This is a genomic window from Chryseobacterium sp. HR92 (assembly GCF_045689405.1).
GTDB lineage: Bacteria > Bacteroidota > Bacteroidia > Flavobacteriales > Weeksellaceae > Chryseobacterium > Chryseobacterium viscerum_A.
Genome location: NZ_CP139139.1, coordinates 373,186 through 430,856, shown reverse-complemented (window position 1 = coordinate 430,856; position 57,671 = coordinate 373,186). Strand labels below are relative to the sequence as shown.

At 37.2% G+C, this 57,671-nt stretch carries 35 protein-coding genes, 2 tRNA genes and 3 rRNA genes (1 of these 40 running past the window's edge); 15 read left to right on the top strand and 25 right to left on the bottom strand.

Annotated features, from left to right (window positions below):
- The 10 genes from SFA27_RS01915 to SFA27_RS01870 form a co-directional block, all read left to right on the top strand.
- On the top strand, nt 1–277 hold the 3' end of the coding sequence (locus tag SFA27_RS01915) for an SDR family oxidoreductase (protein ID WP_047373628.1). It extends 518 nt beyond the left edge of the window; 277 of the gene's 795 nt are visible here — the last part of the coding sequence; its start codon lies off the left edge, out of view; it ends in the stop codon at nt 275–277.
- 99 nt (nt 278–376) lie between these two features.
- Nucleotides 377–1,981 (top strand): autotransporter assembly complex protein TamA, encoded by a 1,605-nt coding sequence (locus tag SFA27_RS01910; protein ID WP_407295804.1) that lies wholly within the window; start codon nt 377–379, stop codon nt 1,979–1,981.
- Between the two features lie 321 nt (nt 1,982–2,302).
- Nucleotides 2,303–5,461, top strand: coding sequence for a SusC/RagA family TonB-linked outer membrane protein (locus SFA27_RS01905; RefSeq protein WP_407295801.1), 3,159 nt, complete (start codon nt 2,303–2,305; stop codon nt 5,459–5,461).
- Nucleotides 5,462–5,479: 18 nt separating this feature from the next.
- Nucleotides 5,480–7,000 (top strand): SusD/RagB family nutrient-binding outer membrane lipoprotein, encoded by a 1,521-nt coding sequence (locus SFA27_RS01900; RefSeq protein ID WP_407295798.1) that lies wholly within the window; start codon nt 5,480–5,482, stop codon nt 6,998–7,000.
- Between the two features lie 82 nt (nt 7,001–7,082).
- Nucleotides 7,083–9,428, top strand: a complete 2,346-nt coding sequence (locus tag SFA27_RS01895) for a phosphocholine-specific phospholipase C (RefSeq protein WP_407295795.1) — start codon at nt 7,083–7,085, stop codon at nt 9,426–9,428.
- Between the two features lie 175 nt (nt 9,429–9,603).
- Nucleotides 9,604–10,182, top strand: coding sequence for a hypothetical protein (locus SFA27_RS01890; protein WP_047373612.1), 579 nt, complete (start codon nt 9,604–9,606; stop codon nt 10,180–10,182).
- A 105-nt stretch (nt 10,183–10,287) separates the two neighbouring features.
- Complete coding sequence (locus tag SFA27_RS01885) at nt 10,288–11,088, top strand: WxL protein host-binding domain-containing protein (protein ID WP_407295792.1); 801 nt, start codon at nt 10,288–10,290, stop codon at nt 11,086–11,088.
- Nucleotides 11,081–13,828 (top strand): hypothetical protein, encoded by a 2,748-nt coding sequence (locus tag SFA27_RS01880; RefSeq protein ID WP_407295790.1) that lies wholly within the window; start codon nt 11,081–11,083, stop codon nt 13,826–13,828. Before SFA27_RS01885 ends, SFA27_RS01880 begins: the two co-directional genes overlap by 8 nt.
- A complete protein-coding gene (locus tag SFA27_RS01875) occupies nt 13,825–14,349 on the top strand; it encodes a hypothetical protein (protein ID WP_264519437.1) in 525 nt (174 codons plus the stop codon). Before SFA27_RS01880 ends, SFA27_RS01875 begins: the two co-directional genes overlap by 4 nt.
- A gap of 9 nt (nt 14,350–14,358) precedes the next feature.
- Nucleotides 14,359–14,928, top strand: coding sequence for a hypothetical protein (locus SFA27_RS01870; RefSeq protein WP_047373616.1), 570 nt, complete (start codon nt 14,359–14,361; stop codon nt 14,926–14,928).
- A gap of 141 nt (nt 14,929–15,069) precedes the next feature.
- Here SFA27_RS01870 and SFA27_RS01865 read toward each other — a convergent pair whose 3' ends face one another.
- From SFA27_RS01865 to SFA27_RS01745, 25 genes are all read right to left on the bottom strand, one after another.
- On the bottom strand, nt 15,070–16,965 hold the full coding sequence (locus SFA27_RS01865; RefSeq protein WP_047373617.1) for a SusD/RagB family nutrient-binding outer membrane lipoprotein: 1,896 nt from the start codon (nt 16,963–16,965) through the stop codon (nt 15,070–15,072).
- Nucleotides 16,966–16,980: 15 nt separating this feature from the next.
- Entirely contained in the window at nt 16,981–19,878 is a 2,898-nt protein-coding gene (locus SFA27_RS01860) for a SusC/RagA family TonB-linked outer membrane protein (RefSeq protein WP_407295788.1), read from the bottom strand.
- Nucleotides 19,879–20,733: 855 nt separating this feature from the next.
- Nucleotides 20,734–20,841 (bottom strand): 5S ribosomal RNA (rrf, locus tag SFA27_RS01855).
- A 156-nt stretch (nt 20,842–20,997) separates the two neighbouring features.
- Nucleotides 20,998–23,756: ribosomal RNA gene (locus tag SFA27_RS01850) — 23S ribosomal RNA — on the bottom strand.
- Nucleotides 23,757–23,909: 153 nt separating this feature from the next.
- A tRNA-Ala gene (locus SFA27_RS01845) sits at nt 23,910–23,983 on the bottom strand.
- A 92-nt stretch (nt 23,984–24,075) separates the two neighbouring features.
- A tRNA-Ile gene (locus SFA27_RS01840) sits at nt 24,076–24,149 on the bottom strand.
- A 197-nt stretch (nt 24,150–24,346) separates the two neighbouring features.
- Nucleotides 24,347–25,863, bottom strand: a 16S ribosomal RNA gene (locus tag SFA27_RS01835).
- The 16S, 23S and 5S rRNA genes sit together here with 2 tRNA genes alongside, the layout of an rRNA operon.
- Nucleotides 25,864–26,450: 587 nt before the next feature.
- A complete protein-coding gene (locus tag SFA27_RS01830) occupies nt 26,451–27,131 on the bottom strand; it encodes a hypothetical protein (RefSeq protein WP_264519206.1) in 681 nt (226 codons plus the stop codon).
- A gap of 5 nt (nt 27,132–27,136) precedes the next feature.
- Complete coding sequence (gene rfbD, locus SFA27_RS01825; RefSeq protein ID WP_047377421.1) at nt 27,137–28,000, bottom strand: dTDP-4-dehydrorhamnose reductase; 864 nt, start codon at nt 27,998–28,000, stop codon at nt 27,137–27,139.
- Between the two features lie 48 nt (nt 28,001–28,048).
- Nucleotides 28,049–28,534, bottom strand: a complete 486-nt coding sequence (locus SFA27_RS01820) for a thioesterase family protein (RefSeq protein WP_047377420.1) — start codon at nt 28,532–28,534, stop codon at nt 28,049–28,051.
- A 70-nt stretch (nt 28,535–28,604) separates the two neighbouring features.
- On the bottom strand, nt 28,605–29,108 hold the full coding sequence (locus SFA27_RS01815) for an OmpH family outer membrane protein (protein ID WP_047377419.1): 504 nt from the start codon (nt 29,106–29,108) through the stop codon (nt 28,605–28,607).
- Between the two features lie 67 nt (nt 29,109–29,175).
- Nucleotides 29,176–29,730, bottom strand: coding sequence for an OmpH family outer membrane protein (locus SFA27_RS01810; protein WP_047377451.1), 555 nt, complete (start codon nt 29,728–29,730; stop codon nt 29,176–29,178).
- A gap of 8 nt (nt 29,731–29,738) precedes the next feature.
- On the bottom strand, nt 29,739–32,273 hold the full coding sequence (locus tag SFA27_RS01805; protein WP_047377418.1) for an outer membrane protein assembly factor: 2,535 nt from the start codon (nt 32,271–32,273) through the stop codon (nt 29,739–29,741).
- A gap of 28 nt (nt 32,274–32,301) precedes the next feature.
- Entirely contained in the window at nt 32,302–33,051 is a 750-nt protein-coding gene (locus tag SFA27_RS01800) for an isoprenyl transferase (protein WP_047377417.1), read from the bottom strand.
- A gap of 1 nt (nt 33,052) precedes the next feature.
- Complete coding sequence (locus SFA27_RS01795; protein WP_407295783.1) at nt 33,053–33,943, bottom strand: DUF6089 family protein; 891 nt, start codon at nt 33,941–33,943, stop codon at nt 33,053–33,055.
- A 213-nt stretch (nt 33,944–34,156) separates the two neighbouring features.
- A complete protein-coding gene (locus tag SFA27_RS01790; protein WP_407295780.1) occupies nt 34,157–36,655 on the bottom strand; it encodes a polysaccharide biosynthesis tyrosine autokinase in 2,499 nt (832 codons plus the stop codon).
- Nucleotides 36,656–36,657: 2 nt separating this feature from the next.
- Nucleotides 36,658–37,539 (bottom strand): polysaccharide biosynthesis/export family protein, encoded by an 882-nt coding sequence (locus SFA27_RS01785; RefSeq protein ID WP_047377414.1) that lies wholly within the window; start codon nt 37,537–37,539, stop codon nt 36,658–36,660.
- 38 nt (nt 37,540–37,577) lie between these two features.
- On the bottom strand, nt 37,578–38,696 hold the full coding sequence (locus SFA27_RS01780; protein WP_047377413.1) for a glycosyltransferase family 4 protein: 1,119 nt from the start codon (nt 38,694–38,696) through the stop codon (nt 37,578–37,580).
- Between the two features lie 114 nt (nt 38,697–38,810).
- Entirely contained in the window at nt 38,811–39,812 is a 1,002-nt protein-coding gene (locus SFA27_RS01775) for a glycosyltransferase family 2 protein (RefSeq protein WP_407295777.1), read from the bottom strand.
- Nucleotides 39,813–39,815: 3 nt separating this feature from the next.
- Nucleotides 39,816–40,886 (bottom strand): formimidoylglutamase, encoded by a 1,071-nt coding sequence (locus SFA27_RS01770; RefSeq protein ID WP_407295774.1) that lies wholly within the window; start codon nt 40,884–40,886, stop codon nt 39,816–39,818.
- A gap of 271 nt (nt 40,887–41,157) precedes the next feature.
- Nucleotides 41,158–41,532 carry a hypothetical protein gene (locus SFA27_RS01765; RefSeq protein ID WP_047377411.1) on the bottom strand — a complete coding sequence of 125 codons (375 nt, stop codon included), beginning with the start codon at nt 41,530–41,532 and terminating at the stop codon, nt 41,158–41,160.
- A gap of 383 nt (nt 41,533–41,915) precedes the next feature.
- Nucleotides 41,916–44,492, bottom strand: coding sequence for a type I DNA topoisomerase (topA, locus tag SFA27_RS01760; protein ID WP_407295771.1), 2,577 nt, complete (start codon nt 44,490–44,492; stop codon nt 41,916–41,918).
- Between the two features lie 277 nt (nt 44,493–44,769).
- Nucleotides 44,770–48,183, bottom strand: a complete 3,414-nt coding sequence (locus tag SFA27_RS01755; protein ID WP_407295769.1) for a T9SS type A sorting domain-containing protein — start codon at nt 48,181–48,183, stop codon at nt 44,770–44,772.
- A 209-nt stretch (nt 48,184–48,392) separates the two neighbouring features.
- On the bottom strand, nt 48,393–49,532 hold the full coding sequence (locus tag SFA27_RS01750) for an EpsG family protein (RefSeq protein WP_264519213.1): 1,140 nt from the start codon (nt 49,530–49,532) through the stop codon (nt 48,393–48,395).
- A 1-nt stretch (nt 49,533) separates the two neighbouring features.
- Nucleotides 49,534–50,541, bottom strand: a complete 1,008-nt coding sequence (locus SFA27_RS01745) for a hypothetical protein (RefSeq protein WP_407295766.1) — start codon at nt 50,539–50,541, stop codon at nt 49,534–49,536.
- A 192-nt stretch (nt 50,542–50,733) separates the two neighbouring features.
- Between SFA27_RS01745 and SFA27_RS01740 the strand changes: the two genes are divergently transcribed.
- Genes SFA27_RS01740 through SFA27_RS01720 form a run of 5 tightly spaced genes read left to right on the top strand, consistent with a single transcriptional unit; the run spans nt 50,734 to nt 57,367 of the window.
- Entirely contained in the window at nt 50,734–54,387 is a 3,654-nt protein-coding gene (locus tag SFA27_RS01740; RefSeq protein ID WP_407295764.1) for an MMPL family transporter, read from the top strand.
- Nucleotides 54,388–54,429: 42 nt separating this feature from the next.
- Complete coding sequence (locus SFA27_RS01735) at nt 54,430–55,344, top strand: hypothetical protein (protein ID WP_047377406.1); 915 nt, start codon at nt 54,430–54,432, stop codon at nt 55,342–55,344.
- 1 nt (nt 55,345) lies between these two features.
- On the top strand, nt 55,346–56,485 hold the full coding sequence (locus SFA27_RS01730) for a beta-ketoacyl-ACP synthase III (RefSeq protein WP_047377405.1): 1,140 nt from the start codon (nt 55,346–55,348) through the stop codon (nt 56,483–56,485).
- Nucleotides 56,485–56,916, top strand: a complete 432-nt coding sequence (locus SFA27_RS01725) for a hypothetical protein (protein ID WP_264519216.1) — start codon at nt 56,485–56,487, stop codon at nt 56,914–56,916. Before SFA27_RS01730 ends, SFA27_RS01725 begins: the two co-directional genes overlap by 1 nt.
- 7 nt (nt 56,917–56,923) lie before the next feature.
- Nucleotides 56,924–57,367: an ABC transporter permease gene (locus tag SFA27_RS01720; RefSeq protein WP_264519217.1), complete on the top strand. Its 444-nt coding sequence runs from the start codon at nt 56,924–56,926 to the stop codon at nt 57,365–57,367.
- The last annotated feature ends 304 nt before the right edge of the window (nt 57,368–57,671 follow it).

The window sequence follows — 57,671 nt, the reverse complement described above, 5'->3', positions numbered from 1 at the left end:
CAATATTGCTGACAACAGAGTTATTGCACAGGTTTCCCAGCCTTACAAAAACGTTTTCGACAAAGTATATGCTCTGATGAATTCCCATGTGAATGACGGAACAGAGCCGTTGGAAGTAGCAGAATACATTGAAAAACTTTTAGCAAAAAATAAATGGAAAGCTCATTATTATTTTGGTAAATTCGGGCAGAAAATAGGAGTTCCTTTGAAATGGATTCTTCCGCAGGGAACTTATGAGAATTTGATGAAGAAGTATAATAAACTGGATAAAAATTAGTTGATTGATAAGGCGCATTGTCATTCTGAAGGGAATGAAATGTAGTGAAGGATCTTTTATATTTTTATAGAGATTCCTCTTCATATTCAGAAGAATAAATTGAAATTACTTTTAAAAATATTTTTTGTACTGTTCTGCGTTTTTACACAAGCGCAGAAAAAACAGTATTGGCTTATTGATACTGAAACCAAAGTCAGGAAAAAAGTAAAAGATTCCACTTCTGCGGTAAAATTTCTGGATTCACTAGCTCAGAATAATTATTTCTTTACCAAACTGAAAGATGTAAAAGTAAAGGGTGACAGTACCGAAATTTTCTATGACAAAGGCAAAAATTTCAATGAAACGTATGTAAACCTTACCGATTCACTGGTCCAGAAGCTAAAGATTCAGAAAGATTTTTTCACTAAAAATTTAGATTCCACCAAGAAAAGCATCAACAAAACTTATATTGATGATGGGTATTCCTTCAGCAGAATCAAATCCAAATACAAAGGCCAGAAAAACGGTTATCCAATTGTAGAGCTTGACATTAACAAAAACGATAAAAGAACGATCAATAATTTTGTCGTTAAAGGATATGAAAAAGTTCCTAAAAGATTCATCAAAAATCTTGAAAAGGAATTTAAAGGCAAAAACTATGATGACAAAAACCTTTTAGCCATCAATAAAACATTTCAGAGCCATCCTTTCCTGACTCTCGAACGGCAGCCACAAACTTTATTTACAAAAGACTCTACAAGCATTTACCTGTTTCTGGAAAAGAAAAAGACGAATACTTTTGACGGGGTAATCGGTTTCGGAAATGACAAAACCTCCAAGTTTACATTGAATGGAACGATGAATGTCAATTTCAGAAATATGTTCAACGGCTTTGAAACTGTCAATTTATACTGGCAGAGAAACCCGGATAAAGGACAGACTTTTGATCTTAGGGTGGATATTCCATATCTGTTCAAATCGAATGTCGGGATGGACACAAAAGTAAATATATACCGTCAGGATTCTACGTTTGCCAACGTAAAATTCCTGCCTGCCTTTTATTATCATATCAACAACCGAAATAAAATAGGTTTGAGAGCAACCCTGGAAACCTCTACTATTATTGATACATTATACGTTCAGGGGAAAGATTACAACAAAAAAGGGATCGGGATATGGTATGAAATGACAGAGCCCACTGATATTGACCTTTTCCTTTATAAAACAAGGATCAGAGCAGAATATGATGTTTTAACAACTACCTATTCTAAAGATAATATCAAAGCCAATCAAAACAAGTTTTATCTCTTTGGGGAACATAATTACCATATTTCAGGCAACCACTTTCTGAACATTAAAGGGGAAGGTGCCATGATGGATTCTAAAATAGAGTTTTCTGCCAACGAACTATACCGTTTTGGAGGTTGGAACTCCATGCGGGGATTCAATGAAAACTCCCTTGCCGCCGACTTTTACTATTATGGAAGTCTGGAATACCGCTATCTGATCGGTAATCAGGCATTTTTCGACGTCTTTGGGCAATATGGCCAACTCAATAATAAATCTTTAAATGTAAAGCCCAAGCTTTATAGTGTAGGACTTGGTTTTAACTTCTTTATTCCAATCGGTCTGATGAGTTTTCAGTTATCTAATGGTAACGAATTTGGAAATCCTTTTAAGTTTAATGATACAAAAATCCACTGGGGAATTCTGAGCAGGTTCTAAGGATAAAAGAAAGGAAGAGGGAAGCTGGAAGGTCGAAATTATTGATACCTTAGTTTTACTATCCTATTATTTTTATAGAAATAATTTATATTAAATACCTAAAATCTTATAACACAAAGGTAACTTCCAGCCTCCTTCTTCCAGCTTCCTACCTTATAATAATATCTATACAATAAAGCAAAAGTTCCTATACAAAGTACATTTCCCACTTTACCTTTCTATTAATTCTTCTTGTTAAAAAATATTAAAATCGTATTTTTATTTTAATACTTCATTAAAATACTGGTAACAGTGCTCTGCTAAATTTGCCTTCAAAAAAAAATGAAGAAGACTCTAGCTACTTTTGCCGTTTTTTTACTTCCTCTATATTTTTCCGCACAGGAAATCAATATTTCCGGAAATGTAAAATCAGAAAACGGTTCTGGTGTTTCCGGTGTAAACATCACTGACAAAAATACAGGAAAGACTGCTACTACAGATGAAAATGGTAATTTTACCATTTCTGCAAACCCGAAAGACATTCTTGAGTTTTTTGCTCCTGATTTTTCTGTTTATACCGTTGAGGTTTCTTCAAAAAAACAGTATTCCGTTGTCTTAAAAAAACCAAACGAAAAGCAGATTGAAGGCGTTGTCATTACCGCATTAGGTATTGCCAAGAAGAAAGAAAAAATCGGCTATTCTACTCAGGAAGTGGGAACGAAACAGTTTGAAACCATCACTACACCGAGTATTGGTAATTTATTCTCAGGACAGGTTGCCGGTCTGAATGTTTCCAACCCAACAGGAATGCAGCAGGCACCGCAGTTTACTCTTAGAGGAAATTCCAATGTTGTTTTTGTAATTGACGGAGTGATTGTAGAAAAAGAAGTTTTCCAGAATTTAGATCCAAACAATATTGAGAACATCAACGTACTGAAAGGTGCCACCGCTTCTGCACTGTATGGCTCCAGAGGCCGTTACGGAGCTGTTCTGATTACGACAAAATCAGCTAAGAAGAAAGGGTTCTCCGTAGAGTTTTCTCAGAACACCATGATTACGGCAGGATTTACCAATCTTCCGAAAACACAGACTGAATACGGAAACGGATCTCACGGAAAATATGAATTCTGGGATGGAGCCGATGGCGGTGTGAATGACGGGGATATGATCTGGGGACCAAAATTTGTTTCGGGTTTACAGATTGCCCAATGGAACAGCCCTATCAGAGATAAAGTAACAGGGCAGGTAGTTCCATGGTATGGAGCAGTGACCGGGACTCAATATGATAATAAATCAAGGTATGAAAGAGTTCCGATTGACTGGAAATACCACGATAACTTAAGCACGTTCTTAAAGCCTGCAGTGATCAATAATAATAATTTTGCGATCAGCTACAGAGATAATAAAGATATATACAGATTCTCCGGAAATTTCATGAATTATGATGACAGAGTTCCGAATTCTTATCTTCAAAAATATGGGCTCAATTTTTCTTCTGAAAACCATCTGGGAGATAAATTAATCTTTAATACAAAATTTAATTTCAATCAGGCTTTTACACCTAATATTCCTAACTACGATTACAACCCAAGCGGACACATGTATACCATCCTGATCTGGATGGGAGGCGATGTAGACGGAAAGGCCCTGAAAAATCATATGTGGATTCCCGGACAGGAAGGAAGAGCGCAGGCCAACTGGAACTATGCCTGGTACAATAATCCATGGTTCGGAGCTGAGTATTATAAAAATCAGAACAGAACAAATATTATCAATGCTCAGACAGGATTAGAATATAAGGCTACTCAGGATCTTTCGGTAAAAGGGAAAATATCCCTTGTGGAAAACCACAGCAAAACGGAAATATTAAGTCCTTATTCTTATTTCAATTACAGTGCACCAAGAAGTGGGGGGTATATTCTGAAAGATAATAAAACATGGAATCTTAACTATGATGTTCTGGCTACTTACAAGAAAAAGATATCTGAAAACTTTGATTTCACAATCAATGCCGGAGGTTCAGCTTTTTATTTCAAAAACAATAACAACGAAAGATCTACAGACGGACTGAGAGTCCCTGAAGTGTACACATTTGAAAACTCTATCGGAGCACTTAAAAATTACACCTATCTGAAGGAAAAGTTGATCTATAGTGCTTATTCCACGATTGACATTGGATTGTACAATGCTTTCTTCATCAATATTTCAGGGCGTAATGACTGGTCTTCTACGCTTCCTAAAGCGAACAGGTCTTACTTCTACCCTTCTGCCTCCATCAGTGCTGTTATTTCCAACCTGGTAAAATTACCTGAGTCTATCAATATGTTGAAGCTTTCTGCTTCATGGGCTAAAGTGGCATATGATTTCCAGCCTTATTCTATCAGAAATTATTATCTGAATAACCAGGGAATTACTTTCAACGGAAATCCTACGTATTATTATCCAACCACTCTGAATGTAGAAAACTCGCTGAAACCTGAGCAGACAAAATCTTACGAGCTGGGATTAAGTGCCGGTTTCCTTAACAACAGGATTACTTTAGATGCTACTTATTTCAGAACACTTGATTATAATAATATTCTTCAGTTTCCAGCGGCAGAATCATCAGGTTTCACTTCACAATATGTCAACGGAAATGAATATACCACCAAAGGATTTGAAGTTTCTCTTGGTTTGGTTCCGGTAAAAACGGCCGATTTCAGTTGGAAAACTTTGATCAACTGGAGTACTTATGAACAAAAACTGACTTCCATTTATGATAATATGCCCAACTATCAAAACATTAAGTTGGGTGAAAGAATGGACAGCTATTATGACTATACCTGGCAAAAGTCTCCGGACGGAAAAGTAATTCTTGATGCCAATTCAGGGATGCCGACAAGAGCCAACACTCCAAGTAATTTAGGACATTTCAATCCGGACTGGACTTTCGGTTTCAACAATACTTTTAAATACAAAAAATTCTCTTTAAACATTGGAATCGATGGAAGCATCGGAGGTGTGATGAGATCTCAGGTTGTTGAAAAAATGTGGTGGGGAGGAAAACATCCTAACTCTGTAGCGTACAGAGATCTTGAATATGCTAATCCGGGAACCTATTATTTCGTGCCGGACGGCGTTAACTACAATCCTTCTACTGGTCTTTATACTCCACACACCAAAGCAATCAGCTTCCAGGACTGGGCACAGAATTATCCATACCAGGCAAGGGTAACGCAGGATGAAAGTGAAGAGTTTGCCAATGTTTTCGACAGAACTTTCATCAAGCTGAGATCTGTAGTATTGGAATATGATTTCTCATATCTGCTTAATCCAAAAGGTATGGTGAAAGGTTTCACCGCCAATATTTCTGCCTACAACTTAGCTATGTGGAAAAAATCAAAGAACCTTTACTCCGATCCTGATTTCCAGATCAGATCAGGAAGAAGTGGAGATATCGCTAATGATATCCAGGATCCGTCAAGCAGATGGTTCGGAATCGGATTTAATCTTAAGTTTTAACTAAAAAGTACGTCAACAATGAAAAATAATATCAATAACGCGAAGGGACAAAAAGGTAAGGCAGCAAGATGGCTGATGAAGTCTATATTTGCGGCAGGACTTCTGACATTGGCTTCATGCGAAACCAGCCTTGATACGATCAATGAGAACCCTAATGACCAGGCTAGCATTGATCCTAAAAACCTTCTGACTTACGTTGAAAAATATACATTCCAGGTAAATGGTGATAATATGTATGCTTCAAGAATGATGATTGGTACCGATGGTGAGAATTCGTACCAGTATATGAAATGGAACGATGCTTCTTTTGAAGTGTATACAAAAGGACTCCTGAACACAGGAAAAATGATGCAGGAAGCAGAGAAAAGAGGAAATAAAAATTATCTGGCCATCGGAAAGTTTTTAAGAGCTTATCATTTCTTCAATATCAGTTTAAAAGTAGGAAGCGCACCATATTCTGAGGCTGCAAAGGGTGAATCCGGGATTACCCAGCCTAAATATGATAGTCAGGATGCAATTATGTCCGGAATTTTATCAGAATTAAAGGACGCAAATGATCTCATCAATACCAATGACAAAATTGAAGGTGATATTGTTTATAACGGAGATGCTTTAAAGTGGAAAAAGCTGATCAATTCTTTCCGACTGAAGATTCTGATCACTTTATCTAAGAAAACCACAGTCGGAAGTTATAATATAGCTGCAGAGTTTGCTTCTATCGCAGGAAGCCAGTCTTTAATGACTTCTATTGCTGACAATGGTGAGCTTAAGTTTGCCGATGCTGCAGACAGCAGATACACAATGTTTAACAACAGTGGATATGGTTCAAGTCTGTACATGGCAGATTATTTCATTAACATGTTCAAAGACAGACATGATCCACGTTTGTTCACTTTTGCAGCACAGACTACAGGAGCAAAAGAAGCCGGAAAAGCCATCACAGATTTTACAGCTTATAACGGAGGAAACCCGACCTCACCTTATTCTGACAATGCAGCATTGATCACAGCAAAAAACATCTCTAAAGTAAACGACCGTTTTTATAAAGATCCTACCAATGAGCCTGCTTCTGTGTTGAGCTACTCAGAACTTGAGTTTATCCTTGCCGAAGCTGCTGCAAGAGGCTGGATTTCCGGATCTGCAAAAACCCATTATGATAATGCGATCAAGGCAAGTTTCAGTTTTTATCAGACCTATGTAAAAAATCAGGGACAATATTTCTCAGGGTTTGATGTGAATCAGTATCTGGCAACGCCTTTGGTTGTCTACAATAATGCTGATCCTTTACAGACTCAACTGGAAAAAATCATGACTCAAAAGTACATGACCATGTTCCACCAGGCACAATGGACTTCTTACTATGACTATTTAAGAACAGGATACCCCAACTATCCTCTAAAAGCCGGAGTAGCAGCTCCTTTCAGATTCAGGTATCCGCAATCGGAATACAGCTATAACAGTAATAATTTAAAAGCAGCTTTGGCTGCTCAGTATGGAGGAAATGACAATATTAACTCCAAACCTTGGTGGTTACAATAGAAATCTGATTATTTTTATATAAAACAAAGAAACCGCAGGAAAATCCTATTAACTTGCGGTTTCTTTCTTATTACGATTGAACATGAACAGAAGAGAATTTTTAGAGAAATCAAGTCTTTTATTAGCGGGATTAGGGACATCAGGTGTTCTGCATCCTTCCATTTTAAAAGCTCTGGCCATTGATCCGGCTGCCCAGTCTACATTTTATGATGCAGAGCATGTGGTAATCCTGATGCAGGAGAACCGTTCATTTGATCATGCATTCGGTGCACTCAAAGGAGTGAGAGGCTTTTTAGATAAAAGAGCTTTTGTAAAACAGGATGGACATTCTGTTTTCTTTCAAAAGAATGATGAAGGAAAATATGCATCTCCTGCCCGACTGGATTTAAGAAATACAAAATCAACCTGGATGAGCTCACTGCCTCATTCATGGGCAGATCAGCAAAAAGCTCTGAACAAGGGAAAATATGACCAATGGCTTCAGGCTAAAGCTTCAGGAAATAAAGATTATAAAAATATTCCGCTGACATTAGGATATTATAACCGTGAAGACCTTCCGTTTTATTATCAGCTGGCAGATGCGTTCACCATATTCGATCAGTATTTCTGCTCTTCACTTACCGGGACTACTCCCAACAGATTATTCCTTTGGTCCGGAACTTTGAGGGAACAGCAAAACGGAAAAGTAAAGGCCAATGTTGTGAATGAGAACATTGATTATGATAAAGCGAGACAGGCAAAATGGAAAAGTTTTCCGGAAATTTTAGAACAGCAGAATGTTTCATGGAGGATTTATCAGAATGAAATCAGTCTTCCAAAAGGGATGTCCGGAGAACAGGAAGCGTGGTTAAGTAATTTTACTGATAATCCTATTGAGTGGTTTTCAAAATTCAATGTTAAATTTTCAAAAGGCTATTATCAGAATATTCCTAATATCATAGCATATCTGAAACAGGAAATTGAAAAAAATCCTAAGCAGAAAGAAAGGCTGGAAATTATGCTCGCAGAAGTTCAGGAAGATCAGGTGAAATATCATCCTGATAATTATTCAAAACTTTCAAAAGAGGAAAAAAACCTTCACGAAAAAGCCTTCACTACTAATGTAAATGATCCGGATTACTGGAAACTGGAAATCGGAAAGGATGACAACGGAGAAAGACTGGTTGTTCCGGAAGGTGATGTCCTGTTCCAGTTCCGAAAAGATGTTGAAGAGAAAAAACTTCCGCTGGTTTCGTGGCTTGTAGCTCCTGAGCATTTCTCAGACCATCCGGGATCACCATGGTACGGAGCCTGGTATATTTCTGAGGTATTGAATATTCTGACCAAAGATCCTGAAACCTGGAAAAAAACAATATTTATCATCAATTATGATGAAAATGACGGATATTTTGATCATGTTCTGCCTTTTGCCCCGCCGGTGAATCCTAGTCAGCCCGTTGATATGAACGGAAAAGAAGGTGCGGAATATGTAGATCAATCCCAGGAATACATGTCTGATCCTTCTTTAAAAAATTATGAAAAAATTGAAGGAACCGTTGGGCTGGGCTACCGAGTTCCGATGATCATTGCTTCTCCTTGGACCAAAGGAGGTTTTGTAAATTCTGAGGTATCGGATCATACTTCCGTCCTGCAGTTTCTTGAGAAATTCATCATGAAAAAATTCAGCAAGAATGTTCATGTCGATAACATCAGTGACTGGAGAAGAGCTGTGTGTGGTGATCTTACATCCGCTTTCAATTCTTCCAGTGTAAAGGCTCCAGAGATGGATTATCTGAATCAAAAAGATTATGCAAAGACCATTAATGCTGCTAAAAACAAACCTGTTCCGGACCTGAAATGGTATTCTGAAAATGAACTTAAAGGTAATTTACTGGAGATTCAGGAAAGAGGTTTGAAACCCTCGAATCCGCTTCCGTATCATTTCCATGTTAATTTAGAAGGGGAGCAGATTAAAATGGCTAACTTAAAAGAAAATGGAGTTCCCTTGTTAATCTATGACAGAACTCAATTCAACAATAAGGATTATCATTTTTCATATGCCCTATATTCAAAGCAAATGCTATCCCATACTGTGCATTCCGGAGCTTATGATTACGAAATTTTCGGTCCCAATGGCTTTTTCAGGAAATTTAAGGGGAATAAAACTGCGGAAATAGAGGTGATTTTAACCAATATGACCTCAAAAACCCAGATTGAATTGGTAGTCAGAAATCATAAAAAGAAAAATTTCTCCATCAGCCTGGAAGATCTTTACAGAAAAAATCAAAAAACAATTTCTGTACAAAAACCGGAAGAAAAAATCATTATTGATCTTGATAAATATAAAGGCTGGTATGATTTGAAATTAACGTTAAATGATCATCTGTGGCACTTTGCCGGAAGAATAGAGACCGGAAAAGTTTCTGTTTCTGATCCGCATTGGGCTTAAAAAAAGACTTATAACACTGATAAAAACCTGTACAAAATTGTGCAGGTTTTTTTTGAGTTATTTGTTAATTATAATGCATTACATAATGCAAATAAGCATCAATATAAAAATTATTATATATTTTTTTCACGATATACTGATTTTTGTTATATTCACTTAACTAATTATTCGCATCATGAAAAAACTAAATTTAACTATTGCAATGTCTTTATTTGCGTTTTCTCTGTCTGCCAATCTGAGCGCGCAGGATACCAATACAGACAATCATACAGTCACAATTTCTATTCCCGAAGTTGCTTTGGTAGATATTGAGCCAGCTGCCACAAAAAACCTTACCCTTGGCTTTACAGCTCCTACAGAAGCAGGAAATCCTATCATCCCGGCAGCATCTAACACTACTTTGTGGCTTAATTATTCATCTATCAAATCTGTTGCAGACCCTACCCGTAATGTAAGTGTAAAAATGAATGCTATCATTCCCGGAGTTGATCTTCATGTAACTGCTGCTGCTGCAACCGGATCCGGAGCAGGTACATTAGGAACATCTGCAGGTCTGTTGACATTAAGTGCAGCTGATCAGACTATTATTTCGGGAATCGGAAGTGCTTATACAGGTAATGGCGCCAATAATGGCCACAACCTTACATATGCACTTGCTGCAGGAAGCGGCCCTGGCGGGGTAGCAGCTTATGCTGATTTACAGGCAACAGCAACTACTGTAGCAACCGTTACCTATACGATATCAGACAATTAGAATTTAATTAAAATTTTATTTTGTTTCCCAAAAACAAGAAGAAGTTGTTATTCAGTTTCTTCCTGTTTTTGTATTACCTAATGATTTAACTCCAAACTTTACATCATGATAAAGCGTATCCTTTTCCTGATTACCCTGATTTTGCAGTTCAGCTTTTTACATGCGGGTATTGTGATTCTCAACGGACTTACGCATTCTTACAAAATTGAAAACGGAAAGGTTTACAAAGGAAAGGTAGCCATTGAAAACACGAGCAATAATCCTCAAAGTGTAAAATTGTTTTTACAGGACTTTGCTTATCATTCTGACGGAACGATCAATTATTCGGCTTTGCATACAAATAAACGGACCAATGGAGAATGGATAAAACTCAATACCAATCTGGTCACTCTCAAAGGCAAGGAGAAGACAGAGGTCTTTTATGAGATTACAGTTCCCAATGAAACTAGAGATCCAGGAAGCTATTGGAGTGTCATTATCGTAGAGCCGGTAGAAGATATCAAGCCCAGCGACAATAAACCGGGAGTAAACATCACTTCTGTTATACGATACGCGATTCAGGTCATTACAGATTTTGAAACAGAAAAGGCCAAACCGGACCTTAAGTTTGAAAGTGTAAAAGTAGAAAAACAGGAAGGAAAGCAAACTGTGAAAATTGCTGTAGCTAATAATGGTAATCTTTACTGCAAGCCTACAGCAGCCATTGAAATTTATAACCGTAAAACAGGTGAAAAAATAGGAACGTATTCCAGTTTAACAATGGGGCTGCTGCCTGATACCTCCAAAACATTTTACATCGACATCAGTAAAATACCGCCAGACAAATACAAAGCCGCCATAATAGCTACGGATGAAGAGGAGAATGCATTTGCACTCAATGTGGAATTAGAAGTAAAAAATGATTAGAACTTGGACTTTATTTATTATCATCTTATTATTCCCGATATTTATTTTTTCTCAACAGCAATCCAACAGATTGTCCAGTAAAAAAGATAGTATATTACCGGGAATGTCAACTTCTATTCCTTTCACATTAGAAAATAATTCAGGTGAAAACAGGACTTATGATATTTCAGTTTCTACTTCAAGTTCATCTATTACACCCATTTTAGCAAAAGGAGAATTTCAGATTGCTCCCCATGAAATATCGGCTTATCTGGTACCTTTGCGTATTGCAACAGAAACAAGCCAGGGCAATTATTCTGTAACCTTGAATATTACTGACCGCAGCAACGGAATATCCTTTACAAAAACATCGAAAGTAACAGTTTCAGGAAACCGGAATATTTCCCTTACCACTCTGAATTCACCTGAGTTTGTAAGAGCAGGAGAAACAATCCGGGCTTCTTTTCTTTTAAAAAATAATGGTAATGTAACAGAGGATATTCATCTTGAAAGTAAAAATGCTATTCTTGACAATGAGCCCTCATTAGTACTAGAGCCCAATGAGTCAAAAGTCATTACGATACACAAAGTAACCAACCCTGAACTCAGTCAAAATGAATTTCAGAACCTTAATCTTTCGGTGTACTCAGGAGATAATCCTAAGGAAGTTCAAAGTCTTTATGTAAGTACTCAGATTATATCTGTAAAACCGTCTGAAAACGATATCTACCACAGGCTTCCTGTTGCCCTTTCATTATCTTTCATCGGAATGCAGAATATGGGAGTTTACAATGATGGCTTTCAGGGAGAAATTTATGGTAAAGGAACTCTGGACAAAGACAACAAAAATCAGATTGAATTTCGAGCGGTTACCCACAATCCTGTAGAACTCAATACTTTCACCCAATATGAAGAATATTTTGTGAATTATAAACGGGATAACTTCTTTATTCATCTGGGTGATAAAACGTATTCTTCATCTTATTTAACGGAATTTGCAAGATATGGACGAGGGGCAGAAATCCGGTATGATTTTAATAAAGTGAGTCTGGGCGGTTTCTATAATCATCCCAGGTTTTTCCGGGATATTAAGGATGAATTTAATATTTATTCCAGCTTCAAAATCCGGAAAGAATCAGAACTTTCAGTCGGGTACCTTTACAAGACTCCAAGAAAGGATGAAATCCGATATGGGGATGTAAGACTGGATTCTGATGCACATCTTCCTTATGCTAAAGGAAAATTCAAAATCTCAAGAAACATTAATATTTCCGGAGAACTGGCCTACAGCAACACAAAAAAAACGGATGGAACAGCTTATATGCTGCAGGCTGATGCTATTTTTGAAAAGCTTAACGGAAGTTTGATGTATGTAAAAGCAAGTCCGGAATTTGCAGGATATTTTACAAATACAAATACCTTTAATGGGAACGTTAATTACAAAATTTCCAGAAAAATCAGTGCTTTTGTCAATTATACACAGGATGTTAAAAATTTCCAGAGAGATACTCTGTTTTTAGCGGCTCCCTACAGACAGTATCTGCAATATGGGTTACAATATAAATACCGTTCAAATGGATCTGTTATCCTTAACAGCGGTTATCAAAAGTATCAGGACCGTCTGGAACCCAGACAGTTTGATTATTATGAACGCTTTTTCAAGGTAAGCATTGATCAGCAGCTCGGAATGTTTCAGGTGAATATTGCAGGGCAGTTTGGCAAAACAGACAATTATCTGACGGGATTTAGCGGTAATTCAAGTTTTTATTCTGCCAACCTTTCATTTCAAAAATTCAGAACCTATTTTAATGTATTCGGAAGCTACGCCATCAGCTCAAGATACCAGCTGCAGAATCAGAAACAACTCTATTATGGAGCAAGAATTTACAGCCGTTTTTCTGATAAGACTAGTTTAAGCATTTTTTATCAGAACAATTATATACCGGAAGAATATTTTAAAGACCGAAATTTGTTTGAACTTCTCTTCCACCAGCAGCTATTTCCAGGAAATGAAATTGATCTTTCCGGCAGATATTCATTACAGAGAGGAGAAATCGGGGATAAAGATTTTATATTCTCCATGCGCTATACATGGCGTCCCAATGTTCCGGTACAGAAAACATCTGAATATATTTCGTTATCCGGAAATATCAGTAATCTTGGGATAAAAAAGACGGAAGGCGTAAGGTTAATGCTGGGAAGCTATCTGTCAGTTACCGATCAGAATGGAAATTATGTATTCAAAAATGTGATTCCTGGAAATTATTTTCTGGAAATCGACCGATCAACAACAGAGATCAATGATATTCCCACATTGGCTTTTCCGGCAGCACTTTCTCTGAGTAATAAGGAAAATATCTTTAATTTCGGATTAACGACTGCAGCTAATGTTCAGGGTCATATTCAGTTTGCAGAAACAGAAGATAAAGATCAGACGGGATTTACTGAACTGCTTGCTAAAAAAAAGAAAAAAGAAAGTATTATTATAGAAGCTACAGGCAAGGACCAAACCTATCGTAAAATCTGTTTTATAGGTGAAGATTTTGATTTTACTTATCTCAGACCTGGAGACTGGACCGTTAAAGTCTATCGCAATGGTCTTGATAAGCGTTATAAAGTCTCGAATGATAAATTCCAGTTTACTCTTAATCCTTCAGAAACAAAAAAATTAAACATTCATATTGTCAAGCAGCAAATAGAAATAAAATATCAGCAGGAATCCCTAAAGGTAGGCTATAACGAAATAAAAAAGAAAAAATGATTTTGATCCGTTCTCTATTATTATTGGTGTCTTTTATCTTGTCGGGGGTATTCTATTCCCAGACTACTGTTACCATGACCTTACCTATTGTTACTTTAATGGATATAGAGCCTACAGGAAGTTTTGCACTCAACTTTACGGCTCCTACTGAAGCAGGAAATGCCATTGGAAGCCCTACCCCAAATACATCAAAACGAATTAACTATACTTCCGCTATTGCTCCCAGTGGAGTTACCAGAAGAATTACAGCATCTGTGAATAAAGTCATCGATGGAGTCAATATAAGATTACAGGCAGCGGCAGCTACCGGAGCAGGAGGAGGAACATTGGGAACTTCTGTTGGGATCGTTACATTGTCCACAACTGCCACTACGATCATCAGTGGAATTGGAGGTGCATATACGGGAAATGGTTCCAGTAACGGCCATGTACTCACGATGTCATTAACAACCAATACGTATGCTAATTTAATTGCACAGGCTAATACTGCTATTGTAGTTACCTACACCATCACAGAATAAAATTGAAAAATGAAAATCAATAGTTGTTTTTTCAGAGAAATCCGTTTAAAAAAATATGTAAGCAGTTTCCTTCTAATATTGGGCTGCTGTCTTGGGGCACAAACTATAAATGTTGGTGGCAGTAATTGGACAGTAAGTGTACCTGCTGTTACAGAAGCCGGAACAGACTATGCCGGAACTTATGAAAGTGCTACCAATTTGATAACGCTTTCCGGAAATTTACCCGGATCATTTTTAAACCTTCTTACCAGTGGGGCTGCCAGAGTGAGTGTACATCATACTCCTACCACCTGGAATAGCAATCTGCATCTTTATGCCAAAAGAAGTGGTGGAAGTACTAGTATCAGTGGACTCTGTGTTCTTTGTACAGCAACAATAAACGGAGGGACAACTTATACAGAAATACCACAAGCTGTGGCTACAGCATTCTTTACAATCAATTTTACCGGAGTTTTAGGATTGGGTAACAGTGTAACGTACACAGGTATCAATGCACAATTGCAGATAAGCGGAGTTTCTGTAGCCATTCCTGCAACTACATATGCTACACAGGTAGTTTTCACAATTGGAGCAAATTAAAAGTACACCAAAGCCAATCCAGTTACCTACCTCATAATTAATTCAACAATTCACCTAAAGAGATATTCAGTGAATTTGTATCAAAAAAAACAATCCTTTTCAAATTCAGAAAAGGATTATTTTTTTATTATTTAAAATTAATTAATGTTTGGCCCACCAAAGAGGAGTCAGTACAGCATCTGCACCCCCAAGTAATTGTACAGCTTTATCATATCCAGGCTGATCAGTATTTCTGAAAGTACTTGGATATCTTAACCTCTGAGGGAAATTCTGAATAGAATTCGTCATATAATTCCCTGAGCTCAGATTAGGAAGGTTTGGCAATGGAGCTTCGATGGCAGGGTTTTCAAAAAACGGCAGCCCAAGTCTTCTCTGATCACTCCAGGATTCCAATGGTAACCAAGGCATATTGGCAATGTATTTCTGGGTAATAATTTTTGTTAATTTATCATTTTTTACCGATCCGTTCTTATAAATGGTATTTACAGGATATTTAATCTCTACAGAAACTAAGTTCCCGCTTACAGGATCTTTATATTTCATTGTGTGACTTACTCCCGGTTCTGTAATATGACTGTAAGAAACAGAAGTACCATCACGGTTATAATCTGTTGAAGCAATATATTGACCATAGAATTGTGAAACTCCATTATAAGCAAAGCTATCCTGAATTCCCTTATTATAAGCAGCTTCATCACTCATTGGAACCGTCCAGCCTTTCAATGCAGCTTCCGCTATAAGGAAATAGGTTTCCCAGCTTGCAAAAAATATTCTTGAATTCTTACTTTCTCTATACTGCTTACCCAAAGCCGGTACACATCCTACTACATTTCTCAAGCCGTTTCTCTGTCCTTTTTCCCCCCAATTTCCAATGGTATAGGCATTCCAGGTATTGACTGTATTTATTGTTATTTTAGAATTATCTTCAAATGTAAGATCTCCATGATTGGTAGTTGCCTGATTGGTATAAGTGGGATACAATGAATAAACCGGGCTTGTAAGATCCCCCGGAATATAGAACGTTTTATACGCTCTCGGATCAATTTTATTGGGTAAGCCATCCAACCAATATCCTGCAGTTGGATCGTTGGTCATTGTAGTGAACTGTTGGTCATATTTTATACCAATATAGTCGGATGCCTTTACCATTGTATGTTGAGCTGCCGGTAATTGATCGGTGGAGTTTACTCCTCCTAGACCAATGTATAAATTATTAAGTGTTGCCGATAAGATCTGGGAGTTCCATTCTCTGGACATCACACCTGTTAGCGCATCCCATCCCGGTTTTTCAGCCACTGTAAAATTATCTGCACTTGTAGCGATAAACATATTTGAATTAGCTGCTGCTTCAAATTCCGTTTTTGCCTTTGAAGGATCTACTTCGGCAATTCTCATGGCAATTCTCATCCTCATAGAGTTGGCATACTTTACCCATTGAGTCCAATTAAACCCATACACCATATCATAAGCATTAGCATTTGATGGTGCTCCCTGGGTTGTGTTCATTTTTGCGGCTGCATCTTTTAATTCTTCTAAAATAAAATAATACACTTCTTTTTCAGAATTGAAAGTAGGATTTGTTCCCTGAAAAGCCTGAATAGGTTGTGGCCCAAAATTATCTGAAAATTCACTCATCAAATAAGCTCTCCAAATTCTGGAAACCTGAATAATGTTGTCATAATAAGGTTTTCCTTGCCCGGCCGCCTTTTTTTCATTGGCCAATTGAATGGCTGCATTCGCATTATTCAGCCAATCTGAAACGTATTTCCAATATTCGGAAGTCCAGGAATCATCATAAGTTCCACCCGCAATTCCTGTTGATAAATGCTGTCTTGCCGCCGTTTTCCAATATAAAACAAAAACACGTTCTGCGATATTAGGATCCTGCTGGGCACCGAGAATTGAATTATTTAAGAAATATTCAGGTTCTGCCTTACTAGCGTCTACGGCAAACGGGTTATTATTGATGTCTTCAAAATCATTACATGAAGTACATAGTAAACCAATCGTAAAAAATGATAAGATATATTTTTTCATTGTTTCAGTTGTTAATTAAAAGCCTAAAGTGATTGTAAATAAATAAGATCTTGAAGTAGGAAAAGCAAGGTTTTCAAATCCTGTAGCATTAGAATTAATTGCGAATACAGATTCCGGATCAATTCCTTTGGCTTTACTGTAGATCATCCATACATTATTTGCGGTAAAAGCAACTTTAGCACTCTGCAAAGCTAATTTTTGGAAAATACTTTTAGGAAAATTATACGTCAGCTGAATATTTCTTAACCGAATATTGGTAGCATCATAAATATTCTGCTCTGTAATTCCTAAATTTCCAGATGTTACAGCTCCCCAATAATCCTGTTGAGTAATTTCTTTGGTATTTGGTGTATAACCGCTATTTCCCTGCACTACCGCATCCAATACCATATTATCTCGTTTTCCTCCAGGTGCAGTGTCTGCAGCAAGCCCATCAGCTTGTAACGCGGCTTGTGTAGCAGAGAAAAATTTTCCCCCGACTCTTCCGTCAATTAAAAATGAAAGTCCAATATTTTTATATACAAAGCTGTTTGTAAAACCAAACAAAGCTCTCGGAGTTTGATCTCCAAGGTAATATTGATCAGGAGTAGCCTGTGGTAATCCGTTTTGATCCACAATCAGTTTTCCGTAATAAGGGCTGCCGGTATCTTCTACTCTTAAGAATTTTGTTCCATAAATTGCTCCGTAAGGTTTTCCTACTTCTGCAAAGAAGGCAACGTTGTCAAAACCTGATAAAGGGTATTTTGAAACAATCCCATCAATTTTATCGATGTTACTTTTTAACGTTGAAAAATTGGCATTAACATTCCATGCGAAACTTTCCTTCTTAAAGATATCCGTATTCAATACGAATTCAAACCCTTTGTTATGCAGCCCTCCTGAGTTAATCATCATTCTTTCATATCCGGAAAGTGGATTTATCGGAATAGCTATAAGCTGATCGGTGGCATTATTATTAAAATAACTTACATCCAGAGATACTCTGTCAAAAAACTTCATATCTGCACCGACTTCAAAAGTTTTAAGCTTCTCCGCATGCAAATTTGAATTAAAAAGTATTTTATTTCTTGTAAGTACAATATGTCCGTTTGGATCAGTGGAAGCGCTATATGTATTGTACAGGCTTTGAGGAGGTAAAGAGTTTCCTACAACTGCATAAGCCGCGCGAAGCTTAGCAAATGTTAAGACATTTGAACTTGTGCCATTTAATTTCTTCAGCATGTCTGTCAAAACCAAAGAAGTACTCACAGAAGAATAGAAGTAAGATCTGTTATCAATATTCAAAGTAGAAGACCAGTCATTTCTTGCCGTAGCATTCAGAAACCAATATCCGTCATAATTAATTTCAGCAGCAGCAAATACTGAATTAATTTTTTTCCACATATCAACTTCTGTCGTTGTAATAGACGCGAGATCACTTGTATTAGACGTACTGAAAACGTTGGCAAGAATAAGATTTTGTGTAGAAAAATATAGTGCTTTATCCCTGCTTTCCATCATCTGTCCATAAACAGAAAGTGATCCTCCCCATTTACCCACAATATTATCTTTTTTAGCATTAAGACTTACGATGTAATTATTTTCATAAAACTTCTCCTGACCAGTTGAGTAGGAATTATTTCGGGTAGAGCCCGTCCAAACCCTGGCATCAGTATTTAAAGAATAGAAATCTGTACCTAACCTTACATCTGCGCTCAGCCAATTATTAAATTGATATTTGAGATAGCCGTTTAATAAGAACCTATCTTTTTTATCGGCATTCAATGCATTATAGGCTGTCCAATAAGGATTAATTCCATTTGAGGTTATCCAGCGCGATGTCACTCCATTTTGCATCTGCCCGTCACGATAATCTCTTACATCAATATTTTGAGGCATTAGAAGGATTTTTGGATAGTAATTTCCATCGCCTTGTCCTGCAGAAGGTCTGTTTGTTCCTTTAACGCTCATATATTGGGCTTTCACCTCAGACGTCCATCTTTTATTAGCTCCAAAATTAGAATTCATTTTTGCCATAAAATTGAACCTCTCATATTTTGAATTCGGAATCTGGCTATTACTGTTTAAATAATTAGCAGAAGTGTACAGGCTTGATCCTTCGCCTAAGTTCTCCTGAAAGCTCAATGTATGCTGAGCATTAGTTCCTGTCTTAAAAAAGTTTTTTAGGTTATCATGAACCGTCATATTTGATCCTTCAAAAGCGGGCCCCCATGAAGTTGTATTATCAACTCCCTGTGGGTTGGGTAAACCATTACTGCCTTGTGCGAAACTGTGCTGCAAATCAGGTTTCATAAAAATATTTTCAAACCCTAAGCTTGTAGAATATGTAATTCCTAATCCTCCTTTTCTTTTACCAGTTTTTGTAGTAATCAAAATAACTCCGTTTCCACCTCTGGAACCATAAAGAGCAGAAGCAGCACCACCTTTTAAAACAGAAAGACTTTCGATGTCATCAGGATTAATATCACTTAAACCATTACCCATATCAAGATCCGGGTTCCAGAAATCATTATTAAAGTCTTTTCCATTCTGCTTAACCTTTGATCCTAAGCTATTACTTAACGGAACTCCATCCACCACAATAAGAGGCTGATTATCTCCTGTAAAAGAATTAAACCCTCGCAGATTAATTTTGGAAGAAGAACCAGGTCCAAAACCTCCTTTAATGACTTGTAATCCGGCAACCTTTCCTACTAATGCATTGGTCATGTTGTTTTCCTTAGCATCAACAAGGGCCTGGCCTTTTACATCCTGGAAAGAATATCCAAGAGCTTTTTTTTCTTTTTTTACACCATAAGCTGTAACAACTACTTCATCAATCTTTGACGTTTTAGTTGAATCGCTTTGTGCATACAATCCACCGAAAAAGAATAAGGATTGGAGCAGTCCAACCTTAAAAATGGTTTTTTTCATAAAAATTAGATTTGGTATATACTTAATAATATCACAAGATATTTCAACAAATAAACGTAATTCTTATTAAATTAATATACAATCATTAATTATTTATGCTAAATACATTAATAAAAGCAACAGAATCTTTCTAATATTTTTTTTATCATAACATATCAAATCATTAATATTAGTTTAAAGCTTTTGATACTTAAATGATTAAGTGAAATTTAAAGTTAGATGAGCTATAGTATAAATCTAGTACTTTGTGGGAATTGAGTTGAATAAAATGGATTTGTTTAGTCTCCTATGGAGTGATAGTGGGATATGTTATAAATGATCATTAATAAGTGATCACGTTAAATTGTGAATTGTCAGATCCAGATTAGGAAGAGTCAATTTTACATAGTAAGATCTAATATCCCAACTATGTCATTCCGTAGGAATCCAGCCACATTTATTAGGGTCTAAAGGATTCAAAGGAATATCGCTACAGTTTTTTTTAATACTTAAGTGATTTGGTAATCTTAGATATGGTTGATGATAGAACTTTAAAATTGGTTGTTTAGACTCCTGCGGAGTGACAAACCGGGGGTGATAAACGGTAATGGAGACAACAAATAAGAAGTCAGCAGGAAGATCAGGAAGAGAAAAGCAATAATGGGTAATGAATAATCAGTAATGAGTAATGGATGATGAATGGATAAATAATAACATCTGCCATGACATAGTGATGAGTGATGACTATTGTTTATTACTTATTGCTCATTACTTATGTTTGGAGTTGTAGTTGCTTATTTGGCTGGATTAGGTATTAGGTATACAACAAAAAAATCCTTTATCATCAGATAAAGGATTTTTTAAAAATAAAATAAAAACTGGCGGCGGCCTACTCTCCCGCTTTCGCAGTACCATCGGCGCTGGTGGGCTTAACTTCTGTGTTCGGAATGGGAACAGGTGAGCCCCACCGCTAAAACCACCCTAAAGAAGGTATATAAGGTTGCAGGATGTTGGTTATAGGTGACAGGCATTCCTGCTCCCTGATAGCTACCATCTGCTACCTGTTTTAAGCGATAAAAACTTTCACAAAGACAAAACCTTCAATGCACATAAAGCACTTGGTTTATATTAGTAACCATAGACTATAAATCTACGGGTAATTAGTACTACTCGGCTATGACATTACTGTCTTTACACCTGTAGCCTATCAACGTCGTCATCTCCAACGACCCTTAAAAGATGTCTCATCTTGAGGCGAGTTTCGCACTTATATGCTTTCAGTGCTTATCTCTTCCAAACGTAGCTACTCAGCGGTGCACCTGGCGGTACAACTGATACACCAGAGGTTTGTTCAATTCGGTCCTCTCGTACTAGAATCAAGCCCTCTCAAACATCTAACGCCCGCAATAGATAGAGACCGAACTGTCTCACGACGTTCTGAACCCAGCTCGCGTGCCACTTTAATGGGCGAACAGCCCAACCCTTGGGACCTTCTCCAGCCCCAGGATGTGACGAGCCGACATCGAGGTGCCGAACCTCCCCGTCGATGTGAGCTCTTGGGGGAGACTAGCCTGTTATCCCCGGAGTACCTTTTATCCTATGAGCGATGGCCCTTCCATACGGAACCACCGGATCACTATGTCCTGCTTTCGCACCTGATCGACTTGTAGGTCTCACAGTCAAGCACCCTTATGCCATTACACTCTACGCACGGTTACCAAGCGTGCTGAGGGTACCTTTGAAAGCCTCCGTTACTCTTTTGGAGGCGACCACCCCAGTCAAACTACCCACCACGCAATGTCCTTCTAAAAGAAGTTAGGCTCCAAGTAAGTAAAGGGTGGTATTTCAACGTTGGCTCCACCTACACTAGCGTGCAAGCTTCAAAGCCTCCCACCTATCCTACACATTACTTACTCAAAGTCAATACGAAGTTATAGTAAAGGTTCACAGGGTCTTTTCGTCCCATTGCGGGTAATCGGCATCTTCACCGATACTACAATTTCACCGAGCTCGTGGCTGAGACAGTGCCCAGATCGTTACACCATTCGTGCAGGTCGGAACTTACCCGACAAGGAATTTCGCTACCTTAGGACCGTTATAGTTACGGCCGCCGTTTACTGGGGCTTCAGTTAATGCCTTCGGTTTAACCCTAAGCACCTTCCTTAACCTTCCAGCACCGGGCAGGTGTCAGACCCTATACAGCATCTTTCGATTTAGCAGAGTCCTGTGTTTTTGATAAACAGTCGCCTGGGCCTCTTCACTGCGGCCACCATTGCTGATGGCGTCTCTTCTTCCGAAGTTACGAGACTATTTTGCCTAGTTCCTTAGCCACGACTCACTCGAGCACCTTAGGATTCTCTCCTCGACCACCTGTGTCGGTTTTGGTACGGGTTGCTTCACTTCGGCTTTTCTTGGATCAGATTACACTACAGCAGCTTCGCCCGAAGGCTAGGCCTTGACTATTCCGTCAGTCTTTAGCAGCTACATCCAACCGTCCCCTTTTTAGTGTGAGCAAGTATGGGAATATTAACCCATTGTCCATCCACTACCCCTTTCGGGTTCGCGTTAGGTCCCGACTAACCCTCAGCTGATTAGCATGGCTGAGGAAGCCTTGGTCTTTCGGTGAGCAGGTTTCTCGCCTGCTTTATCGTTTACTTATGCCTACATTTTCTTTTCTATCCGCTCCACAATACCTCACGATACTGCTTCGGCGCAAATAGAATGCTCTCCTACCAGATATATCTAAAATATAAATCCATAGCTTCGGTAATATGTTTATGCCCGATTATTATCCATGCCGGACCGCTCGACTAGTGAGCTGTTACGCACTCTTTAAATGAATGGCTGCTTCCAAGCCAACATCCTAGCTGTCAATGCAGTCCAACCGCGTTGTTTCAACTTAACATATATTTTGGGACCTTAGCTGTTGGTCTGGGTTCTTTCCCTCTCGGACATGGACCTTAGCACCCATGCCCTCACTGCCGTAGAACATTTATTAGCATTCGGAGTTTGTCAGGAATTGGTAGGCGATGAAACCCCCGCATCCAATCAGTAGCTCTACCTCTAATAAACTTATATACGACGCTGCACCTAAATGCATTTCGGAGAGTACGAGCTATCTCCCAGTTTGATTGGCCTTTCACCCCTACCCACAGGTCATCCGAAGACTTTTCAACGTCAACCGGTTCGGTCCTCCACTCTGTGTTACCAGAGCTTCAACCTGCCCATGGGTAGATCACAAGGTTTCGCGTCTAATCCTACTAACTATCCGCCCTATTCAGACTCGCTTTCGCTCCGGCTCCGGTACTTAATACCTTAACCTCGCTAGTAAAATTAACTCGTAGGCTCATTATGCAAAAGGCACGCCGTCACAGCTTAATGCTGCTCCGACCGCTTGTAGGCGTACGGTTTCAGGTTCTATTTCACCCTTCTATTCGAAGTGCTTTTCACCTTTCCTTCACAGTACTTGTTCACTATCGGTCTTTCAGGAGTATTTAGCCTTGGAGGATGGTCCCCCCATATTCAGACAGGATTTCACGTGTCCCGCCCTACTCATTTATCATCAATATATGCCTTTCATATACGGGGCTATCACCCTCTACGGCTGTTCTTTCCAGAACATTCTATTAAACATATAACGACTTTTGGGCTAATCCGCTTTCGCTCGCCACTACTTACGGAATCTCTTCGATTTCTTTTCCTCCGGGTACTTAGATGTTTCAGTTCTCCGGGTTTGCTTCCCCTAAGGGATGACTGGTCTTCAACCAGACGGGTTGCCCCATTCGGACATCTGCGGATCAATTCGTGTGTGCCAATCCCCGCAGCTTTTCGCAGCTTACCACGTCCTTCTTCGCCTCTGAAAGCCTAGGCATCCGCCATACGCCCTTAACGATTTCTTTCCTATTGGTTACTCAAGCGCTTTATGCGCTCGGTTTTCTCTTTGTGATGTCTTTACCGTTAATGTCAATGATCTTAATATCTTCTTGTCCAATTGATGAACAGATGTTGTTTTTGGCTCCATCCGTAACTTTTAAATCAATCTTCCAAAACTGTGGAGAATAAGGGAGTCGAACCCTTGACCTCCTGCGTGCAAGGCAGGCGCTCTAGCCAGCTGAGCTAATTCCCCCTCTAGTAGTTGATAGTTGTCTGTTGCTAGTTCATACCATTTATATGCTATTCCCTAATATCTGCAACCTACATCCTAACTCCTTTAATTAGTAGTCTCGGGCAGGCTCGAACTGCCGACCTCTACATTATCAGTGTAGCGCTCTAACCAGCTGAGCTACGAGACTTTGTATGAGTAATGGGTGATGAGTAATAAGTTATTCCTTTTCCTCTTCTTCATTTCTCAATCTCTTTCCCTATACTAATTTCTAGTGGGTTTTGTATTTTTTTTATATAACCAACCAAACAAAAAACTAAAGCTTGAACTTTAAGCAAGTGCTTTGTACTTGCGTACTAATTTTGTTTATCGTCTAATGACGCTCTAAAATGAGATGTTCCAGCCGCACCTTCCGGTACGGCTACCTTGTTACGACTTAGCCCTAGTTACCTGTTTTACCCTAGGCAGCTCCTGTTACGGTCACCGACTTCAGGTACCCCAGACTTCCATGGCTTGACGGGCGGTGTGTACAAGGCCCGGGAACGTATTCACCGCGCCATGGCTGATGCGCGATTACTAGCGATTCCAGCTTCATAGAGTCGAGTTGCAGACTCCAATCCGAACTGAGACCGGCTTTCGAGATTTGCATCACTTCGCAGTGTAGCTGCCCTCTGTACCGGCCATTGTATTACGTGTGTGGCCCAAGGCGTAAGGGCCGTGATGATTTGACGTCATCCCCACCTTCCTCTCTACTTGCGTAGGCAGTCTCACTAGAGTCCCCAACTTAATGATGGCAACTAGTGACAGGGGTTGCGCTCGTTGCAGGACTTAACCTAACACCTCACGGCACGAGCTGACGACAACCATGCAGCACCTTGAAAAATGTCCGAAGAAAAGTCTATTTCTAAACCTGTCATTTCCCATTTAAGCCTTGGTAAGGTTCCTCGCGTATCATCGAATTAAACCACATAATCCACCGCTTGTGCGGGCCCCCGTCAATTCCTTTGAGTTTCATTCTTGCGAACGTACTCCCCAGGTGGCTAACTTATCACTTTCGCTTAGTCTCTGAATCCGAAAATCCAAAAACGAGTTAGCATCGTTTACGGCGTGGACTACCAGGGTATCTAATCCTGTTCGCTCCCCACGCTTTCGTCCATCAGCGTCAGTTGTTGCTTAGTAACCTGCCTTCGCAATTGGTGTTCTAAGTAATATCTATGCATTTCACCGCTACACTACTTATTCCAGCTACTTCAACAACACTCAAGACCTGCAGTATCAATGGCAGTTTCACAGTTAAGCTGTGAGATTTCACCACTGACTTACAGATCCGCCTACGGACCCTTTAAACCCAATAAATCCGGATAACGCTTGCACCCTCCGTATTACCGCGGCTGCTGGCACGGAGTTAGCCGGTGCTTATTCGTATAGTACCTTCAGCTACTCTCACGAGAGTAGGTTTATCCCTATACAAAAGAAGTTTACAACCCATAGGGCCGTCGTCCTTCACGCGGGATGGCTGGATCAGGCTCTCACCCATTGTCCAATATTCCTCACTGCTGCCTCCCGTAGGAGTCTGGTCCGTGTCTCAGTACCAGTGTGGGGGATCACCCTCTCAGGCCCCCTAAAGATCGTAGACTTGGTGAGCCGTTACCTCACCAACTATCTAATCTTGCGCGTGCCCATCTCTATCCACCGGAGTTTTCAATATCAAGTGATGCCACTTAATATATTATGGGGTATTAATCTCCCTTTCGAAAGGCTATCCCCCAGATAAAGGCAGGTTGCACACGTGTTCCGCACCCGTACGCCGCTCTCTCATTTCCGAAGAAACAATACCGCTCGGCTTGCATGTGTTAGGCCTCCCGCTAGCGTTCATCCTGAGCCAGGATCAAACTCTCCATTGTATGTTTGTCTGACTCACTCAAAGTTTCTTAACGCTTTAGTTTTTCCTTACTTGGTTGTTATATTGTATGTCAATGATCTTTATATCTTCCGCTTTTTAACGAAGCAATCTCTCTGTCAGTGTCGCTCCGTATTTGCGAGTGCAAAAGTAAAACTTTATTTTTAATTGACCAAATGTTTCTGAAGAAAATTTTAAAGTTTTTTAAGTAACCTTAATCTCTTCATTAACCTCAATCCATCAACTCCTGCGCTCCCTTTATTTGGGACTGCAAAGATACAAACTCTTTTTAATCTCACAACTTTTTTTGTCAAAAGTTTTTAAGTTTTTTTTGCTTGTTTCTTTTTGAAGTTTCTAATGTTCCTGCCTATCTAAAGGCTCTTCTGCGCTACTGTTATACTCTCGTTTTTCAGTGGGGCAAAGATAACAACTTATTGCAACGCAAAACAACTTTATTTAACTTAAATTTTACATTTTATTCATATTTAATCCTAATCACCTGGAATGCAGTGAGAAAAATTTTAAACATTTGTTTGGATTATTAATTCATCTTAGCCCAAACCCAGTAATAATCCTGTTATAATCTATTTCTTAAGGATTGCTTTCTTTATAGATAACGCTCAAAAATTCGGCATAGGACTTTTCCAGACCAATAATATCACCGGATTTAAGATTCAACCCTCCAACTCCTGAGTTGTCTGGCTTTACTTTTAAAGATGAAACCTGAAAGTATAAGTTATCATCATTCGCTTTTGGCTGAACTTTGACAGTAGATCCCAAAAGTTTCTTGGTTGAAATTGTATAAATTTCTCCTGGAACAACTTTTAATTTTAAAAATGATCTGGGAGAGATCATATAGTCTTTACGATTGATGCTTATTTTCTGATCTTTCTCAGAGGATGCAAATATATACATCTCGCCATGCTGGGCTGGCAGCTTTTCTTTTGGTGTATAATATAACGCAATCTTATAATTGGCTGCATTGAACGACTGAGCAGTTCCATCCACGTTTTCAAAAGGCCTTAATTCAAAAGTATTGGCACCTATCTCTTTTGCTTTTTTATAGACCAAGGAAAATATAAGTGCATCATCTTTTGAAAAGCCCTGAACTTCTACTTCTCCTAAATAAACGGCATCAGCAGCGGCAACTTCTTTTTTATAAAAGAATTTATCCGGGTTATCATTTGTTTTTTCAACTTTAGTGAGATAAACATTCTGTGCATTCCACAGCTGGATACACAATACGGAAAAGATGATTGCAATATTCTTCATATATATTATTGTTGTGAAAGTGTATCAACACATTCTTCAAGACTATTTTCCCAATGTTTGGGTTCTATTTTGTAAGTCTCTTCTATTTTATCCAGAGACATTGTACTTCTTACGGGTCTTTTGGCAGGCGTTGGGTACTGTTCAGTTGTTAATGGATTCAATTTAACTGAAGATTTTGAAAATTCAGCAATTTTTTTTGCAAATTCAAACCATGTTGTCTCCGGGTAGTTTGAAAAGTGGAAGACTCCATAGGTTTTATGGTGAGCTTCGATGATCTCCATTATAGCTTCTGCCAGATCATTTGCATTGGTTGGCTGCCCAAACTGATCCGCAACAATTCCCAATTCTTTTTTCTGAGAGAAAAGGTTCAGCATCGTTTTCACAAAGTTCTTATTGAACTCTGAATACAGCCACGAGGTTCTCAGTATAATTGTTTTAGGATTAATTTCCAGTGCAAGTTCTTCTCCTTTCCTTTTTGATTCTCCATATACTCCTATCGGATTTGTAAAATCGTCTTCAGAATATGGAAGATTTGTGGTTCCATCAAAAACATAGTCTGTAGAAACATGAATCAGGGTAGTTTTATAATCTACACACGCCTGGGCAAGATGAGCTACTCCATCTGCATTTACTGCAAAAGCTTTTTCTTTTTCGGTTTCAGCCAAATCTACCGCTGTGTATGCTGAAGCATTAATGCAGTAATCAGGTTTGTTATCATAAAAGAAGTCATTCACCTGGTCTTCATTAGTAACATCAAGGGTGGATGAGTCTGTAAATAAGAATTCATATTGATGTTCAAAATCTGGCGCTATTTTTCTAATGCAGTTACCCAATTGTCCGTTGCTTCCTATTACTGCTATTTTTTTCATTTATATATTATTAATTTTTAAATTGGAATCTTCAATAAGAGTTACTGATTAAGAATTTTTTGCATTTTGGCTTCTTAAAAACTTCACTCTGGACTGGAAGTCTTTCTGAATCAAATCTACATAAAACTTGTCGAAAATTTCTTTGACGTCTTCGGGATGAACTTCAGATTTTCTTGTTTTAACATTGAAATAAATAACAGTTACCCACAGTACAGCATGAATTGTCTTTTCATCTAAGCTTTTCATCAGGATTTCTACTTTTGCAGTTCTATCCTGCACATCGATGGTTTTGCTGCTGATTACAACCTGAGTGTTATATCTTACTTCTTTTAAATAGGCTATTTCATTTTGAATGGCAATCCAGGTACAGCCGGTTTTCTTGGTATATTCTTCATAAGTAAATCCGTAGAATGTTTCTACATGATCTTCTCTGGCATTGAACATATAATCAAGATATTTTACATTATTCAAATGTCCGATCGGATCGCAGTCACTAAACCTAACTTTTACCGTAGTTGATACTTCTTTTTCCATTCCGCAAAAATAAAAAAACCACCTCTAATAGAGATGGTTAGTTTTATAAATCTTTGTTAATTTGCTGAAATTATTGAACTCCAAGTTCTTTCTTTACAGCTGGAGTAGCATCTGGTCCTGCTTTATAAAGGAATGCAGTTGAGTTAGCATCCATAATATAATCATATCCGTTAGCTTTAGCTACTTTTTCTACTGCATCGTTCAGTTTTTTCTCAACTGGTCCGAAAGCCAAATCCTGCTTAGCTTGTAGATCTTTTTGAGCTTTGTCCTGCATTTGCTGGATTTCTTCAGCTAATTTTTTCATTTCAGCTTCTCTTGCTGCGTTTTCGTCAGCTGTTTTTTTCGGAGCTTCTGTTTGATATTGCTGATATTTAGTTTGAGCTGCGTCAGCTTTTTTCTTAATCTCAGCTTGTTTAGTATCTAAGAATGTTTTAAGATCAGCATCTGCTTTCTTTTTCTCCGGCATAGCGTTAAGAACTCCCATTACATCTAAAGTAGCAATTTTTTGAGCTTTTGCCATACCTACAGATACAACCATCATTACTGCTGCAAATAATACACTTAATTTTTTCATAACTGGTAAATAAATAATTTAATTTGTTTTTAGATTTTAAAATATAGCAAAAGTTAATTTTTAAAACTTATTTTTTGCCTTTGCTATTTGTTTTTTCCTTCTTGTCTGTTCCTTTCAGCAAAACAGACAATACTTTCTCGGTGTAATCATATTTTGACTGAAGGAAAATAACACTAATGTTATTGCTTTTATCAAGAACTATGCCCAATCCATTTTTTTCGGACATTGTTTTGATGGCTCCCCATATCTGATCCTGAAAAGGCAAAACAAGGTTTGTTCTCAGTTTTGTGATCTCACCGTTAGCTCCAAAACGTAAGCTAGTAGTAGTTTTAATATTTTTATCAAGGTCTACAACTTCTTTTTCTCTCAATTTAAGCTGATCTCCTATCAATAATACTTTTTCACTTTCAAAAGCAGCTTTTTTTCTTTCATATTCAGATTGAAGACTTTGAAGTTCTGACTCCCAGGTATCGATCTGAGAATTCAGTCTTGCTTCAGCTTCTTTATACTGAGGTAATTTATTTAAAATTTCATTAGTATCCACTACTCCTATTTTCTGAGCATTGCTGAATCCAAAAAGCAATAGTAATGCGAACGTGAAAGTTATTTTAAAGTGCTTCATATCTGTAATTATAATGTTTGGTTCATCAAGAAGTGGTTTCTCCATCCTGACTTATCACCTGATAATGTCTTATCAAGACCAAGTGCAAAGTCAAATCCGATCAATCCAAATGCTCCCATATAAACTCTTACTCCTATACCTACTGATCTTTTCAACTGGAATGGGCTGTAAGAACTCCATGAGTTCCATACGTTACCTCCTTCAGCAAATGTCAATGCATAGATTTTTGCAGTCTGGCTCATTGAGATCGGGTATCTTAATTCTAAAGTAAATCTGTTATAGATTGTACCACCACCTGTCTGAGTAATATCATCTGCCTGACCTCCTTCTGTGCTGGCATTTTCATACCCTCTTAAAGGAATCAATTCTCTACCGTCATATCTACCTCCGAAAAGACCTGTACCTCCCATATAGAATCTTTCAAATGGCGGAGCTCCCAGTTTGCTGTTATATCCGTCCATGAATCCCATTTCTGCAGAAGATCTTAAGACAAGTTTTCCAATGATCTCATTGTATACATCTGCCTTGAATTTAATCTTATAGAATTCCATCCACTTATATTTGTCGATAGCTGACATTGTGGAGTAATCTTTCTTTTTGAACAATGAGTATGGAGGTGTCAGTTTTGCTGAAAGCTCAATATTGGATCCCATTGTAGGGAAGATTGGGTCGATACCTGCAGAGTTTCTGCTCAACCCTAAGTTCACACTGAAGTTATTAGCAGAACCATAACTCTCTGTAGTATTTCCAAACTGGAATGGATAGTTATTGAAGTCATACTTCTGGAACTGTAATCCTGTATAAAGCGAGAAATAATCATCCGGCCAGTTTAATAGTCTGTTTAAACCAGCTGAAGCGGAGAAAATGTTAAGCTTTTGAGCAGCTCCGTATTGATCCGTATATCTTACTCTGGAATTGTTCAAACTGACAGAAAGGGCTGTTGCTCTTGTACCAAATAACCAAGGTTCTGTAAATGATACACCGTAGTTTTGGAAGTACTGTCCTGCCTGCACCTGAATAGAGAACGTTTGTCCGTCTCCTTGAGGTACTGGTTTGAAGTCCTTAAACTTAAGGAAGTTCTTTAATGAGAAGTTATTAAAAGTTAATCCTAAAGTACCAATGAAGCTGTTACCACCGTAACCCGCCTGCAGTTGCACCTGAGAAGATCCTTTTTCTACAAGCTTCCAGTTAATATCAACGGTATTATCTACCTGATTTGGCTGGATATCCTGACCGATCTGCTGAGGGTCAAAGAATGACATCCCTGCTAAATCGAAATATGTTCTTTTAATTTCCGTTTTCTTGAATAGCTCTCCCGGTTTTGTTCTCAGTGCTCTAAGGATAACGTGGTCATGGGTTGTAGTGTTCCCCTGCCATGTCACTTTATTCCATGTAGCCTGTTCTCCTTCATTAATTCTAACTTCAAGGTTTACAGCGTCTCCTGATACTGATTTTTCAACAGGTGTAACATTAGAGAAAAGGTAACCGTTGTTCATGTAAACAGATTTGATATCTGAATCATCTTCTTTACCTCCGTCTTCTCCAACTTTTTTGTTGAATCCTACTGCATCGTAAATATCTCCTTTTTTATATCCTAATAATCTCTGTAAATATTCTGTAGCGTATACTGTATTCCCCGTGAACGTAACGTCCCCGATGTAATATTTTTTACCCTCATTAAGTTTTACATTGATTTCGTAGTTATTTCTTTTGTTTCTCCAAACTGAATCTGAAACGATTTTCGCATCTCTATATCCCAGGGAGTTATAATAACTGATAAGACCTTGCTTATCTTCCTGATATTTATCTTCAATGAATTTTGAGGATTTCAAAATACCACCAATACCGAAACGTTTTTGTTTTGTTTCTTTGAAAGCTTTGTTTCTAAGCTTTCTATCGGTTACATTTTCATTTCCTTCAAATTCAATATGATCAATCTTAATTCTTTTTCCCTTCTCTACATTAATAGTCCAGTCTACTAAAGCAGGGTCTCCTGCATTTACTTTATCCTGAATACTGATTTTGGCATCTGCAAAACCTTTTTTAATGTAATCTTTAGGAACATTTGTTTTAAGACTAGAAACTAAGTTTTGAGTAATCTTAGTTCCTGGTTTAAGGTTGTTATCCTTTGCCAGCTTTTCGCTCTTAGATTTACCAATTCCCTTTCCTGCGAATTTCACTTCTCCAAGTTCTTTCAGATCCTGCAGGTGAAATTTCAGAACGATTGTCTGTCCTTCAATGCTTTGAACATAAACTTCCACTTCAGAAAAAGATTGGGTATCCCAAAGTTTTTTAACAGCATTGCTGATTTTCTGCCCTGGAATGTCTACGCTTTCTCCTTTAGTAAGACCTGTAAATCTTAAGATCTGAGCTGGTGTATATTTTTTTACCCCATCTACAACGATGTCTTTCAGTGTATAAGTGCCTGCCTCATTTTCTGCGTGAACAGCATTATTTACTTTTGTGCTGTCTTGTGGAGTTACTTGTCCATAAAAATGCGCTGAAGCAGCAAACATAATGATGGGTAATAGTCTAAACTTCATTTTATCGAGTCTTTCTTTTCTTAAAATTTTATTGGCCTTTTACTTGTTCACCGGTTAAACCGTATCTTCTTTCTTTGTTTTGATAATCTACAATACATTGGAAGAAAATATCTTTGGTAAAATCCGGCCACAGAACATTTAAAAACTGTAGTTCTGCATAAGCGATCTGCCAAAGCAGGAAATTACTTATTCTTATTTCACCGCTGGTTCTGATCAGTAAATCTACAGGAGGAAAATCTTTTGTGTAAAGGTAGCTTTCAAATAAACTTTCGTTAATATTTTCTATCTCTACTTTTCCTTCTTTTACATCAGAACTTATATTTTTAACGGCTTCAAGTATTTCATTTTGTGAGCCATAGCTTATAGCCAATACAAGGTTTCCTTTTGTGTTTTCTTTTGTGAGTTCTACCACACGCTCTAACTGCTCTTTTACTAAAGGAGGCAGTTTTTCAAGGTTCCCTATCACATGCATTCTTAATCCTTTGCTGAAGATTTCCTCTGCCTCAAGCAGTAAGGTCTCTACCAACAGGTTCATAAGAGTATTCACTTCTTCAGTTGGACGGCTCCAATTTTCTGAAGAGAATGTATAAAGTGTTAGGTAAGGGATATTAATCTCATTACAGGCATTAATGGCATTTCTTACTGCATTAATGGCATTTTTGTGACCGAAAGTTCTTTCCTCGCCACGAGATTTTGCCCATCTTCCATTACCATCCATAATGATGGCTACGTGTTTTGGTAAATTCTCAGAATTTATTTTATCTTTAATCAACGACATATTATTCACAATAACATGGAGGTCTTCCGAACGAATACGTGAGTCCTAAACTGAAAGTATTCATCCAGTCGTTCGATCTTCCATCTCCAATATTTCTCTTTTTAATAAACTCTGCTTCTCTTTCCTTAGAAACTGCATAATAATTTCCTGACTGCAATAATGAACCTCCTGTTGATGGGTCCAAAATATCTGAATTAAAAGAAGTTTTTACATCTTTGTCAAGGATCTTACTGTGATCCAACTGATCCGTCAATGTATATCTGAATGTAGCTTCTGCAAATATAGCCCAAGAATGGTTGAATTTATACTTCAAGCCCACCCCAAAAGGAATATGCATCGTTACTTTTTTCCCTAATGAATACTCTGTTTTGGTAGTGAAATCCAATTCATTGATTGGAGCCTGCGCCACACCATCCGCATCTCTTCTGAAATCATTCACAAGATTTGCTTTAGGAGCATCAAACATCAAAGCACCAACACCTCCGAAGATATAAGGGCTCAGCATGCTGATCTGCTCATTATTTACCGGGAAAAAGTTATATTCAAACATTAAACTTGCCTCATACACGTTATTTTTTCCGTATGAGTTTCTATTTCTTCTATAATCTTCTTTCGCAGCTTTATCACTAAACTGAATCTGGTTGTATCCTAAATCCAATCTAACGGTCTGATGCGGGTTAAAATTAAATCTATATAACAAACCTCCATAAAATGGGATGCCCCAATCTGACACTCTGTTTAAATCCAACGGCTTCTGTAAAATATAATTTGTCCTTCCTACATCTCCCACTAGGTTACTCATACCTAGACGAACTCCCAATTCGTTTCTTTGTGCTTTAACACTTACCACTCCAAGGAAGGCAAGGAAGCTAAACAATAATTTTTTATTCATAAAAGAATATGGATTTATGGTTATTTTAAAATTTAATTTTTGCAAATATAAAACATTTTTATATTAATGATAATCTTAATGTTTAGTTAAAAATAAACAAAAAAACATAATTTGTTATAAAGTAAACGGCAAAGTGGCAAAAATATTCTTTTTTTCATAGAATGAAAATACATTAAATATGAAAAAACCCCCATTAAATGAGGGTTTAATGCTTTATTTTTTATTAAATAATACCTGTACTTTATTTCTGATCCTTATCAACAATGGCTCTTTATAATTTTTATCCTCATCAAAATATCCGTAACCATAGCCATATCCGTAGCCATAACCGTAACCGTAGCCTTGTTTTGTATTATAATCATTATAAACAAGCCCCAAGTTATCTATCTCATCATTATGATATTTATCCGTAATCATTTTCAGCATGTACTTTTCTGTGTATTCATGACGCACAACATAAATATTGGCATCAGAATGCTTCATCAGCTCATATGAATCTGCCACTAATCCTACCGGTGGTGAATCTATAATAATGAAATCATATTTTTCTTTCAGTTCTTCTATAAATTTGATATTTCTCTGGCTCATTAAAAGCTCAGAAGGGTTTGGCGGTATAGGACCAGAAGTGGCAACATCCAGATTTGGGATTTTTGTTTTGTTGACAATCTGATCAATTCCTACTTCCCCTGTCAGATAATTTGAAATACCATATTTATTATCAATCTTGAAGTCTCCGAAGATTTTTGGTTTTCTAAGGTCCATTCCCAATAAGATTGTTTTTTTATCACCCAATCCAATTACAGATGCCAGATTAATGGAAATATAGGTCTTCCCTTCTCCTCCGATGGATGATGTGATTAATATGACTTTACCTTTCTGATCTTCATTATCCATCAAAAATCTCATATTAGCCCTTATCCCTCTGAAAGCTTCTGATACGGACGATTTTGGCTGCTCCAGAACAGTAAGCATATTTTCATTGTTGTTATTTCCGATAACTCCAAGAAGCGGAATTTTTGTAGCGCTTAAAAGTTCTTTGATATTTCTGATCTTGTTGTCAAACACTTCACCAATCAGGATAAATAATAATGGAAGCAGCAACATTCCTGAAATAATAGCTGTTTTTGCCAGTTTAACATTAGGTCCAATTGGTCTTTGTCCTAAATTTTTAGCCGGGTCAATGACTGTTATATCGGATTGATTGGTAGCCATTCTCATCTTCGTATCACTCTGTCTTCCCAAAAGGCTGTTATAAGTAGCTTCAATCATATTATAACCTCTTTCTGCATCCAGATATCTTCTTTCTTTTTCAGGATAAGTTGCTAAATCAGAATTGGCGCCAGCCATTTCACGATCTATTTTATTGATTTCTTCATAATATCTGTTATAATAGTTTCTCAAACTATTGGATGACCCCATTCTTGCTTCATCAATAAGCCTGTTGATTTCTCTCATAGGCTCTGATGACGGTTTATAAATAGTAGCCATTTCTGCTTTTTTGGTATATAAAGCTCTAAGTTCAGAAACCGTTGCTGTGAAAACACCATCTTCAAAACCAGCTGCATTTGTTCCGATCATTTTATCAAAATTCTGAGACTGAAGGGTGTTCTTGATATTGTTCAGAGAATTGATTTTGCTTATGATATCTGCTTTTTTAGCTTCAAGTTCTTTTATTTTTTCAAGAGATTTTTCATCTCTGTCTTTAATGTTATAAAGTTTTTCAGAAGTCTTTAAATAATTAAGCACATTTGCGCTTGAATCAAGTTTTTTGCGGATGTTTGTAAGGTTGTCTTTTAAGAAAATATCTGTATTCTTATTAACGATATTTTTATCTGCAAGTCTCTTTTTCTGTAGTTCTGCAACGGATTTGTTCAGAAAGTTAACTGTACTATTAAGGTTGTAGCCTTTTTTAGTAATGATCATAATAGACCTGATTTCTTTATCAAAGTCTACGCCTGTGGTGGAAACAATTTCATCTACACTCTGGTTTACAGAGTTTAAATTAATAATAATATTGTCCAGCTTAATTTTGGTAGCAACAGGATTTTGAAGCAGTCTGAATCTCAGGTTAGGAGAAGTATACCACTCATTAATTTTGATGGTTTTATCTGCCGGTCTGCTATAACGGTTAATATCCTGGAACCCTTCTACTTCATAGTTATATAAACTTGTAGACTCTCCTTCTTCAGGCAAAATCACCTGATAAGTACCATTTCCTTTCGGTATCAGCGTAATAGGATAATTGATCTGCTGAAGATGACTTTTATCAATCTGAAGAAAAACCGGTGAATCATCTTTGTCCAGATAAGTAGATTTTATAAGCCCTTTGGTAGAATAGTTCACAAAAAGATCTAATTCTTTCACCAAAAATTCATTGTGAGATCTGGATAGAAGCATTTTCTTCAAATAAAGCCCATCCTGATTTCCAGTATCTCCCCAAATGAAGTTGATAGATTGGTTAGACTGTGTTGGCAAAAATTCTGAACCTTTACTGGAAGTACTTAATGATAAGTCTGATGCATAAATATTTTGTGCATAATATTTACTGTATACCCACGCCATGGCATATCCAATGATAAACATCAATACAAACCAGTACCAGTTTTTAAGAATCCTTCTTAAAAAGTGTTCTAGATCAAATAACGCAAATGTCCCGGATTTATCTTTCTGAGAATTATTCTTCTCTGCAGTGTTTACTCTTTCTGGAATCATGGCTAAAGATTTTTAAGGAGTAAATAAATAGATAATGCAGTAGTAATTACAGAAACTCCTGTAGTTAAAGTCTGGATAGGGTCTTTTCCGAATCCATTTAAGCTTTTCGCTCTTGTATTCAGATAGATTTCATCTCCATTCTGCACATAATAATACGGAGAGTTCATAAGGTCTTCACGGGTAAGATCTATTTTGGCAATTTTGATTCCTTCCGGAAGTTTTCTGTGGATAACGACTTCTCTTTTATCAATAGTTCTGTTCAACCCACCATTAATAGCCAGTGCCTCAGTAATGGTAAGAGTATTTTTGTGGACTACTTTCTCGCCAGAAAGTCCTGTAGTTTCCACGTCACCAAGAATATAATAGGTAATACCGTCTGTATTCAGTCTTACTTCAGATTTACCTTCCTGGAAATTTTCATTTACTTTATCCTGAATTTCTTTTGTAATATCGTCTAAAGTTCTCCCTTCAGCTTTTACATATCCAATCCCGAACACATTGATATCACCATTGGAATCAACCTTCAGTCCGTTAAAATAAAAATTCATATTTCCGCCTCTGCCTCCTCCGGCATTAGCGCTAACCACACCTCCTATACTACCACCTCCTGATATTGCAGAACTAGTTACCCCTCCGCCGGCAACTCCGCCTGAAGTATTGTAAGAGGAATAAAACTGTGCTGCATCACCTTTGGGAGTGGTCACAATATTAAGATTAAGGATGTCATTTTTGGTAATCCTGTACACGGGAATATTGTACGGGATAAGACCTTCTTCGTTAATGACAAGGCTTTCGCTTGGCTGCAAGTACCTCACATCCTTTGTTGTGATACATGAGGTAACTAAAAAAGGGAATATTAAAAATAAATATTTAAAATTCTTCATCATATTTGAATATTGTTTACAAAAGTAATATTTAATTGTTAATTTTTGTTATTTCTTAATCGATATAGCAAATCTGGCAGATAAGCTCCGAAAAAGCCCAGTGAAATAATCACCAATAATAACAGATTGACATCAATATGTCTTAAATAATAAGCAACTCCCACAATCATCAAGTAGTAAAGAATGATATAAAAAGTGGATCTTCTGTGGGTAAGATTTAGCTTCAACAGCTTATGGTGAATGTGGTTTTTATCAGCGTCAAAGGGTGATTTCTTATTGTAAAGCCTTATAAATATTACATTTAAAGTATCTACAATCGGAAGAATCAGGATTGCTACAGCTACTACAGGAGCAGACTGAAGGTGATACCTTGGTACATCTACAAGGTTTTTATCAATAAAAATATCTATGAAACAAATGGAGGTAAAAGCCAGTAAAAAGCCAAGCAGCATGGACCCGGTATCTCCCATAAATATTTTATGGGTACGATAGTTGGACAGGTTATAATACAGGAAAGCCAATACAGTCCCAATAATAACAACAGACAATACTACCAGGGGATAATTATATTCTCCCAACCGGTAATAGCTTATTCCAAATAAAGCACTGCAGATTACAGAATAACCGCCCGCCAACCCGTCAATCCCATCGATCAGGTTGAAAGCATTGATCAGAATAATAAAGGTAATAATACTGAATATTACACTTACAAAATACTCCAGTTCATAGACTCCAAATATTCCAAATAGGCTTCTTATTCTAATATCTGAACCAATAACCACCAGTGAAGACACTACAATTTGTGCAACAAGTTTCTTATAAGCTCTCATCACAACAATATCATCCATTACCCCTACATAAAGCAGGATAATCAATGAAGCAAATAAAAATTTGTAGAGGTCAAACAGCTCATAGGCAAAAATAGAAGCACAGATTCCAATTGAATAGAAAATGGCAATTCCTCCAAGGTTAGGAATTTCTCTAAGATGCGAACTTCTTATCCCAGGCTCATCCATCAGGTTCTTCCTTCTTGAGATCTTGACGATAGTAGGAATAGAGAAAAAGGTAATTAAAAAAGCGAATACGAAACCAAGTCCTATTTTTACATAGAAAATAGGTATTCCCGATCCGCTTAAGAACAATTCAAAATTTTTCATTCTTTCTTATTCAGCACTTGCATCTCTCAATAAAAACTCATAATGTAGAACTTATAAAGAACTTCATCATCACTTTTCTATTGCTCGAAACAATAGCACGTACATTTGTGTTTATTAAATCAACTTTCTTATCAATCTTTTCTGTCCTCCAAAAAACAACAGATAAAAAATTTTTTTCTTCAAAGGCAAAGATAAAAGATAATTCTTACCAAAACGACTATACTTCAATATATCTTGAATTTTTATTTGTCTTTCCTTCATAAAAAGAACCAACTGATCAGACATACTATAAAATATTTCTTCTTTTTTCACAAAGGCCAGATAGGCCAGAAATGAGTAAACCCCTTCAAAAATCTGGAAGTTTTTTAACTCCTCTTTTTTATGAGAATATTGAGATTCATTAAATATGTTTTCCACATCAGCTACTGCTTTCAGCATATCAAGCCCTTTTTCCGTATGGGTTTTCGTAATAGAATCAGTACGTTCAAGATACTGATAATGGAAATTTTGGGTCTGAGCAATGGTATCACATTCCAGTAAAAGTTGTGGGATCAACTGAATATCTTCAAAATGAACTCCTTTTTTAAATCTTCTTTGATGAAAAAGTTCTTTTTTGAACAGCTTATTGCATGCAAAATAACTGATATCCGAGAACACTGAAAAATTATTTTCAAGGACTATTTTCTCGGGCATGTTGGGAAGCTGAGTCAGTTTTTGGGAAACCTTCCCGGTTTCGTCAACTTTCTGAATATTGCAGATCACCATTTTTGCCTGATGTTTTTCTGCTAAAAGAAGCATTTCTTCAAACATTGTTTCGGAAACATAGTCATCACTGTCTACAAAACCTATATAATCTCCGGCAGCCCTGTCAAGCCCAAAATTACGGGCATCACTTAAACCTCCGTTTTCTTTGGTAAAAGCTTTTATTTTTTCCGGATATCTTTGTGCATACCCTTCAATGATTTTTTCAGAATTATCTTTACTCCCATCATTTATTACGAGAATCTCAATATTAGAAAGACTCTGGTTTACAAGGGAATCAAGGCATTTTGTCAGATAATTTTCGACATTATAAACAGGAACAATAATGGATATTTTTGAGGGAACATTTGTCATACATTAAATTTTCGTCAGTCTTGCATTCAGCCATCCTTTTTTGGCTTCATCAAAATCCTTTCTAGAACACGGAATGCAATTGTCTATATTTTCATCATCACCAAAATACCACAAATTACTGAAAGTATCACGCTTGAATGCATATTGTCTGTCATCTATCAAAACATAGAACAGCTCATAATGTCTTTCCTTTGGGTGGGAATGCTGGATATTGATTCCTTCGATCAGATACCATAACATTTGTGCTAAAAGCTGGTGGTTCAACTGGTTTTCTGAATAAATATTATAATTAAAAATTCCTACAGATTTCAGATTTTCACTCAATCCGATTTCTTTCATGTAGGCACAAATCTCTCTTCTGTTTAATCCATTTACCTGTGGATTCATGGAAAAAGGTTCGCTGAAACTTTCCACAGCATCACAATTTACGGTCACCAGATCTGCTTTTCTGAAGAAAGGTTCTGTTTTTTCTGTAGAATTCATCATTTCAGCAAGGCGGATAATATCAAACTCAACTTCTTTGATTAATCTCACTGAATCCATTTCATTCAAATGCTTCTGGTAACCTAAATGATGGTAATTTTTAATAGAGAAATTCTTGGCTCCGAAAATTTTACCCAAGAAAGTATGTTCATTGATTGTTTCACCCTGTTGAAGTGAGATAATATTACTGATCTGCGTATAATTGATATTTTTCTGATGAAAATTCAAAGCAGAAAATAATGAGAAAGCAAAATCATTGGATCCGCCCACAATTACCGGAATTGCTCTTTTGTAATGACATGCCGACAGGACTTCCTGCAAAATATAATGGGTATCCTGAACAGACTTCCCAGACACCAGGTCTCCAAGATCCACAACCGGAATTTCAAAATCCATCTGAGAAAGTTTATAAAACTCGTTCCTCACCGCTGTAAAATCCTGTACTTCTGCATCTCCGTCCACTCCTCTGTAATCCGACACAAACAAAAGAACAATACTGTCTTCTTTGATATCTTTTGTAATCCGATTTCCTATCTGCCAGCTTTCTGTTTTGAAATTTCTTGGTGAAATGATAAAGTCTTCGAAATCCATATTTTAATTTGAAATGTAATAATTGATTAATTGCTTGATGTAACAAACATACAAAAAACATAGGAACTGAGTAAAGCGTGGATAATTTTGTTCATAAAAAAACCATCAATAATCGTAAACGGTTTTACCCAGCACCTTGTCAAAGTTTAAAACCTTGATAAGGGAGCTCAGGTTTTATTTCAATTTTTATATTTTTAGAAGCTTTATAAAACAAATCCGTCTCACATAGTATATGAGACGGATATTTTATTCTAATTTGTGCACTAGCTCATTAGCACTTTCCAAATGACTGACTGATAATTGTTATTCCAGCAATAATAATGTTAACTCTGATTCCTGTTGGAATTCCCCAGGTAGTACAGATAGATAAACAAGCCTGACCAGCCGTTCCATTAGGAATACTTAATGGGATACTGAAACAGTATTTTCCAAAACCTAAAGGTAAGTTGATACAAACTTTATTGTTCTCAACAGTAATTGATATACACTCTGCTGTTACAAGAAGATAACCTGCGCTGGCGTTGGCAAGGCTTAAATCCGCATCTGCCCCTGATGAACGACGATTTGCCTGACTGTCTTCGTGTGATCTTTTTGCCGCTTCTAATGCGTGCGAGATAGCTTCTTTGCTAAAATTAAATTCTGACATGATTTTATAGTTTTGTTTTTTCTTACTCGTTTGGCTTTTCAGAATCCGCCTCGTTTTTAAAGTGGTTTCTGAACTCCACTGTCTGTAATATTACGATGTAAATCTATAGAATTAAAATACTGAATATCACAGTCTTAGTACTGAATTTTCCATTTGCGTATTTATACTTAGAGCTAAGTAACAAGCGTGTGTAAAGATTAATTCTCTACTTTGAGATATTTATTTAATAATTATCATTCTTTAATTTTTATATTTTTTGAAATGATTCTCAATGAAAAAGCACAAGTTAAAAACTCATGCTATCACTTAATACCAGACTTAATAAAAGCAAAAAAGCACAGAACAAAATCTGTGCTTACTTATCTTATTAAATTAAAGACTATTTATTTCTTAGCTGCAGGTTTCTTAGCCGCAGGCTTTTTTGCTGTTGTAGTTGTCTTCTTAGCAGTGGCTGCTTTTTTAGCTGCTGGTTTTTTCTTTTCTGCAAAAGCTTTAGGATCCTGATCTGTGATCCATTTTTTAACCTCATCTAAAGAAAGCTCTTTCAACTCATCTGCTTCGTATTTTGTATCGTCAGCTTTCTTCGGGATTTTAAACATTGCTTTTCCGAATTTGATGAAAGGTCCCCATCTTCCGTTTTCAATGGAAATTTTTTCTTTTTCCCACTGCTGGATATATCGGTTGGCTTCTTTTTCAAGTTTCGCATCAATCAGTTCATTGATATCGCTTTGAGAAAGATTTTCAAAGTCATATTTCTTTGGGACATTTACGAAAATAGCTTTGTATTTAATAAATGGTCCGAATCTTCCTGTTCCTTTCGTTACCGGTTCCCCTTTATAAGTAGCAATTGGAGCATCCGCAATTTTCTTTTCATTGATAATTTCTTCTGCACGTTTCTGATCTACAGAAAGAGGGTCTTCTCCTTTCGGAATGCTGATATAGGTTTCTCCCCATTTCACATAAGGTCCAAATCTACCAACACCTACAGAAACTGGCTGTCCGTCAACTTCACTTAAATCGAAAGGCAGTTTGAATAGTTCTAATGCCTCTTCAAAAGTAATGGTTGCAATATTTTGTCCTGTCATTAATGAAGCAAAAACCGGTTTCTCTTCATCATCAGTTTCTCCAATCTGGATCATTGCCCCAAATCTTCCGATTCTTGCATGAACATTTTTACCCGTCTTCGGATCTACCCCTAATAGCCTGTCTCCGGTTGCACGGTCTGCATTTTCTTCTACGTCTTCAATTCTTGGGTGGAATTTTGAGTAGAAATTCGTCATCATTTCCTTCCATTTCTGGTCACCACTTGCAATTTCGTCAAAACTTTCTTCTACTCTTGCTGTGAAGCCATAATCAAGGATCTCTCTGAAGTTATCCGTCAGGAAATCATTTACCACTTCACCTATATCTGTAGGAATAAATTTATTTTTATCACCTCCGAATTTCTCTTCAAGAACTACTTTTTTGATCTTATCTTTGGCTAAAGACATTTTGATCACTTCACGCGTATGCGGCTCAATTTCTCTCTTATCCACATATTCTCTATTCTGAATCGTCTGAATCGTTGGAGCATAAGTAGAAGGTCTACCAATCCCTAATTCTTCAAGTTTTCTCACCAATCCTGCTTCGGTATATCTTGCACTTGGTCTTGTGAATTTTTCAGTAGCGATAATGGTTTTATAGTTCAATACCTCTCCTACACTTACTTTAGGCAGCAATTTATCATTGTTCTCCTCATCTTCATCTTCTGTCTTCACAATACCGTAAGCTTTCAGGAAACCGTCAAAAATGATCACCTCTCCCTGCGCTTCAAAATGGTGGGGTAATGATGCATTCCCGATTTCGATCACAGTCTTTTCAATTTTGGCATTGGCCATCTGAGAAGCCAGTGTTCTTCTGTATATGAGTTGGTATAACTTATTCAGTTGTGTATCTCCTATACTTTTCACTCCAAAATCCGTAGGACGGATCGCTTCGTGAGCTTCCTGTGCTGAAGCAGATTTTGTAGTATAATTTCTTGGAGAAGAATATTCTGCTCCGTATTCTGATGTAATTTGTTTTTTAGCTCCTTCAATTGCTTCCTGAGAAAGGTTTACGGAGTCTGTTCTCATATAGGTAATGTACCCTTCTTCATACAGTCTTTGTGCCAGACGCATGGTGTTGGTTACATTATATCCAAGTCTTGAGGAAGCTTCCTGCTGTAGTGTAGAAGTTGTAAATGGAGCTGAAGCGGAACGTGTACCCGGCTTGGTTTCAACATTCAGAACTTTAAATTCTGTAGTTTTTGCCTGCTCAAGAAATTTTTCTGCATCTTCTTCTTTTTCAAAGTCTTTTTTCAGTTTAGCAGCTATTTCCTGCTCTGTTTTATTTAAAAAGATTCCGTCAAGTTTAAAACTTGCTTTTGGTGTAAACTCACGAATCTCTTTTTCTCTTTCAACAATTAATCGTACTGCTACAGACTGTACTCTTCCTGCAGATAATCCCGGCTTTACTTTCTTCCATAAAACAGGTGACATTTCAAAACCTACAATTCTGTCCAGCACTCTTCTTGCCTGCTGGGCATTCACTAAGTTCTGATCTATATCTCTCGGATTGTCGATTGCTTTTAGAATGGCATTTTTAGTAATCTCGTGGAAAACAATTCTTTTTCTGTTTTCAGGCTTCAATTTCAACTCATCCGCCAGGTGCCATGCAATAGCCTCCCCTTCGCGGTCCTCATCGGAAGCGAGCCATACCATATCTGCTTTCTTTACTGCAGCCTTTAATTCGGTTACCAATTTCTTCTTGTCTGCGGAAACTTCGTAATCGGGACTGAATGTAGTAAGGTCTATCCCCATTCCTTTTTTAGGTAGGTCCCGGATATGTCCAAAACTGGATTTCACTTCAAAATCCTTTCCTAAATATTTCTGAATAGTTTTTGCTTTTGCCGGGGACTCTACGATTACTAAATTTTTCGACATTCTAACTAAAAATTTTTGCAAAAGTAAAGCTTTTTTATTATATACTTTTTGTAAAACGGGTTTAATTTAACAATCCAGATGGTTTATACCCCTTTTCAGCACCCATTTTTTAAAGATTCAAGTCCTTTGTAGTGTAGGTTTTAGAGCGTTATATAGTTATCAACATTTCATGATATAGAATTTTTCATCAACCGTCATAGACGTAAAAGATATGTTAAGATGTAAAAAAGCAGAACAAGACACATCATTCTGCTTTTTAAATCCTCATTTTCAGAATTTATCGTTTGATAATTTTCACAACCGCTTCCGAATTATTTATTCTTATCAAATACACTCCTGCACTCAAAGATGACAGATCTGTCTGATTAATTATAAACTGGCCGGACTTCACCATTTGTCCCAAAGCATTAAAAATCTGGAAATGATATTCTTTATTCTCCGAAGCCCTGATATACAAAATATTGTAAACCGGACTTGGATATAAAGTAATCTTGTTCTCTGACATTTTAAATTCTGCATTCGCAGTACTCAATGTCGGACTATTGGCAATTATTGTTATTCCGGAAGCAGGTCCTTCTTCATTACCGTTTGTATCATATTCTATTTTTACACATCGGCATCCCGCACCAAAATACGGATCGTTATTATCATGAAAAACCATAATCCTGTTGCTGGTAGAAGCAGCATCAAAAAGCACATTAACCGGTCTTCCCAAATAATTTGAATTCAAAGCTGCCGTCCACACAGCCGGATATTGAAAATTGAGAACATTGAAGGTTCCCTGTGCTGTCTGATTCGCAATCACGCTTCTGAAACCTCTTGACCCGGAATCAGGATAATTTCCTAAAGAATATACAGAATTATTAAAGATATATCCTACTGTAGCATTGGTAGAATTTCTCACCCTGGTTCCTAAGTAATCAGTGGCAATATTATATGATGTAGCTACATTTTTATCTTTTTTATACCAGGGAGTCTGCCCGAAATCACTTCCTGAAACCAAAGCGACATTCATCAGATCTGGAATTCGCCATCCTTCCGGACAAGGATCGAAAGGAGATTTCTTGCCCCCTCTTCCCCATCTGTCAGGAGCCAGATTGGGTTCTGTTGCCAGCCAGTCAGTTCCGTTGGTATAGTTGGGTGTTGCACTATTATAAGGAGCAAACGTACTTGGAATCATATATACCAAAGGGTTTTTAACCGAATAAGACAGTATCTTGGAAACCCGATCTACCGGCTTATCTGTGCTCTGCACATTAGCTGCTGCAGCGTAGGTATTGTAAGGAACTATATAACTACCGGAAAGATTATTATAATCAGCCGAAGTAAGCACAGTATAGGAAACAGTTCCATTGGCTGCAGCAGTTCCTAAAGAAATATTGTAGAAACTTCTGTTGTCTGCATTTTGGAATGCAGGAATAGGATCTTTTCTTCCCCATTGATAGTGCAATCCTGTAGAAGCGCGTATTTTCAGAAGCTCATCGGCAGTGGGCGCAAGAGGATTTGCAACATTAGGAAAAGCATCTGTTGCCCCAAGATTACGATCCATGAAAGTTGTCTGGAATATCACATCCGCTTTGTTTACATAATTCACATAATTTGTCACTGCCGCAGGAGGCTCTGTAGTATAGGTATAAGACTGTATAGGAGAATCTGTAACCCAGATGTGCCAACTCCAATATACCGGAGCTGATATACTGCCGTTATGTAAGGTTATTACAGCATTTCCACTCTGGTCAGGAGCTATTTCTACAGCTATCTTTGAATTAGCAATACCCTGTAATGAAGAAGGTGACGGATTTACTATTGAAATTTTACTGATAAGACCGGTATTCGTAGTCCAGAGAACATTTCCTTTTAAATTATTAAAATTGGAAGGATTTAATATCTCTGCATTATTCAACAATTGACTTTGTACTGAAAATGCCTTATTTACCGGAATTTCAATGACAGCAGCTGTTCCGCTTTTAACCATCTGGTAGGTATTCGGATTATCTATCCCTTCTTTATATTCTGTGGCTGCAGGCAGATATTCTGTAGGAAAATCATAATCATTGACAAGATATAAAGGATCTTTTATACATCGGCATCCATTGGCGTCTGAAGTATACATTACTGACATAGGAAAGTAATAATAACGTCCTTTGATATTGGGATAATTAGCATCCGGGATATCAGGCTGTGTCTTATCCGGAATCATAGAAAGTCCTCTAACGGTAACTGCCGGAGAAGCATCGAACTGCCGTGCCATAGTAGCTGTCCACAATGCAATATGATGCTGATCACTATATTGTCCCAAATGGGCTGCCCTGATAAGCTGCCCGTTTCCCGGGAAGACTCCCATATTGTATCCTCCAACTGCAGAAAGATCAAAACCAAGATTAGGATACACTTTAAATCCTGCCATAAATACGGGAAGTCCTGCATTAGTAGGTTTTATAATATGATAATTATTGGTTTCAAAAACATTTTTCGCCATATTGGTTTTTACACCGAAAGGAGAAAAGTCTATTCTGATATCGTCCACATAGGATCCGGAGGCAAGATTCGCTACCAGCATAGAAGGTATACGCCATCCGTTGGGACAAGGATCATAAGAAGATTTATCCCTATAAGGCTTTGCTTTGTCATCGGTATTATAAACAGCTTCTATTTTCCCCTGTGCATTATCAGACCAAAGGTTAAGCTCTGAAAGCCTGTTAGTAGGTAAAGTTGTAGATTTTCCAAACCAATTAACAGGCAGATTGATATTATTGTTGTAATAAGCCTGACCGGAATTATCCTCTTTATTGACATAGATAAGACTCAAGGGATTTTTTACAGAAAGCCTTAAGTTATTGGTAACTTCTGCACCGGAGAGTAAAACGAATTTCCTAAGATCATCAATACTTACAGCATTGGTCATATTTTTCGCGGCTCTATGTCTGACTCTTCCTATGGATCCTGAAGCTTCATAGAAATCATTTCCTCTGGTAACCAATGGCGGAATTGGATCTTTTCGTCCCCACTGGTAAAGAAGCCCCATACTTTTGTTCCAGTCTGACGCGGTGATAGAGCTTGTAAGTGCTCCCAAATTCCTGTCCATCCATTTCCAGTCTGTATCCGGAATCACTTCAGTGGTACCATCAGACTTCATCCTTTTAACGTTATTGAAACTTCGATAAACACTCCCATTTGTAGGGTCATCTGTAACCCAGATATGCCAGCTCCAATAGATTTCTCCATTCACCTTAAAAGCCACCACTGCATTACCTTTTTTTGTTTTGTTGATGGGGACTTTGATTTTAGCATCCTGCCCCGTCCCTATTATTTCGAGAGCATAATTTACCCCTGATTTTATCAGACCATGAACATCTTCCCACAGTACGTCTGCAGTCACTGTTCCTACCGGAATCCCATTTCCGTTGAGATAACCGCCTCCTTCCCACATCGCATATGCTTTCTTTACCGGGACCAGCAAACCTTCACTATTCTGACTGGGATCAAAGATGTAACTGTTTGGTGCTTTTTTCCAATCCGGGAGCAACAGTTTTGCCCATTCACCCACCGGCCTGGTGAGTGAGTCTATATGACGAGTAATCAATACATCATGCTCAACTGAGGGAAGATGTCCTCTGACATTACCTTTAGAACAAATTCCCAACGATATCAGGCAGATAGCTGCCGCTAATTTTCCAACTAACCTTTTCATATCTTATGGATTTGAGTGTCATTACCGAAATACAATTTTTAAGCCCTCATCAACAAAAATAGATTTATTTTATAAATAAAAATAAGATATTTATATTATGTTATTAATAATATAATCAAAACCCTTATCAGCAATACAAATCCAAACAACATTTTTGCATAAAAAAAGACAGCTAAAAAGCTGCCTTCATATTTTTCACCTCCAAAATACTATGGAAGAATATGGTTTTTGTAACGTTCTATTGAGAATCGTCCCGCCTTGATATTATTAAAGAGTGAGAAAACAACAAAGTTGAAGACGACAAGTGAAATGATAAACGCATAAATCATGTTCTTGGTTCTCGCAGAAACAACATACATGGCATTTGGAATAATAATATACGAGAACCCAATGAAAGCTCCTGCAAGTCTCGAGGAGAAAATAGGGTTATTTCTAAAGATAAAGTACAGGCAAATACCGATGACAGCATAGTTTCTATGATATTCATAATAAGGGTAAAGCTCTTTCATCTTAGTATCAAAAACAAAAAGAAAGAAGGTCAAAATCGCCATCATCACCTCCGGAATCCCGATACCACCATTCAATCGCTGTACCGTTTCATCCATATATCCGTTGAAACCTTCTACAAGCGTACTATTCGAGGCCATTCCATCCAGGAAGCCTCCAAAACTCCTGTATATTTCAAACGGAGAGAGAAAGACCGAGCCTATAATCATAATCAGCATTACCGTTTTGTTCAGGGGAACACGGGCCAGCCAGTACATTGGCAGGAATAAATAACAGACACTGTGTATACCTGATCCTATAAATATGAAAAATAAGTAATGCCAGAATTTCCGTTCTTTGATGTATCGTATCGCAAAGTAAACGATAAAGGTTCCCAGATTTTGTCTGATCTGCCCACTTTCTCCGATAAAAAAGTTGGGAATAAACATAAAAAGGGTGAAGGTAAACGGATAAAATGTATTGTCTTCTGTATATTCTACTTTAAAGATCATCGCGAAAATAGCAATGACCAGCGTCAGCATATAAAAAGGGGCGTTAAAAAAATTGAGAAGTATTTTATTAATCAATGTATACAGCCACTCTACATCCAGGTTTTCAGATCCTTCCATGTGGAGCATCTTCATAAAGATACTGTAATAGCTTTTGGTATCAGAATAAATATAAATTCCTTTGTAACTTCCGTAGTCAGGACCTACCTCATTTCTAAGCCCGGCAATAAGAATAAAATAAACAGCAAGGAACCAGAACCATTTTTTATCAACCTTTTTTCCATACACTTCCTGAATACTGAAGAACAGCATATAGACGATGGCAATAATATAATATGGATGTAGTAAACTCATGCTAAATCTCTGATGTTTTTTTAAACTGATGATATGCCGTGATAATTCCGGTCAGAATTAAGGGCAGAAAAAGCCTCACCTCCCAAAAAAGGCCTACTAATGTGATCATGATAAGGTAAGGGATTGAAAAGAAAAAATATTTTCCAAAAACGTTTTTGTTTTCTTCGTCAGTACAAAGCCTGTATATAAAGTAAATCACAATGATGGCAAAAATCAATCCTGCAAGATTGAAAGGACTGGAAAAGTTCCTGTTGATATAAAAGCCTTCTACAAACGTAGTTTCATCCTGAACAAGCACAGCTCTTAGTCCCAGATAAGGAACAAGAAAGGCAATAACCAGAGGTATTATTTTCAAGATTATCTGATAATTTCCTTTTTTCAATTCAGCAATATTGAAAAATACCGCGGCAAAGAAAGCAATATTCAGACAGGCTGTTTCTCTTACCAATGTAGAGATTGCGATAAGCCCAATGAGGATAAAAAAGAAGATATTTTTCCTGGTATCCAGAAATTTCAGTGTTAAAAACACACCTGTCAGATAGCAGAAAAGGGCAATAGTATCACAGTTTGTTGGTGCATACTGAGTTATTACGATAAAAAAAACAGATAAAAGGTGGATAATTCTTCTCGCATTAAGGTTTAGCAGAAGTCCTGTGGATTTCAGTTTAAATACAGCATTTAAGATCAGGGAGCATCCAATGAAAAACACACTATTCATCAGGAAAAGCCCATGGTAGAACGGCGTTCCGTTTTTGGACAAAAAATCTTTAAAGAAAGAAAAGGGACCATTGATCAGATCATACATTAAATCTGTCATCTGCACACTCAGGTAATTGGGAATCACTCTGTAGGCGTATACCGAGGAAAATAAAAAGTCAGGCGTTGTTTCTGATGTTTTCAGTCTTGTATAGGAAGATTCAAATCCATAATAAGACATGGCAAACAACAGAAGCGGAAGTACTATTACAAATAGAAATCCGTTTATTTTTTCATCATTTCTTTTCAACATATCTAAAACAGATTCTTATTTTTTAATAATAATTGTTATTTAAAATACATTTTTTTAAAGGGGAACTTTTGCAAAAGTAGAATATTTTTTCATTCTTCCTAGAATATTTTATTGATTTTCAGTCAAAACTTATCTCTAACTATTTTGAACTAATGCTTAAAAAATTAAATTTGCAGACTTGATTTACATGCAATGCATCGTTTTTTTATATTTTTATATTATCTGATTTCCAGAAATAAAATCCTATCTGTACTTACAGCCTTAGGAATTGCTGTTTTATGCCTGTTTTTTGCATCAAAGATCAATTTTGAGGAAGACATCAATCAGATCATTCCTAAAAATGAAAAATCTGATCTTACGGCAAAGGTTCTTAAGCAGCTTAATTTTTCGGATAAGATCATCGTTATTATTGAGAATAAATCTGGCGAAGACAGTTTTCAGCTTTCTGAAACGGCAGACACTTTTTTGCAGAAAATAGAGCCTTTACAAAAGTATATAGGTTCCGTTCAGGGCAAAGTGAATGATAATGAGATTTCGGAAACATTTGATTTCGTCAGCCAAAACTTACCTTTATTCCTTAATGAAAATGATTATAAGGAAATTGACCGCAAACTTCAGAAAGACAGTATTGCCAAACAGGTAGAGAATAATTATATCTCACTGGTTTCTCCAACTAGTCTTGTTACCAAGGAGTTTATCAAAAAAGATCCTTTGGGGCTTACCTTTTTAGGAATTAAAAAATTAAATGCCTTAAACATCAGCAAAGATTTCAAGCTTGAAGACAGCTATATTGTAACCAAAGACGGAAAAAACCTGTTACTTTTTATTGATCCAAAGAATAAAAGTAATGACACGAAAGCCAATGAGGTTTTTGTAGATCAGCTCAACTTAATAAAAGACGGCATTAATAAACAGTTTAAGGGAAAAACAGAGATCAGCTATTTCGGTTCTCCGGTGATTGCTGTAGCCAATGCCAAACAGATCAAAAAAGATATTCAGAATACGGTAGTCATTTCTATGACAGTTCTTCTGATTCTTCTGATCTATTATTTCAGGAATTTCTTTACACCCATCATCGTCTTTTTACCAACAGTATTTTCTGTACTGCTTGCTCTACTCGTCCTTTATTTTATTAAAGATAAAATTTCAGCAATTTCATTAAGTGTAGGAGCTATTCTGATTGGAATTACAATAGATTATGCCCTGCATATTCTTACCCATTATAAGCATAACAATAATATTGAAGAGCTTTATAAAGAAATCACCCAGCCTATTATACTGAGCAGTGCAACAACAGCCGTTTCCTTCTTATGCCTGGTTTTTGTACGTTCTGAAGCGTTGAAAGATCTGGGGCTTTTTGCCGCTATCACCGTTATTCTCTCCTCTGTTTCAGCATTGATTATCGTTCCCCAACTCTATAAGCCCAAAGAAAAAGGAGAACACCTCAACACGAATTTCATTGACAAAATAGGATCTTATCCTTATGAAAAAAACAAACCTCTGATTATAGGATGCTCTATCATCATTCTTGCCTGCCTGTTCGGATTCAGACATGTAGGTTTTAATGAAGATATTGGCGATCTTAATTATATTCCAAAAGACTTGAAAATCAGTGAAGCCAAACTGCAGAAGCTTTCTGATATAACTTCAAAATCTATTTACACCATCTCTTATGGAAATTCTGAAGAGCAGGCATTAACCAGAAATTCTGAACTGAGCAGCTTCCTTGAAAAAGAGAAAAAAGAAGGTAAAATATTAAGTTACAATTCTATTGGAAGCGTCGTCCTTTCAGAAAAGGATCAGCAAAAAAAGATTGAGAAATGGAACAGCTTCTGGAATGATTCTAAGAAAAACAAAACTATTTCCGAACTGGTCAGCAATGGAAACAAATTTGGGTTCAACAGTTCAGCTTTTGACAACTTCAATGAGGTTTTGCATAAAGACTATGCTGCATTAAGCCTGAGAGACTATGAAAAGGTAAAAGCTCTTCAGATCTCAGAATTCATGAGCAGCGAAAATGGTTTTTACACGGTTTCCAATGTGGTAAAAGTAGACGAAAATAAGAGAGATACCTTCATCAAAGATATTGAAAAGAAACATGATGCTCTTGCCATTGACCGCCAGCAAATGAACGAAAACTTCCTCGGCTTGCTGAAGAGAGACTTCAATACGCTGATCAATTATTCTCTTTTAGCAATTGTTCTGACAATTATTGTGTTTTTCAGAAATCTTGAATTAACAATCCTTACCATGTTCCCGATTGTTTTAACGGGAATTGTAACAGCGGGGATACTTTATTTCTTAGGATTAGAGTTAAATATTTTCAGTACTGTAGTATGTACATTGGTATTTGGAGTGGGAGATGATTTCAGTATCTTTCTCACACAGGCTATGCAAAAAGAACACACAACAGGCAAAAATGAACTACCCACCTATAGAACATCCATTATTCTTGCGGTTTTCACTACTATTCTTTCCATTGGGTCTCTGATTTTCGCCAAGCATCCGGCCCTGCATTCTTTAGCATTAGTGGCCCTTATCGGAATGTTTTCTGTTATTATTATTACTTCTACCTTATATCCCTTTTGGTTCAGATTATTCATTACCAATCGTGCAAAAAAAGGTCTTTCTCCCATTACTTTCAGGCTGTTTTTACGGGCTGTATTTTCGTTTTTATATTACGGCTTGGGAGGATTGGTGTTCTCAGCTTTCGGAAGTTTGTTTATTAAAAATGCCAAAGGAAAAACCTTGGACATCATCAAACTGATTCTGGCTAAGTTCTTAACATCGGTACTTTATTTAACACCTTTTGTAAAGAAAAGGGTTATCAGAAATACCGCTGAAGATTTCAGCAAACCGGCTGTTATTATTGCCAATCACACTTCTTTCTTAGATACCCTGGCCATTGCCATGGCTACCCACAAAATCATCTATCTGGTGAATGACTGGGTATATGAATCTCCTGTTTTCGGAAAACTGGTAAAAGCACTGGGCTTCTATCCGGTTTCACAGGGAATTGAGAATGGAATGGATAAACTGAAAGAAAAAATTGCACAGGGATATTCCCTAGTTGTTTTCCCTGAAGCAGAACGCTCGTATACCAATGATGTGAAAAGATTCCATAAAGGAGCGTTCTATCTTGCAGAGCAATTCGGGCTGGACGTCCTTCCGCTTTACATTCATGGCAATTCTGAGGTATTACCGAAGGGAGATTTTATTATTTATGATGGAAGCATTACTGTAAAAGTAGGCAGCAGGATCAGCAAAGGCGATGTGAGTTTCGGGAAAAACTATTCTGAAAGAACAAAGAAGATCAATGCGTATTTCAGAGAAGAGTTTGCTAAACTGAGAGAAGAGATCGAGGATGAAAATTATTTCAAAAAGAAACTGTTCCTGAGCTATCTTTATAAAGACAGTGAAGTGGTAAAAGAAGTAAAAGAAGACTTCAACACCAAAAAATCAGTATATTTCGAACTGAATAAGCATATTTCCAATGAAGCCAACATCCTTCATATGGCCGATGATTTCGGACAGAAAGATGCTTTATTGACTTTATATCAGGCTAGCCGAAGAATTTTTTCTCTGATAAAAGATGATGAAAAAAGAGCAATAGCAGCACATGGCTATCTGGTAAAAAGAAGAAAGATGCAGTACATAAAAGACCTTTCAGAAGTGACTAAAAAGATTGATGTTCTTTTGATCTCACATGATCATTTTAGCTTCAATGATATTCAGGTTCTTCCTGAGACCATCATTTTTGTCAATACAAAGAATGCTTCGTTTGAAAATGAAAATTATACGCTGAAATTTAGTTCTGAGTCATTAAAAGTATTTAAAACTAAATAATAAATATGAAAAACATATTTTTGTAAACGCTAAAGAAAACTAATGAAGAAAAATATACTTGTCATATATTATTCACAAACCGGACAACTCGAAGATATCGTGAGAAATATAGCCCAACCTTTTGAAGCTAAAAAGGAGGCTTACGATATTACGTATTACAACATTCAGCTAAAGGAAGATTTTCCTTTTCCCTGGCCAGGTGATGTTTTTTTCAACACCTTTCCAGAGTCTTATTTACAGATTCCAAAAGAAATTCTGCCTCCTTCGGAAGAAATTCTGAGCAAAAAGTATGACCTTATCCTTTTCGGGTATCAGGTATGGTATCTCACACCATCCATCCCTATTATTTCATTTTTAAAGAGTGGTTACGCAGAACGCATCCTTAAAGATACACCTGTAGTCACTATCTCCGGAACCAGAAACATGTGGATGCTCTCCCAGGAAAAATTAAAGGTATACTTAAGAGATTTACAGGCAAAACTTGTGGGGAATATTGCATTGGTAGACAGACACGACAATTATACCAGTGTATTAACCATTCTTCGATGGCTTACAACAGGCCAGAAAGAAAAATCAGGAATGCTTCCCGCTGCAGGGGTTTCCAATGAAGAAATCACAGGCTCAGTAAAGTATGGCGAGATTATTGAAAGACATTTTAATAATAATGACCTTAATAATTTGCAGCCGGAGCTTGTAAAAAACGGAGCCATTGAAATCCGCCCGTTTTTAGTACGGGTAGAAAAGGTAGGTAATAAAATTTTCACAGTATGGTCTAATCTGATTATAAAGAAAAAAGAGAAACGTCCATTGCTGATAAAATTCTTTAAGGTATATTTGATGGCAGCGATATGGATTATCTCACCTGTCGTTTTGGTTTTACACCTGCTTACAACCCCTATATTTTGGTTTAAAAGACAAAAACAAAAAAGATATTTACAAGGAATTAATTTAAAATAGAATGTACGACGTATTTATAACAAAAGCATCAAAATACTTACCCAATGAGCCGGTAGCGAATGATGAAATGGAGACTTATCTTGGGCTTATCAATGATGCGCCATCCAAAGCAAAATCACTTATCCTAAGAAATAATAAAATCACGACAAGATACTACGCTTTAGACAAAGAAGGAAACCCCACACACTCTAATGCGCAGCTTACAGCCAAAGCAATTGAAGGACTTTTTGACGAAAATTTCAAAAAGGAAGACATGAAATTATTATCCGTAGGAACTACTTCACCAGACCAGATACAGCCTTCTCACGCTTCTATGGTACATGGTGAGCTGAACATCGGAAAATCTATTGAAATTAATACTTCAACCGGTCTTTGCAACTCAGGAATGAATGCTCTTAATTACGGATTCCTTTCTGTAAAAGCCGGGGTACAGGAAAGTGCAGTATGTGCTGGTTCCGAAAGAATGTCTGCATGGATGACTGCTGATAAATTCAACCATGAAGCTGAAAATTTAAAATTACTGGAAGAAAGACCTATTATTGCTTTCAAAAGAGAATTCCTGAGATGGATGCTTTCTGACGGTGCAGGAGCTTTCCTTTTGCAAAACAAACCGAGAGAAACCGGTATTTCTTTAAAAGTAGAATTCATTGATTTCTATTCTTACGCACACGAAATTGAAGCATGTATGTATGCCGGATGTGATAAGCTGGAAGACGGAAGCCTAAAATCATGGGCAGATTACCCATCTGATGACTGGTTGAAGCAATCTATTTTTGCCATCAAACAGGATACTAAAATCCTTGATAAATATATCCTTGTAAAAGGAGCAGAAAGTTTAAGATCTTCTTTTGATAAACATAATTTAGATCCGGAAAAAATTGATCACGTATTAGCTCACATTTCTTCAGGATACTTTAAAGACGGACTGAAGGAAGAGTTTGCAAAAAAAGGAATGGATTTCCCTGCAGAAAAATGGTTCTATAACCTTTCTGAGGTTGGAAACATCGGAGCAGGATCTATATTTATTGCCCTGGAAGAACTTATGAATTCCGGGACCTTAAAAAAAGGAGAAAAAGTACTTCTTTGTGTTCCTGAAAGTGGAAGATTCGCTTACTCTTGTGCTTTATTAACCGTTTGCTAATGGAAAACAAACTGCCCACATCTGATAAAGATTTTGTAGAAAGTCTTATTCCACAACGGTTTCCTTTTGTGATGGTACATGAGTTGTCAGAATATTCTGAAAGCCATCTTTTATCCGGTTTTGAGATCAAAGAAGATAATCTTTTCATCCAGGACGGATTATTTCAGGCTTCAGGGCTTATTGAGCACCAGGCACAGAGCGTTGCCCTGCATACAGGATATAAATACTATCTGCTGGGAAAAGATGCGCCTACCGGATATATCGGAGCCATCAAATCTTTTGAAGCTGAAATACTGCCTAAAGTAGGAGATCATCTGAAATCTGAAGTAACAATCCTCAATGAAGTAATGGGAGTAACCCTTGTGGATATTGTTACAAAACTGAACGGTGAGGTGATTGCAAAATCTCAAATGAAAACCGCTGTAAAATAAACTGGAAATGGAAATAAAGGAAGAGAATATCATCAATATACACAACTTTTTACCGCATCGTGAACCGATGCTTATGGCAGACTACATTCTTGAGCTGACCAAAGAAAAAGTAGTGACTTCCTTTGAAATAAAAGAAGATAACATATTTGTTCACAACAATGAGTTTGCTGAAGCCGGATTAATTGAAAATCTGGCACAAACCTGCTCTTCTATCCTTGGACAAAGCTTCTTTGAAAATCCTGAAGCAGATACAAAAGTAATCGGGTTTATTACCAATATCAAGAAAATTGAAATTTTTGCCCTTCCAAAAGTAAATGACAAAATCATTTCTAAAGCATCACTTATTTCACAGTTTGAGAACATCTGCCACATCTTCTGTGAAACATTTAATAATGATGAATTATTGATCAGAGCGGAAATCAACCTGTTTATTCAGGAAATAAAGTCGTAAAGATCAATTCAACATAAAATAAAAAAGCTGTACAAAACGTACAGCTTTTTTATTTTAAATTACCTAATCCTTATTGTTTGTGAACATTTGTGTAATTCATTAGTGCCATTTGTGTTTAAAATAGGTTTTGACTAAAGCCATTTGATTTTTTGTTTTTGCAAGTAGGCTAAAGCCCACTCCTATTGAATTGATTACAATACTTTTACGGAAAAACGTTCATTTTTTGTTTATTCCCACATTTATCACACCCTGATAAACAACTGATAAACAACACATTACAGACTTCAAAACATCATCATTAAAT

Excerpts from the sequence above, each read along its gene's own strand:
- rfbD (WP_047377421.1), bottom strand. The coding sequence starts at position 28,000 with ATGAAAAAAATAGCAGTAATAGGAAGCAACGGACAATTGGGTAACTGC.
- SFA27_RS01775 (WP_407295777.1), bottom strand. The coding sequence starts at position 39,812 with ATGACAAATGTTCCCTCAAAAATATCCATTATTGTTCCTGTTTATAAT.
- SFA27_RS01800 (WP_047377417.1), bottom strand. The coding sequence starts at position 33,051 with ATGTCGTTGATTAAAGATAAAATAAATTCTGAGAATTTACCAAAACAC.
- SFA27_RS01740 (WP_407295764.1), top strand. The coding sequence starts at position 50,734 with ATGCATCGTTTTTTTATATTTTTATATTATCTGATTTCCAGAAATAAA.
- SFA27_RS01785 (WP_047377414.1), bottom strand. The coding sequence starts at position 37,539 with ATGAAGAATTTTAAATATTTATTTTTAATATTCCCTTTTTTAGTTACC.
- SFA27_RS01830 (WP_264519206.1), bottom strand. The coding sequence starts at position 27,131 with ATGAAGAATATTGCAATCATCTTTTCCGTATTGTGTATCCAGCTGTGG.
- SFA27_RS01735 (WP_047377406.1), top strand. The coding sequence starts at position 54,430 with ATGAAGAAAAATATACTTGTCATATATTATTCACAAACCGGACAACTC.
- SFA27_RS01730 (WP_047377405.1), top strand. The coding sequence starts at position 55,346 with ATGTACGACGTATTTATAACAAAAGCATCAAAATACTTACCCAATGAG.
- SFA27_RS01755 (WP_407295769.1), bottom strand. The coding sequence starts at position 48,183 with ATGAAAAGGTTAGTTGGAAAATTAGCGGCAGCTATCTGCCTGATATCG.
- SFA27_RS01780 (WP_047377413.1), bottom strand. The coding sequence starts at position 38,696 with ATGAAAAATTTTGAATTGTTCTTAAGCGGATCGGGAATACCTATTTTC.
- SFA27_RS01890 (WP_047373612.1), top strand. The coding sequence starts at position 9,604 with ATGAAAAAACTAAATTTAACTATTGCAATGTCTTTATTTGCGTTTTCT.
- SFA27_RS01880 (WP_407295790.1), top strand. The coding sequence starts at position 11,081 with ATGATTAGAACTTGGACTTTATTTATTATCATCTTATTATTCCCGATA.
- SFA27_RS01750 (WP_264519213.1), bottom strand. The coding sequence starts at position 49,532 with ATGAGTTTACTACATCCATATTATATTATTGCCATCGTCTATATGCTG.
- SFA27_RS01795 (WP_407295783.1), bottom strand. The coding sequence starts at position 33,943 with ATGAATAAAAAATTATTGTTTAGCTTCCTTGCCTTCCTTGGAGTGGTA.
- SFA27_RS01810 (WP_047377451.1), bottom strand. The coding sequence starts at position 29,730 with ATGAAGCACTTTAAAATAACTTTCACGTTCGCATTACTATTGCTTTTT.
- SFA27_RS01720 (WP_264519217.1), top strand. The coding sequence starts at position 56,924 with ATGGAAATAAAGGAAGAGAATATCATCAATATACACAACTTTTTACCG.
- SFA27_RS01765 (WP_047377411.1), bottom strand. The coding sequence starts at position 41,532 with ATGTCAGAATTTAATTTTAGCAAAGAAGCTATCTCGCACGCATTAGAA.
- SFA27_RS01885 (WP_407295792.1), top strand. The coding sequence starts at position 10,288 with ATGATAAAGCGTATCCTTTTCCTGATTACCCTGATTTTGCAGTTCAGC.
- SFA27_RS01905 (WP_407295801.1), top strand. The coding sequence starts at position 2,303 with ATGAAGAAGACTCTAGCTACTTTTGCCGTTTTTTTACTTCCTCTATAT.
- SFA27_RS01895 (WP_407295795.1), top strand. The coding sequence starts at position 7,083 with ATGAACAGAAGAGAATTTTTAGAGAAATCAAGTCTTTTATTAGCGGGA.
- SFA27_RS01815 (WP_047377419.1), bottom strand. The coding sequence starts at position 29,108 with ATGAAAAAATTAAGTGTATTATTTGCAGCAGTAATGATGGTTGTATCT.
- SFA27_RS01865 (WP_047373617.1), bottom strand. The coding sequence starts at position 16,965 with ATGAAAAAATATATCTTATCATTTTTTACGATTGGTTTACTATGTACT.
- SFA27_RS01875 (WP_264519437.1), top strand. The coding sequence starts at position 13,825 with ATGATTTTGATCCGTTCTCTATTATTATTGGTGTCTTTTATCTTGTCG.
- SFA27_RS01900 (WP_407295798.1), top strand. The coding sequence starts at position 5,480 with ATGAAAAATAATATCAATAACGCGAAGGGACAAAAAGGTAAGGCAGCA.
- SFA27_RS01805 (WP_047377418.1), bottom strand. The coding sequence starts at position 32,273 with ATGAAGTTTAGACTATTACCCATCATTATGTTTGCTGCTTCAGCGCAT.
- SFA27_RS01725 (WP_264519216.1), top strand. The coding sequence starts at position 56,485 with ATGGAAAACAAACTGCCCACATCTGATAAAGATTTTGTAGAAAGTCTT.
- SFA27_RS01860 (WP_407295788.1), bottom strand. The coding sequence starts at position 19,878 with ATGAAAAAAACCATTTTTAAGGTTGGACTGCTCCAATCCTTATTCTTT.
- SFA27_RS01745 (WP_407295766.1), bottom strand. The coding sequence starts at position 50,541 with ATGTTGAAAAGAAATGATGAAAAAATAAACGGATTTCTATTTGTAATA.
- SFA27_RS01770 (WP_407295774.1), bottom strand. The coding sequence starts at position 40,886 with ATGGATTTCGAAGACTTTATCATTTCACCAAGAAATTTCAAAACAGAA.
- SFA27_RS01870 (WP_047373616.1), top strand. The coding sequence starts at position 14,359 with ATGAAAATCAATAGTTGTTTTTTCAGAGAAATCCGTTTAAAAAAATAT.
- SFA27_RS01790 (WP_407295780.1), bottom strand. The coding sequence starts at position 36,655 with ATGATTCCAGAAAGAGTAAACACTGCAGAGAAGAATAATTCTCAGAAA.
- topA (WP_407295771.1), bottom strand. The coding sequence starts at position 44,492 with ATGTCGAAAAATTTAGTAATCGTAGAGTCCCCGGCAAAAGCAAAAACT.
- SFA27_RS01820 (WP_047377420.1), bottom strand. The coding sequence starts at position 28,534 with ATGGAAAAAGAAGTATCAACTACGGTAAAAGTTAGGTTTAGTGACTGC.